Source organism: Bradyrhizobium sp. UFLA06-06 (genome assembly GCF_054820065.1).
Genome location: NZ_JADFUD010000003.1, coordinates 56,787 through 111,068, shown reverse-complemented (window position 1 = coordinate 111,068; position 54,282 = coordinate 56,787). Strand labels below are relative to the sequence as shown.

At 63.0% G+C, this 54,282-nt stretch carries 65 protein-coding genes and 1 tRNA gene (2 of these 66 running past the window's edge); 45 read left to right on the top strand and 21 right to left on the bottom strand.

All coding sequences use genetic code 11. The features are described 5' to 3' along the window. The 13 genes from IF803_RS03680 to IF803_RS03620 all read left to right on the top strand — a co-directional run. Window positions 1–293 carry the final stretch of a head-tail connector protein gene (locus IF803_RS03680; RefSeq protein WP_461191300.1) on the top strand. The gene continues 328 nt to the left of window position 1, outside the view, so the window shows 293 of its 621 coding nt (coding positions 329–621); its start codon lies beyond the left edge, outside the window; it ends in the stop codon at window positions 291–293. After that, window positions 293–652, top strand: coding sequence for a phage fiber-tail adaptor protein (locus IF803_RS03675; RefSeq protein ID WP_461191299.1), 360 nt, complete (start codon window positions 293–295; stop codon window positions 650–652). Before IF803_RS03680 ends, IF803_RS03675 begins: the two co-directional genes overlap by 1 nt. A 7-nt stretch (window positions 653–659) precedes the next feature. Then, on the top strand, window positions 660–1,055 hold the full coding sequence (locus IF803_RS03670; protein WP_461191298.1) for a hypothetical protein: 396 nt from the start codon (window positions 660–662) through the stop codon (window positions 1,053–1,055). Continuing rightward, on the top strand, window positions 1,052–1,429 hold the full coding sequence (locus IF803_RS03665) for a hypothetical protein (protein ID WP_461191297.1): 378 nt from the start codon (window positions 1,052–1,054) through the stop codon (window positions 1,427–1,429). The genes IF803_RS03670 and IF803_RS03665 overlap by 4 nt, the downstream gene beginning before the upstream one ends. Then, on the top strand, window positions 1,429–1,719 hold the full coding sequence (locus IF803_RS03660) for a hypothetical protein (protein ID WP_461191296.1): 291 nt from the start codon (window positions 1,429–1,431) through the stop codon (window positions 1,717–1,719). The genes IF803_RS03665 and IF803_RS03660 overlap by 1 nt, the downstream gene beginning before the upstream one ends. Next, on the top strand, window positions 1,719–2,186 hold the full coding sequence (locus tag IF803_RS03655) for a hypothetical protein (RefSeq protein WP_461191295.1): 468 nt from the start codon (window positions 1,719–1,721) through the stop codon (window positions 2,184–2,186). Before IF803_RS03660 ends, IF803_RS03655 begins: the two co-directional genes overlap by 1 nt. Window positions 2,187–2,200: 14 nt before the next feature. Beyond that, window positions 2,201–2,656, top strand: coding sequence for a hypothetical protein (locus IF803_RS03650; protein WP_370144732.1), 456 nt, complete (start codon window positions 2,201–2,203; stop codon window positions 2,654–2,656). A 21-nt stretch (window positions 2,657–2,677) separates the two neighbouring features. Further along, a complete protein-coding gene (locus IF803_RS03645) occupies window positions 2,678–3,895 on the top strand; it encodes a phage tail tube protein (RefSeq protein WP_461191294.1) in 1,218 nt (405 codons plus the stop codon). Between the two features lie 105 nt (window positions 3,896–4,000). Continuing rightward, window positions 4,001–4,462, top strand: a complete 462-nt coding sequence (locus IF803_RS03640; protein ID WP_461191293.1) for a hypothetical protein — start codon at window positions 4,001–4,003, stop codon at window positions 4,460–4,462. Between the two features lie 53 nt (window positions 4,463–4,515). Beyond that, the gene (locus tag IF803_RS03635; RefSeq protein WP_461191292.1) at window positions 4,516–4,824 is read left to right on the top strand and encodes a phage tail assembly chaperone; all 309 of its coding nucleotides are present in this window, start codon (window positions 4,516–4,518) and stop codon (window positions 4,822–4,824) included. Beyond that, complete coding sequence (locus IF803_RS03630) at window positions 4,824–7,037, top strand: hypothetical protein (RefSeq protein WP_461191291.1); 2,214 nt, start codon at window positions 4,824–4,826, stop codon at window positions 7,035–7,037. Before IF803_RS03635 ends, IF803_RS03630 begins: the two co-directional genes overlap by 1 nt. A gap of 3 nt (window positions 7,038–7,040) precedes the next feature. Then, complete coding sequence (locus tag IF803_RS03625) at window positions 7,041–7,412, top strand: hypothetical protein (protein ID WP_461191290.1); 372 nt, start codon at window positions 7,041–7,043, stop codon at window positions 7,410–7,412. Between the two features lie 3 nt (window positions 7,413–7,415). Next, a complete protein-coding gene (locus IF803_RS03620; protein WP_461191289.1) occupies window positions 7,416–7,940 on the top strand; it encodes a DUF1833 family protein in 525 nt (174 codons plus the stop codon). Window positions 7,941–7,947: 7 nt separating this feature from the next. Here the strand turns inward: IF803_RS03620 and IF803_RS03615 are convergent, their stop codons facing one another. Then, window positions 7,948–8,652, bottom strand: coding sequence for a Crp/Fnr family transcriptional regulator (locus IF803_RS03615; protein ID WP_461191288.1), 705 nt, complete (start codon window positions 8,650–8,652; stop codon window positions 7,948–7,950). A 76-nt stretch (window positions 8,653–8,728) separates the two neighbouring features. On the opposite strand from IF803_RS03615, the gene IF803_RS03610 reads away from it, so the two are divergent. From IF803_RS03610 to IF803_RS03570, 9 genes are all read left to right on the top strand, one after another. Next, window positions 8,729–9,163, top strand: a complete 435-nt coding sequence (locus IF803_RS03610; protein WP_461191287.1) for a hypothetical protein — start codon at window positions 8,729–8,731, stop codon at window positions 9,161–9,163. After that, window positions 9,148–12,654 carry a host specificity factor TipJ family phage tail protein gene (locus IF803_RS03605; protein WP_461191286.1) on the top strand — a complete coding sequence of 1,169 codons (3,507 nt, stop codon included), beginning with the start codon at window positions 9,148–9,150 and terminating at the stop codon, window positions 12,652–12,654. Before IF803_RS03610 ends, IF803_RS03605 begins: the two co-directional genes overlap by 16 nt. 7 nt (window positions 12,655–12,661) lie before the next feature. After that, the gene (locus IF803_RS03600) at window positions 12,662–13,099 is read left to right on the top strand and encodes a hypothetical protein (protein ID WP_461191285.1); all 438 of its coding nucleotides are present in this window, start codon (window positions 12,662–12,664) and stop codon (window positions 13,097–13,099) included. Next, window positions 13,100–13,540 carry a hypothetical protein gene (locus tag IF803_RS03595; RefSeq protein WP_461191284.1) on the top strand — a complete coding sequence of 147 codons (441 nt, stop codon included), beginning with the start codon at window positions 13,100–13,102 and terminating at the stop codon, window positions 13,538–13,540. It begins immediately after the preceding gene. Continuing rightward, window positions 13,537–13,941, top strand: a complete 405-nt coding sequence (locus tag IF803_RS03590; protein WP_461191283.1) for a hypothetical protein — start codon at window positions 13,537–13,539, stop codon at window positions 13,939–13,941. The genes IF803_RS03595 and IF803_RS03590 overlap by 4 nt, the downstream gene beginning before the upstream one ends. Further along, window positions 13,938–14,504, top strand: coding sequence for a hypothetical protein (locus IF803_RS03585; RefSeq protein ID WP_461191282.1), 567 nt, complete (start codon window positions 13,938–13,940; stop codon window positions 14,502–14,504). The genes IF803_RS03590 and IF803_RS03585 overlap by 4 nt, the downstream gene beginning before the upstream one ends. Then, the gene (locus tag IF803_RS03580; protein WP_461191281.1) at window positions 14,501–14,869 is read left to right on the top strand and encodes a hypothetical protein; all 369 of its coding nucleotides are present in this window, start codon (window positions 14,501–14,503) and stop codon (window positions 14,867–14,869) included. Before IF803_RS03585 ends, IF803_RS03580 begins: the two co-directional genes overlap by 4 nt. A 49-nt stretch (window positions 14,870–14,918) precedes the next feature. Further along, window positions 14,919–16,775 (top strand): hypothetical protein, encoded by a 1,857-nt coding sequence (locus IF803_RS03575; RefSeq protein WP_461191280.1) that lies wholly within the window; start codon window positions 14,919–14,921, stop codon window positions 16,773–16,775. A 74-nt stretch (window positions 16,776–16,849) separates the two neighbouring features. Continuing rightward, complete coding sequence (locus IF803_RS03570) at window positions 16,850–17,143, top strand: hypothetical protein (RefSeq protein WP_461191279.1); 294 nt, start codon at window positions 16,850–16,852, stop codon at window positions 17,141–17,143. 70 nt (window positions 17,144–17,213) lie between these two features. Here the strand turns inward: IF803_RS03570 and IF803_RS03565 are convergent, their stop codons facing one another. Together IF803_RS03565 and IF803_RS03560 are read right to left on the bottom strand one after the other, a co-directional pair. Continuing rightward, window positions 17,214–17,588, bottom strand: coding sequence for a PRC-barrel domain-containing protein (locus IF803_RS03565; protein ID WP_038381056.1), 375 nt, complete (start codon window positions 17,586–17,588; stop codon window positions 17,214–17,216). Window positions 17,589–17,731: 143 nt separating this feature from the next. Next, window positions 17,732–17,980, bottom strand: coding sequence for a DUF6894 family protein (locus IF803_RS03560; protein WP_038381057.1), 249 nt, complete (start codon window positions 17,978–17,980; stop codon window positions 17,732–17,734). Between the two features lie 180 nt (window positions 17,981–18,160). Between IF803_RS03560 and IF803_RS03555 the strand changes: the two genes are divergently transcribed. From IF803_RS03555 to IF803_RS03540, 4 genes are read left to right on the top strand one after another with little or no spacing between them, the layout of a single operon-like run. Next, on the top strand, window positions 18,161–19,411 hold the full coding sequence (locus tag IF803_RS03555) for a peptidoglycan-binding protein (protein WP_461191278.1): 1,251 nt from the start codon (window positions 18,161–18,163) through the stop codon (window positions 19,409–19,411). Then, entirely contained in the window at window positions 19,408–19,809 is a 402-nt protein-coding gene (locus IF803_RS03550; RefSeq protein ID WP_461191277.1) for a hypothetical protein, read from the top strand. Before IF803_RS03555 ends, IF803_RS03550 begins: the two co-directional genes overlap by 4 nt. Next, window positions 19,796–20,122 carry a hypothetical protein gene (locus IF803_RS03545; protein ID WP_461191276.1) on the top strand — a complete coding sequence of 109 codons (327 nt, stop codon included), beginning with the start codon at window positions 19,796–19,798 and terminating at the stop codon, window positions 20,120–20,122. Before IF803_RS03550 ends, IF803_RS03545 begins: the two co-directional genes overlap by 14 nt. Continuing rightward, complete coding sequence (locus tag IF803_RS03540; protein WP_038380920.1) at window positions 20,119–20,496, top strand: DUF1515 family protein; 378 nt, start codon at window positions 20,119–20,121, stop codon at window positions 20,494–20,496. Before IF803_RS03545 ends, IF803_RS03540 begins: the two co-directional genes overlap by 4 nt. A gap of 207 nt (window positions 20,497–20,703) precedes the next feature. Here the strand turns inward: IF803_RS03540 and ligD are convergent, their stop codons facing one another. Continuing rightward, complete coding sequence (gene ligD, locus IF803_RS03535) at window positions 20,704–21,627, bottom strand: non-homologous end-joining DNA ligase (protein WP_461191275.1); 924 nt, start codon at window positions 21,625–21,627, stop codon at window positions 20,704–20,706. Between the two features lie 122 nt (window positions 21,628–21,749). On the opposite strand from ligD, the gene IF803_RS03530 reads away from it, so the two are divergent. Beyond that, window positions 21,750–21,980, top strand: coding sequence for a DUF3606 domain-containing protein (locus IF803_RS03530; RefSeq protein ID WP_304495890.1), 231 nt, complete (start codon window positions 21,750–21,752; stop codon window positions 21,978–21,980). A gap of 635 nt (window positions 21,981–22,615) precedes the next feature. On the opposite strand, the gene IF803_RS03525 is transcribed toward IF803_RS03530, so the two are convergent. The 8 genes from IF803_RS03525 to IF803_RS03490 form a co-directional block, all read right to left on the bottom strand. Further along, on the bottom strand, window positions 22,616–22,795 hold the full coding sequence (locus tag IF803_RS03525) for a hypothetical protein (RefSeq protein ID WP_461191274.1): 180 nt from the start codon (window positions 22,793–22,795) through the stop codon (window positions 22,616–22,618). Continuing rightward, on the bottom strand, window positions 22,792–23,106 hold the full coding sequence (locus IF803_RS03520; RefSeq protein WP_461191273.1) for a hypothetical protein: 315 nt from the start codon (window positions 23,104–23,106) through the stop codon (window positions 22,792–22,794). Before IF803_RS03520 ends, IF803_RS03525 begins: the two co-directional genes overlap by 4 nt. A 398-nt stretch (window positions 23,107–23,504) precedes the next feature. Continuing rightward, entirely contained in the window at window positions 23,505–23,957 is a 453-nt protein-coding gene (locus IF803_RS03515; protein ID WP_304495893.1) for an Hsp20 family protein, read from the bottom strand. A 1,132-nt stretch (window positions 23,958–25,089) separates the two neighbouring features. Beyond that, the gene (locus tag IF803_RS03510) at window positions 25,090–25,353 is read right to left on the bottom strand and encodes a hypothetical protein (RefSeq protein WP_304495895.1); all 264 of its coding nucleotides are present in this window, start codon (window positions 25,351–25,353) and stop codon (window positions 25,090–25,092) included. Window positions 25,354–25,704: 351 nt separating this feature from the next. After that, on the bottom strand, window positions 25,705–26,148 hold the full coding sequence (locus tag IF803_RS03505) for a hypothetical protein (protein WP_461191272.1): 444 nt from the start codon (window positions 26,146–26,148) through the stop codon (window positions 25,705–25,707). Next, window positions 26,145–26,591 carry a hypothetical protein gene (locus tag IF803_RS03500; RefSeq protein WP_461191271.1) on the bottom strand — a complete coding sequence of 149 codons (447 nt, stop codon included), beginning with the start codon at window positions 26,589–26,591 and terminating at the stop codon, window positions 26,145–26,147. Before IF803_RS03500 ends, IF803_RS03505 begins: the two co-directional genes overlap by 4 nt. An 80-nt stretch (window positions 26,592–26,671) precedes the next feature. Next, window positions 26,672–28,015 carry a molecular chaperone gene (locus IF803_RS03495; RefSeq protein ID WP_461191270.1) on the bottom strand — a complete coding sequence of 448 codons (1,344 nt, stop codon included), beginning with the start codon at window positions 28,013–28,015 and terminating at the stop codon, window positions 26,672–26,674. A gap of 446 nt (window positions 28,016–28,461) precedes the next feature. After that, window positions 28,462–29,103 carry a methyltransferase domain-containing protein gene (locus IF803_RS03490; RefSeq protein WP_411781072.1) on the bottom strand — a complete coding sequence of 214 codons (642 nt, stop codon included), beginning with the start codon at window positions 29,101–29,103 and terminating at the stop codon, window positions 28,462–28,464. A gap of 241 nt (window positions 29,104–29,344) precedes the next feature. Between IF803_RS03490 and IF803_RS03485 the strand changes: the two genes are divergently transcribed. From IF803_RS03485 to IF803_RS03475, 3 genes are all read left to right on the top strand, one after another. After that, window positions 29,345–29,554, top strand: a complete 210-nt coding sequence (locus IF803_RS03485; RefSeq protein WP_461191269.1) for a hypothetical protein — start codon at window positions 29,345–29,347, stop codon at window positions 29,552–29,554. A gap of 85 nt (window positions 29,555–29,639) precedes the next feature. Continuing rightward, window positions 29,640–29,897, top strand: coding sequence for a PilZ domain-containing protein (locus IF803_RS03480; RefSeq protein ID WP_018271493.1), 258 nt, complete (start codon window positions 29,640–29,642; stop codon window positions 29,895–29,897). A 129-nt stretch (window positions 29,898–30,026) separates the two neighbouring features. Beyond that, complete coding sequence (locus IF803_RS03475; RefSeq protein ID WP_035632019.1) at window positions 30,027–30,275, top strand: hypothetical protein; 249 nt, start codon at window positions 30,027–30,029, stop codon at window positions 30,273–30,275. A gap of 18 nt (window positions 30,276–30,293) precedes the next feature. On the opposite strand, the gene IF803_RS03470 is transcribed toward IF803_RS03475, so the two are convergent. The 4 genes from IF803_RS03470 to IF803_RS03455 all read right to left on the bottom strand — a co-directional run bounded on the left by IF803_RS03470 (window position 30,294) and on the right by IF803_RS03455 (window position 33,250). Next, window positions 30,294–30,935 (bottom strand): glutathione S-transferase family protein, encoded by a 642-nt coding sequence (locus IF803_RS03470; RefSeq protein ID WP_461191388.1) that lies wholly within the window; start codon window positions 30,933–30,935, stop codon window positions 30,294–30,296. A 348-nt stretch (window positions 30,936–31,283) separates the two neighbouring features. Then, the gene (locus tag IF803_RS03465; protein ID WP_028342102.1) at window positions 31,284–31,736 is read right to left on the bottom strand and encodes a VOC family protein; all 453 of its coding nucleotides are present in this window, start codon (window positions 31,734–31,736) and stop codon (window positions 31,284–31,286) included. 1,044 nt (window positions 31,737–32,780) lie between these two features. Continuing rightward, on the bottom strand, window positions 32,781–33,008 hold the full coding sequence (locus tag IF803_RS03460; protein WP_461191268.1) for a hypothetical protein: 228 nt from the start codon (window positions 33,006–33,008) through the stop codon (window positions 32,781–32,783). A gap of 68 nt (window positions 33,009–33,076) precedes the next feature. Continuing rightward, window positions 33,077–33,250, bottom strand: coding sequence for a hypothetical protein (locus tag IF803_RS03455; protein WP_018271496.1), 174 nt, complete (start codon window positions 33,248–33,250; stop codon window positions 33,077–33,079). 168 nt (window positions 33,251–33,418) lie between these two features. Here IF803_RS03455 and IF803_RS03450 point away from each other — a divergent pair, with 168 nt between their 5' ends. Together IF803_RS03450 and IF803_RS03445 are read left to right on the top strand one after the other, a co-directional pair. Next, window positions 33,419–33,766, top strand: coding sequence for a GrlR family regulatory protein (locus IF803_RS03450; RefSeq protein ID WP_028342100.1), 348 nt, complete (start codon window positions 33,419–33,421; stop codon window positions 33,764–33,766). A gap of 255 nt (window positions 33,767–34,021) precedes the next feature. Beyond that, window positions 34,022–34,207, top strand: a complete 186-nt coding sequence (locus IF803_RS03445; RefSeq protein ID WP_461191267.1) for a hypothetical protein — start codon at window positions 34,022–34,024, stop codon at window positions 34,205–34,207. 458 nt (window positions 34,208–34,665) lie between these two features. Here the strand turns inward: IF803_RS03445 and IF803_RS03440 are convergent, their stop codons facing one another. Further along, the gene (locus IF803_RS03440) at window positions 34,666–34,827 is read right to left on the bottom strand and encodes a hypothetical protein (RefSeq protein WP_162832435.1); all 162 of its coding nucleotides are present in this window, start codon (window positions 34,825–34,827) and stop codon (window positions 34,666–34,668) included. 252 nt (window positions 34,828–35,079) lie between these two features. Here IF803_RS03440 and IF803_RS03435 point away from each other — a divergent pair, with 252 nt between their 5' ends. From IF803_RS03435 to IF803_RS03410, 6 genes are all read left to right on the top strand, one after another. Beyond that, a complete protein-coding gene (locus tag IF803_RS03435) occupies window positions 35,080–35,841 on the top strand; it encodes an SIR2 family NAD-dependent protein deacylase (protein ID WP_461191266.1) in 762 nt (253 codons plus the stop codon). A gap of 210 nt (window positions 35,842–36,051) precedes the next feature. Beyond that, the gene (locus IF803_RS03430; RefSeq protein WP_018271501.1) at window positions 36,052–36,714 is read left to right on the top strand and encodes a cold-shock protein; all 663 of its coding nucleotides are present in this window, start codon (window positions 36,052–36,054) and stop codon (window positions 36,712–36,714) included. 121 nt (window positions 36,715–36,835) lie between these two features. Beyond that, window positions 36,836–37,315, top strand: coding sequence for a DUF192 domain-containing protein (locus IF803_RS03425; protein WP_461191265.1), 480 nt, complete (start codon window positions 36,836–36,838; stop codon window positions 37,313–37,315). Window positions 37,316–37,435: 120 nt separating this feature from the next. Further along, window positions 37,436–37,512 (top strand) — tRNA-Pro (locus IF803_RS03420). An 805-nt stretch (window positions 37,513–38,317) separates the two neighbouring features. Then, window positions 38,318–39,094: a cyclase family protein gene (locus IF803_RS03415; RefSeq protein WP_028342096.1), complete on the top strand. Its 777-nt coding sequence runs from the start codon at window positions 38,318–38,320 to the stop codon at window positions 39,092–39,094. A 991-nt stretch (window positions 39,095–40,085) separates the two neighbouring features. Continuing rightward, a complete protein-coding gene (locus tag IF803_RS03410; RefSeq protein ID WP_461191264.1) occupies window positions 40,086–41,906 on the top strand; it encodes a carbamoyltransferase family protein in 1,821 nt (606 codons plus the stop codon). A gap of 6 nt (window positions 41,907–41,912) precedes the next feature. Here the strand turns inward: IF803_RS03410 and IF803_RS03405 are convergent, their stop codons facing one another. Continuing rightward, complete coding sequence (locus IF803_RS03405; RefSeq protein ID WP_028342094.1) at window positions 41,913–43,076, bottom strand: OpgC domain-containing protein; 1,164 nt, start codon at window positions 43,074–43,076, stop codon at window positions 41,913–41,915. Window positions 43,077–43,320: 244 nt separating this feature from the next. Here IF803_RS03405 and IF803_RS03400 point away from each other — a divergent pair, with 244 nt between their 5' ends. Further along, window positions 43,321–43,626: an ETC complex I subunit gene (locus IF803_RS03400; protein WP_016846428.1), complete on the top strand. Its 306-nt coding sequence runs from the start codon at window positions 43,321–43,323 to the stop codon at window positions 43,624–43,626. Between the two features lie 225 nt (window positions 43,627–43,851). Here IF803_RS03400 and IF803_RS03395 read toward each other — a convergent pair whose 3' ends face one another. After that, the gene (locus tag IF803_RS03395) at window positions 43,852–44,346 is read right to left on the bottom strand and encodes an Lrp/AsnC family transcriptional regulator (protein ID WP_461191263.1); all 495 of its coding nucleotides are present in this window, start codon (window positions 44,344–44,346) and stop codon (window positions 43,852–43,854) included. 2 nt (window positions 44,347–44,348) lie between these two features. Further along, window positions 44,349–45,002: a TetR/AcrR family transcriptional regulator gene (locus IF803_RS03390; protein ID WP_028342092.1), complete on the bottom strand. Its 654-nt coding sequence runs from the start codon at window positions 45,000–45,002 to the stop codon at window positions 44,349–44,351. Between the two features lie 192 nt (window positions 45,003–45,194). Here IF803_RS03390 and IF803_RS03385 point away from each other — a divergent pair, with 192 nt between their 5' ends. The 4 genes from IF803_RS03385 to IF803_RS03370 all read left to right on the top strand — a co-directional run bounded on the left by IF803_RS03385 (window position 45,195) and on the right by IF803_RS03370 (window position 51,043). After that, entirely contained in the window at window positions 45,195–46,367 is a 1,173-nt protein-coding gene (locus IF803_RS03385; RefSeq protein ID WP_028342091.1) for an isovaleryl-CoA dehydrogenase, read from the top strand. A 136-nt stretch (window positions 46,368–46,503) separates the two neighbouring features. Then, entirely contained in the window at window positions 46,504–48,108 is a 1,605-nt protein-coding gene (locus tag IF803_RS03380; protein WP_461191262.1) for a carboxyl transferase domain-containing protein, read from the top strand. Between the two features lie 14 nt (window positions 48,109–48,122). Beyond that, complete coding sequence (locus IF803_RS03375; protein ID WP_304495283.1) at window positions 48,123–50,132, top strand: acetyl/propionyl/methylcrotonyl-CoA carboxylase subunit alpha; 2,010 nt, start codon at window positions 48,123–48,125, stop codon at window positions 50,130–50,132. Beyond that, a complete protein-coding gene (locus IF803_RS03370) occupies window positions 50,129–51,043 on the top strand; it encodes a hydroxymethylglutaryl-CoA lyase (protein WP_028342088.1) in 915 nt (304 codons plus the stop codon). The genes IF803_RS03375 and IF803_RS03370 overlap by 4 nt, the downstream gene beginning before the upstream one ends. Before the next feature lie 252 nt (window positions 51,044–51,295). On the opposite strand, the gene IF803_RS03365 is transcribed toward IF803_RS03370, so the two are convergent. Further along, window positions 51,296–51,478 carry a hypothetical protein gene (locus IF803_RS03365; protein WP_016846867.1) on the bottom strand — a complete coding sequence of 61 codons (183 nt, stop codon included), beginning with the start codon at window positions 51,476–51,478 and terminating at the stop codon, window positions 51,296–51,298. Between the two features lie 232 nt (window positions 51,479–51,710). Between IF803_RS03365 and IF803_RS03360 the strand changes: the two genes are divergently transcribed. Both IF803_RS03360 and ilvD read left to right on the top strand, forming a co-directional pair. Next, the gene (locus tag IF803_RS03360; RefSeq protein WP_461191261.1) at window positions 51,711–53,327 is read left to right on the top strand and encodes a sensor domain-containing diguanylate cyclase; all 1,617 of its coding nucleotides are present in this window, start codon (window positions 51,711–51,713) and stop codon (window positions 53,325–53,327) included. A 390-nt stretch (window positions 53,328–53,717) separates the two neighbouring features. Next, a protein-coding gene (ilvD, locus tag IF803_RS03355; RefSeq protein ID WP_461191260.1) for a dihydroxy-acid dehydratase crosses the window boundary here: on the top strand, window positions 53,718–54,282 show its beginning. Its footprint extends 1,160 nt past the window's final position; 565 of the gene's 1,725 nt are visible here — the first part of the coding sequence; its start codon is at window positions 53,718–53,720; its stop codon lies beyond the right edge, outside the window.

Sequence of the window (54,282 nt, the reverse complement as noted above, 5' to 3'; positions counted from 1 at the left end):
TCCGCATCTTTCCGAAGTTCGGCGCGTCCTGGCCGCTCGCATTCTCGCATGCGCCGGAGCCGATCGTCATCGAATTCGACGCCGGTTACGAGGATCTTGAGGATCTGCCGGCGGTCGTCAAAACCTGCATCCTGTTGCAGATCCGGCATCTCTACAGCGTCGGCGAGACAAATCCCGCGCTGGTCCGTGATCTCGTCATCGGCGTCAGCGACAAGGCCTGGCAATTGTCGCCGGACGTCAAAACCCTGATCCCCGATGCGGTTTCGCTGCTCATGCTGTCGGAGGTCTGGTGATGGCCGATCGCATCCTCAATGCGCCGCGCAGCGCGCGGACGCTGCTGTTCTGGCCGGCCAAGGCGCCGGAGGAGGTCGTCGAGCGCGGTTTCGATTGGTCCGACGTCCTGCTCTCGGCGGCCGAGCGCACGCGCCTGGCGGCCGGCGAGACCGTGACGCCGGCGGACGGCATCAAGGCCTCTAGCTACGTGCTGCCGCAGGGCATCGTCGCCAGCGCCTCGAGCAGCTCGGCGACCGTCGCCCTGGTGACGCTTACCGGCGGCGAGCTCGGCCGCGTCTACACCATCGCGAACCGGATCGAGACGGCGAAAGGGCAGCAGCTCGAGCGCGTCGTCAAGCTGCGCATTCGCGCGAAATGAGCTCGCGATGGACCGCGTCACGGCGCTGGTCGCGATCGCGCATCTGAAATTGCGGCTCGAGCTGCTCGAGCGGCATCCGGAGATCCTGGAGGGAATCGACATGATCGACATCAAACGGCCGATCGAGCTCGCCGGCATGCGCTCGCGCCTGGCGCGGGCAAAGAAGCTCGAGGCGGATATCGGCGTCACGGGCCAGCGCTACGATCGCGTGCTGGACAAGATCGACGAGCAGCATAAGGCGCTGCAGGGGCACGCCGGCGAGCTCGAGAACAACTCCGCGCAGCTCGACCAGTTGCTCGGCAGCATGATCGCGGGGGACAATGGCGGCCCAAACGATGGCGAGGCCGGCTCGAGCGGCTCCGAGGTCGGCCAGGTCATTACCAGCAAGGTTGACGGTCAGTGACGCCCGACGAGTCCCTCGACCAGCATATCCGCGCGCTCGAGGAGAACGGCGAGACCGTCCTGGTCCGCCGTTACGCCGGCGTCGGGCCGGCGCGTGCGGTTGCGAAAGAGGCGGCCGTCCTGGCGAAGGTCAAGGGCTATCAGCCGCAGGATATCGTCGGCGAGATCCAGCAGGGCGATCGACACGTCATCCTGTTGAATGATCCCTCGGCGCCGGTGCCGGACGGCAAGGTTGCCTTGTCGACCATGCTGCCGTTGTCGAAGCGCGATTTTCTGGTGATCGCTGGCGCCGAGGTCAGTATCGAGGGCGTCGACGACGCGACCAGGCGGATTCAGGGGCAGGTCATCGCTCTCGAGATTCAGGTCCGCGGCTGATGGGCAAGGTATTCGACGAGGCCGACTATCAGCGCAAGCTCGACGCCGCGCGCAATGGGATCTCGACCGGCGAGGAGGCCCGATTTGTCATCACGGGCGACCTGGCCGGCCTCAACGCGCGCAAGGCGTTCCAGGAGGCGAAAGAGCGCGCGCTGTTGAAGGCGCGCAAAAAGATGCTCGACCGGATCAACCAGGAGCAGCAGGACCATGCGCTCAACGATCTGGTTCCGACCGAGGTCGAGGAGATCGTTACCGGGCCGCATGACGAGATCGTCTCGGTCGACGGCTGATGCGCATCGTTTTCCGTTATCTGGCGATGCAGGACATCGTCGATTTCGCGCTCGAGACGCTGCGGCAACGGTCGCCGGTCGGTTCGGTCGGAGATCCGCATCCCGGTCTCTACCGGGATAACCACACGGTTTTCCTGAATGGTCACGTCGTCAGCGACGTTTCCGCCTTCCGGCGCGGCGACCAGATCAACATTTCCAACCCGGTCCCTTACGCGCGCAAGATCGAGACCGGCCGGATGAAAATGAAGGTCGCGCCGAAGATCTACCAGGAGACAGCGTTGATCGTCGCCGCGCGATACGGCAACCGCGCTGCGGTCAAGTTCACGTTCATGCCGGTCCGGTTCGGCGACATCGCGGCCTATGCCGCATTTTCCAAGCAGATCAAGGCCGGCCGGCGCCGCATGTCCGACAAGGCCCGGCGGGCCTCGCTGGTTCGTCAGCCGGCCCTCGAGATCCGCGCACGCTAGAGGTCAAAATCCCCATGGCTGATTACGCCGGCGCCGTCGCAGCGATGCGCGCGCGCTATGAAGCTGGCTTCAATGCGGCGCCGAGCTCGTTCCAGAATGAAGATCCGCCGCAGACGCCCTGGCCGCCGCAGGGGCAGCCCTGGTGCTATTTCGAGGTCGTCGAGACGCTGCGGCGCAAGCGCGGCGTCGGCACGCCTGGCAACCAGACTTGGCTGATTACCGGCAACATCTTCGTGCATGTGTTTGTGCCGAAGGGTTACGGGTTCGCCGCGCATCTCGCGCTCGCCGGCCAGGCTGGCGACCTGTTCAAGGACGCGACGTTCTACAACGCCGAGCCTGGCGCCTGCGTGCGTTGCTGGGGCGAGAACGGCGAGGGGCCGACCGTCCAGGGCGGCGACAGTGCCTCCGACGACGGCAACTGGTTCGGCCTGGTCGTCGTGATTCCGTTCCAGTTCTTTTTCATCGGCTGATCCAAACAGGAGACTGATCGCATGGTCTATCAAAGCAATTCCGCTGGCCGCATCGCCTATAAGGCGCAGGCCGGCCTCGGCCAGATCGCGGCGGGCGGCGCCGGCGCTGCCGTGTTGCCGATCACTGGCGGCCCTGGCGCCAAGCTGTCGAAAGCTGCCACGGAGTCGCAGACGATCCGCAACGACGGCATGTCGATCCGCGGCCGGCATGGCACGCAGAAGACCTCGTCGAGCTACAACTCGGAAATGTGGCTCGGCTCGCATGACGCGGTCCTCGAGGCGATCATGCGCGGCACTTGGGATGCGACGGCATTTAGCAAGACGGAGGCAGATTTCACGTCGCTGACCACGGTCGCAGACGGCATCGTGTTTACCTCTGGCTCGCCGATCGCCATGGGCTTCAAGGTCGGGGATATCTTCCGCGCAGCGAATTTGCCCGACGCCGGCAACAATAACCGAAACCTGCGGATCTCGGCGCTCTCCGCGAACAAGATCACGGTGCCGGAGACGCTGATCGTCAATCCGGCGCCGGATACGAATTGCACGCTCACGCGGCCGGGCAAGCGCTTGACCAACCCGGCGCAGCTGGTCCGGCGCTATTTCGGGATCGAGGAATTCGAGAGCGACATCGGCAAGGCGACCGTGCTCGACGATTTCGTCTGGGGTACGGGCAAGTTTTCGATGGCGCCGAACGGGATCATCACGTTCGATCCGGGCGGCATCGGGACCGGCAAGATCCGGCCGCTGGACGCCGCATACTTCACCAACCCGGCGGAGACGGCCGGAACGCCGTTCGCCGTCGTCGACGCAACCATCCGCCTCGGCGGCGTCGACCTGGTCGAGCTGACCTCGTTCGATCTGTCGCTCGATATCCAGCCGAGCGCGCCGGATGCGTTCGGCTCCGGCAACATCAAATATGCGCCGGACGTGTTCACTGGTCCGCTGCGCGTTTCGCTGAACCTGACCATGCTGCGCAAGGATCTGCAGCTGCTCGCCGATTTCGTCAGCGAAACGCAGTACTCCCTGAACATCCTGGCCGTCGACGATATGAGCGAGCCGAAAAATTTCTTGTCGATCACGGTGCCAAATTTCACGCTCGGCGGCGTCGATCCCTCGGCGCTCTCCAAGCAGGGCGGCGGTCGGACGCAGACGATTCAGATCCCGCCGGCGCTGGTTGGTATCGATACCTCGGCGACCGGCAATAACAGCATGATCTCGTTCCAGACTACTGCTGCGTAGCGTTTGGGTGATCGGCGCCGACCAGGCCGATGGAATGTCTCACGAGACCGGCCGCAGGGTTGTCGGACCCTGCGGCCAACCTTTCCGACAAAAGGGAAACCGACAATGACTGCCGCAACCACAATCCTCGATCTCTCCGCACATTTGCCCGTCGACACGTTCACGCTGCAGATCCGCAAGCCCGGCACGGATACGCCGATCGGCTGGCTGATCGAGCTCGCCGGTCCGGCGCATCCGCAGACGATCGCTCTCAACAATGAATCGACCCGCGATGCGATCGAGAAGGAAAAGGCGATCGAATTCGCGCAGGTCAACGGCCGCAAGTGGAAAACCGAGGATGAGACGGTCGCCGATCGGCGCCGGCAGAACGTGACCAAGGTCTGCCGGCGCATCGTCGGATGGTCGCCAAATCCGACCTTCACGATCGTTTCGCCAGATCCCATCCCGTTCACGCTCGAGAACGCCGTCGACCTGTTCCTGCGGCCGGAGCTCGGCAGCTTCTTCGTCCAGGTGACCGACTACCTGACGAGCGAGCGGGCTTTTACGAGGCCCTCAAGTCAGACTTGAGGGCATTTGCCGAGCGCAGCTTTTTGCTGTCCTCGAGGGCCGGCGACGCCGGCGTGACCTATCGCGAGGTCCTCGAGGGCCTCGTCCAGCGCACCCGAGATCCAAAACGCAGGGCCGAGCGGGAGGCGATCCTGACAGTCCCGCCTATCCCGCGGGCGCTGACATACCTCTGGCGCATCTATGACCGGCTGCGCCGGCGCAAGGGCGGCAACGGCTTCGCGCTGTCGCCGATCGAATGGCAGGACATCGACGCTTTCCTGCGTCCAACACAAACCGACCTGGCTCCCTGGGAGCTCGAGATCCTCGAAATGCTCGATGATCTCTATCTGGTCGATTACTCAAAGCTGCAAACGGAGGAGTGATGGCCGACCAGGTCGTGACCGAGCTCGTCATTGATGCGAACACGCAAGGCGCATCCGATTACGAGCGGGCGATGGATAGTGCCGCAGGCGCCGCGCAGCGCGGCACGGACGCTGCGACCGATTTTAACGTCGGCCTGGTCGCGCTCGGCGCCGGCGCTGTCGCCGCGGCGGCGACGGTCAATAAAGCGCTGGACTATATCGTCAGCTTTAACAAGTCGCTGGCCGACATGGTGACGCTTGCCGATCGCGTCGGCCTGTCGCTCAGGGATCTGCAGGGCGTCCAGTTCAGCGGCCAGATCGCCGGGCTGACCGAAAGCCAGATCAACGCCGGGCTGGAGAAATCGGCGCAGCTGCTCAACGATGCGCAGCGCAATGCTAACTCGCTTTCGAAAGAGTTCGATGCCAACGGCGTCAGCCTCCGCAACGCAAACGGGCAGCTGATTAGCCAGAACCAGCTGCTGCAGATCTCGGCCGACCTGGTCAGCCGCGCGCGCAGTCCGCAGGACGCGACCGCGATCGCGCAGATGCTTGGCTTTACCAAGGAATGGGTGCCGCTGCTGCAGCAGGGCGCCGGCGCAATGGCGGATCTCGGTAACCAGGCGCAGGCCGCCGGCGTCGCCATCGACGACGAGACGGTCAAGAGGGCCGCCGATTTCGATGCGGAGTGGCGCAAGAGTTCGGTGCGGTGGTCGCTCTACATGAAAGAGGCTGCCGCGAGCCTGCTGCCGGTCATGGATGACCTGATCGAGCGGGCGGCGAAATTCTTCAAGTTGCTCGACCGTGACTCGATCGAGAAGGCTGCAAACGAGCAGCTCAGCGCCTTGTCCAACAGCGTCGGCGGACCCAACGCGGATCAAACGGTCGGGCTTAGGATCGATATCACGCCGGAGGCCAAGCAGGCGGTTGACGAGCTCTCGAATGCGGGCTCGCTCTGGGACGGTTGGGTCAAGTTGCTCGGCGTCGTCGCTGGCAACCAGCCGTTAGCGAATTTTAGATCTCTCTCGCCGGATGAGATCAAATGGTACGCCGGGACGGGCGCCTCGATCACTGACACGAGCACTGCGCAAAGCGATTGGGCCTGGCAGAACCAGGCGGCATCGCTCAAGTCGATGCAGGCAGGCCTTACGGGCCTGCAGTTCGGTTCGCGGTCCAACGTTGCGAGCAAAGACACGGGGGAAGATCCGGTAGACCGGGCGATCAACGCACTGCGCAAGCATACCGAGGTCCAGGAGGCCGATACGAGGGCGGTCGGGCTCGGCGATGCCGCACTCGCAGCTTTCCGTGCGACGGCCGCCGAGACGTCCGCGGTGCAGGCTAACGGCGGCAAAGAAACGGCCGACCAGGCCGCGCGGTTCGCCGAGCTGCGCGATCGCGCCGCTGCTGCTGCGGACGCCCTGGCGCGAGCCAAGGCGAGCTCGCAGATCGATTTCGGCGGCAAGACAGCGTTTCTGTCGTCCGACGACGTCGCGATCGCCTCGCAGCTCAAGGGCATCTATGGAAACGACGTGCCGGCGGCGCTGGATAGCACCTATGCGGCTGCGATCCGTACCAACAATGCCTTTAAGGGGATCTCGTCCTCGATCGAGGGCGACCTGGTCAGCGGTCTGACCGACCTCACCACGGGCGCCAAGTCGGTCGGCCGGGGCGTTACCGACATGTCGAATGCTGTCGTCAAGGCGATCGAACAGATGATTATCAAGATCACGATCGTCGAGCCGCTGATGCGGTCGCTGCAATCGGCGGCCAGCAGTCTCGGCCTGTTCTCGCTCGGCGGCGCAGGGGGCGCCGGCGCAACGTCGTCGACGGGCTTTAGCGGAGGCCTCGGCGGGCTCTACCACACGGGCGGCATCATCGGCTCGGAGCCGACGTCAATCCGTTACATCCATGGCGCCTATTTCGACGACGCGCCGCGTTTTCACACGGGCGGCATCGCCGGCAATGAGGTTCCGATCATCGCGCAGCGCGGCGAGGGCGTCTTTACGCCTGGTCAGATGGCTGCGCTCGGCGCCGGCGCCGGCGGCGGGCAGCCGCCGCAAGTCACCATCAACAATTACACGGATGCGTCCCCGGTGGTCGAGCAGGCGCCGAACGGCGACATCACGGTGACGTTGCGCAAGATGGTCGACGGCGCGGTCGGCGACTCGCTGTCGACGGGCACGGGCCGCCGCGTGCTCGGCGACCAGTACGGCGTCAAACCGTTCACGGGGCAGTAAGCAATGGCTTTGCCGGCATTCCCAATCGCAAACGCCGTCATCCTCAAAGACGGCTTCAATCTGCAGCGGTCGCGCGATCCGATCGCGACCGATATGGAGCAGGGCAACACGCGGCAACGTCCGCGGCCTGGCGACAATGTCGGCACGGTGTCGCAGACCGTTCGCTTTTACGCTGACGATTATGACGCTTTCGTCGAGTGGGTTAAGACCACGCTCAATCTCGGAACGGCGCGTTTCACCATCGACGTTTGGCTCGGAACGTCGCTGGCGAACAAGGTCTGCCAGTTTATCAAGCCGGGCTCGACGCTGATCGCCAGCTGGCCTAATCCGGGGCAGGTCGACGTCCGCATGACGCTGCGCGTTTACGACCTCTAGCCCATGCCGACGCACAATGAAGCGCTGCTCGAGGCCTATGCCTCCTGTCCGCCTAGCGCGCGGATCTATTACACGCTCGAGCTCTGGCAGTCGTCATTCGACCAGCCGGCGCGGGTTGTCGCCAATGTCGGCGACGATATGGCCTTTGGCCTCGAGGCCGGCGCGCCGCGCAACGCCGGCGAGACCGTGACATTCATCGCGTGTCCTTTCGAGGCCGGCTACCCGGAGCAAAAGGAAGGGCAGCCGCCGTCGACGACGATCAAGATCGACAACGTCAACCGCGAGCTGGTGCCGAAGATCCGCGCGGCGCAGGGCACGCGGGAATATATCCAGGTGCTCTATCGCGAGTATCTCGGCAGCGACCTGACCGAGCCGGCTTATGGGCCGATCGAATTCGAGCTGCGCAGTGTGCGGATGGTCGGGGCGTCGCTGACCGGAACGGTCATGGTGAAAAACCTGCAGAACAAGCGGTTTCCGCGGCTCACCAAGAATTACGACTATATCCAGTTTCCGAGCCTGCTGCCATAAGTCGGCGCTAGTCTGCCCCTAGTTCGTCGAATCCTCCAAGTTCAACGATCTTTTCAAGGTCGCGAAGCGTGACAATATGGCGCTTGAAATCCAGGACGCCCGAGGCTCGGAACGCCTGAAGGATCCGATTCACATGCACGACGCTAAGGCCTAGTGCATCGGCTAGCTTCGATTGGGTGATTGGGAAGTCAAACTGCTCGTTAGCAACCAGTCCCATCGCAGCAAGCCGCTGCCGCAATTCGGCAAGCAAATACGCCATTCGACCGGCTGCATCTCGCGTTCCTAGGTTAACGATCCACTGCCGGAACCGTGCCGAATCCGTGAGTGTCTCTCGCCAAAGTGCACGCGTTAAGACGGGCCGTGTGCTGAGCGTCTGTTCGAGCCGATCGTGATTTATGAATCCGACTGTTGCTTTCGAGAGTGTAATTAGATCATGGTCCATCCGCTTTATGGCCAAGCCTTGAAGATCGGGCATGTCACCGGCAATATGAAAAGACAGAATTTGCCGCTTGCCATTTTCAGAAACTTTAGATCTGTAAGCGAAGCCGCTCATGAGCACGCAGCACTGAGTGCTAAGCTCACCCTCTCGCACGATGTGCGCATTTCCCGACATGTGCTTTACCGGAGCGATGATGGCACGCAGGGCCTCGACGTCTTCGTCGGGTAACTCAGAGTGTGACCGCAATTTGCGGACCATCATTTCAATGGGCATCCAAGAGCTCCGAGCTTGATTAAGAGCTGAGCCGGTTTCGCCTGCAAAAATAGCGACAACAAGCAATGAGGACAAGATGACGGGGGCCGAGCGTGCGGCACTGCTCTCGCCGCTGATCGGCGAGCCGTGGGCCTGGCAGTCCCGCAACTGCTGGGATTTCGCCTGTCATGTGCAGCGCGAGCTGTTCGGTCGCGAGCTGCCACAAATCGCGGTGCCGGCCGATTTCAGCCGGCGCTGGGTGCTCGAGGAGATTGCCGGCCATCCGGAGCGCGCGCGCTGGCGCCAGGTGCTGGACGGCCCTGGCGGCCTGGTGGCGGCCGCTGACGGCGCGCTGGTCCTGATGGCCCATGCGCGGTTTCCCGCGCATATCGGCGTCTGGCTGCGCCAGGAGGGCCGGGTGATCCATTGTGACGGCAAGGCAGGCGTCGCCTGCGAGACCGTCCTGGCGCTGCGCCAGGTGGGTTGGAAAAGCCTTATGTTCTTCGAGCCGGTGACATGCACGGATCTGTGAAACGATTGCCCAAGCCGCCAGCGCGCTCGCCGGAGCGTCCTCGAGCTCGTCGCGAGCGCCGCAGCGACGCCGCGCGTCAGCCGGTGCTGCATCTGGTGATGCCTGGCCTCGAGGTCGCTCGCGCCGAGCCGCGGCCGAGGGAGACCGTCACGGCCTTCCTGCGGCGGACAGGCTGGGCAACGCGCGATCGGGCTTTCGGCTGGCAGTTCAAGAAAGGCCTGCCGACCGTGCTCGAGATCAACGGCGCGGCCGTGCTGCGCAGGGATTGGCGATCGCGCCGCATCGGGCCGGCCGACGCGGTCCGCTTCATGTCCTATCCGCTCGGCGGCGGCCAGGGCGGCGGCAATGCGGTCAAGCAGGTGATCGGCCTGGTCGCGCTGGTCGCGGTCTCGGCCTTCGCGATCTGGGCCGGTCCCGCACTGTTCGGCGCCGGCACGTTTGGCGCGCTCGCGACGACGGCCGCGATCGGCATCGGCGGCTCACTGCTGGTCAACGCCCTGGTGGCACCAAAGGCCGGCGCGACCAATACGCCGACAGCTACGCAGGACCAGATTTACTCGGTCGCGGCGCAGGGCAATGTCGCCAAGCTCGGCCAGCCCTTGCCGGTCTGGTATGGCCGCGTAAAGGACTATCCGGATTTCGCGGCGACGCCCTGGGGCGAGTTCGTTGCCAACGATCAATACCTCAACGTCCTGCTGTCGCCGACCATGGGCAGCATGCAATACGAGGCCGTCTATATCGACGATACCGTGTTCTGGGACGCGACCAACGGGATTGCGGCGGCATTCAGCGACGCGCAGATCGCGTTCTATGAGCCTGGCAACCCGGTGACGCTGTTTCCGACCAACGTCGACCAGTCGGCCGAGGTCAGCGGTCAACAGCTGCCATCGGGAACCGGCACGTCAGGCGGCCAATTCGACGCGAACGGCAACGGTTTCGGCGCCTCGGCGCGGTCGCCTGGTGACTGGATCGGGCCGTTCGCCGCCAACCCGGCGGGGACGCTGGCGCAATCCCTGGCCGTCGATTTCGTCTTTGCCGCCGGCTGCTACACGGTGAACGGCAAAGATGGATCTATCGGCTATTCCAATGTCGGCCTGACGGCGGAATATGCGACGTGCGACAACGCCGGCGCGCGGACCGGACCTTTCGTCACGCTGTTTTCGATCGTGCGGCAGTACGCCTCGCAGGCGCCGGTTCGCGACAGCGTCAAGGTCGACGTCGCGCCTGGTCGGTATCTTGTCCGGTTTCGCCGCGAGGACGCCGAGCTCGCCGGGACGGCCGGCAGTAACTCGGTGCTCTGGGCAGGCCTGCGCTCGTTCCTGAAAGGAAACAATTCGTTCGCCGACGTCTCGACGATCGCGATCCGGTTGAAGGCCTCACAGTCGACGCAGGGCTCCTACAAGTTCGGCGTGCTCGGCACGCGCAAGGTCCCGGTTTGGACCGGCGCGGCGTTTTTCACGCAGGCAACCCGCAACCCGGCATGGGCGTTTCTGGACGCGGTGACGAGCGGGCAATATGGATCTGGACTGTCGATCGCCAAGGTCGACTTTAATGCCGTCGTGGCTCATGCGGCCGGCTGCGATGCGCGCGGCGACACGTTCGATTATCGGTTTACGACGGCCGTCGCCGTGCCTGATGCGCTGAACAAGATCCTCGCGCCGTCTCGCGCGCAGCATTTCTGGCTCGGCGATACCGTGTCGATCGTCCGCGACGAGTGGCGCGACGTGCCGACCATGCTCCTGACCGATCGCGAGATCGTGCGGGATTCGATGCAGGTCAGTTTCACCATGCTCGGCGAGGAAGATCCTGACGCCGTCGTGGTCGAATATGTCGACGAAAGCACATGGCGGCCGGCGCAGGTGCAATATCCGCCGGACAGCGACGCGTTCACGTCAGTCAATGCTGAGACCAAGCGCGTCGACGGCGTCGTCAACCGGGACCAGGCGTTTCGCGAATGCGCGTTCTATTACCTGCAGTCGATCTATCGGCGCGAGAATGTCGCGCTCGGTTCGGAATATGAGGGCAGGGCGATCACGCGCGGATCTGTCGTCAGGGTGCAATCCGACCTGCCGGAAAACTATGGTTACGCCGGCGCGGTCGTCGGCGTCGCCGGCGCGACGCTGACGCTCAAGCCGGCGCCGGTCTGGGATCGCGGGCCGTTCTATATCCGTTTGCGGAAACCCAACGGGAAATTCTTTGGGCCGGTGCTGTGCAGCCGCGGCGTCGACGATGGGCATGCCGTTCTCGATGCCGCCAGCCTGGCAGCCGCCGAGGCCGCGCAGGCAACCACGCTGCCGGCCGTCCTGGCGCGCGCGGATGGCGCGGACGATCCGTCATTCGATCTCGGCACGGGTGTAAGCCAGTCGCGGCTGTGCGTAGTCCTGGACGGCTCGCCGAGCGGCGACCAGTTCACGCTCAACATGGTGGTTGATGACGAGCGGGTTCATGCGACGGATCTCGGCAATCCGCCGGTGCTGCCGAGCGCGCAATATCCGTCAAACGACAAGGTCCCGCTGGTGTTCGGCCTCAATGCCTACATCAGCCAGGGCACGGCCGAGCCGCGGCTGTTCGCGAGCTGGTTTCCGACCGCGGGCGCGATCTACTACGTCGCCGGCGTCTCCTATGACGAGGGCAAGAATTGGACGCAGGTCTATGAGGCGGCCGAAAACCAGTTCGATACGGTCGTTAGCCTGGCCGCGGTCCGGCTGCGCGTCCAGGCGGTCAACGCGACCATGCGCGGGGCCTATTCGACGGTCGACCTCGAGGCGCCGACCGTCAAGCTGTCGCCGGGAATGGTCACGCTCGAGTCGTTCAATGCGGCCCTGAAAAAGCAGGTCGCGGAGGTCACCGACCAGAATAACGACGAGATCAATGCCGCCCTGCAGCTGATCTCGTCGATCGCCGCCAACCAGGACGCGCGCAACTGGCTCGACAAAAAGTCTCTGCGCTCGGAAATGTCAGCCCGCGTCGGCGCCGCCTTCGCGCAGATCGCCACTGTCCAGACCGTAGCCGTCGACGCGCAGCAGGCCGTCGCGGATCTCGAGACGACTGTCACGGCCGAGTTTGGCGACGTCAATGCGTCGATCGACGAGCATTCGACCGCGATCGCGACGCTGGACGGTTACGCCGCAGCGGCCTGGTCGCTGAGACTGACCGTCAACGGCTATGTGACAGGCATTCAGCTGGTGAATGGCGGCGCCGGCACGTCCGCAATTACGTTCGTTGCCGATAAATTCCAGGTGCAGCTGCCGGGCGTGAACGGTGGCGCGGCGGTGCCGGTCTGGACGATCGGCACGATCAACGGCGTCGCGTCGATTGGCTTTACCGGCAACATGTATCTGGACGGCACGGTTACGGCGCGCATGATGAACATCGGCGTATTGAGCGCGATCACGGCCAATGTTGGCACGCTGACGGCCGGCGTCATCCAGAGCTCGGACGGTAAGATGGTTATCAACCTGACGGCCGGCACGCTGATTATTTCGGAGTGACCGGACAATGGCGGTCCGGATCTATGTCGATGCCTCTCGCGTCACAGTGTCGAAGTCGGGATTTGACGCGCAGTTTCCGCCGGCCGTCGACTACAAATACCTGTCGCTGGACAGTCGGCTGAACCAGGGCAGGCCGCTCGAGGTCGGCCTCATTCCGGCTTACACGTTTCTGAGCGGCGCGAAAGTGTTTTACTCCGGCAGCTACCCCACGCCGCCAGCTGTGGACATTGTCCCCTATAGCATCACGTCAGGGGTTGCGGGATACGGGCAGACGCTCGTCATGCGGGACGCCAACAGCTCAACCGCTATTCAGCGATCGCCCTTCGCCGTGTTGTGCGCGAGGGATGGCTTTACTCCGGATGACTCCGGCCTGGTGTTCGCCCGATACTCTCGGCTGCATGGGTTGGCGTTCAACCTGTTCTATATCGCCTGGAAGGTCTGGTAAGTGGCTCGCCGCTTCTTGATGGGCCTGCATCCGAGCCTCGGGCAATATGGCGCCTGGCTTTCCGTGCCCGGCGTCGACGTCGTTACGGCGACTGCTGCAGCGCAGTTCCTGCTGAAATCGGACGTCAAGAACGAGCAGGTCATCATGTCGGGCAGCATCTTCCTGCCGGCGCTGAGCGGCGATGTTGCGGTACCGTATCCGGCGACGCTGCCGCAGAATCCGTTCGTCGCGTTCCGGACCTACATCGACTCCGGAGTGGTGTCGTATCCCTACCGCCTGGACATGGCGGTGCCGCGGGACATGACCATAGGGGGCACGGTGTTTTATGAGATCTCGAACGGCTTTCGCATCCAAAACAACCAGATGATTTTCAACAACTCGCTGTCCGAGTCCTACGGCATTTATGTCGATTACATGATCTTCAATCGGAGCCTCGGGTGACGCAGCGGGTTTTTATGCAGGGCGGACCGAGCGCCAGGCTGGTGGTCAGCAAGCCGGGCGTGGATGCGGCCCTCGCCAACCTGGACCAGACGGTTTTCGATTCCCGCTGGTCCGGTCACCAGTTCTATTTGAGCGGCACGCTGGACAGCATCAACGACAGCACCGCTCAATTGAATTTCGGAGAGACGCTCGACGCGCCGCCGTTCATGCTGGGTTATTGCGATCCGAGCATTCTTCTAAACCCTGGCACGCAATATCTGCAGTGCGAAGCCTACCGCGGCGGCGGCACTGATTTCTGGATCTACGCGGCCGTGACGACCTCGGCCATCGTGTTTCGGTTCAAGTTCGGCAACCAGCAGGGGCGGCTCTATTTCTCGCTGTTCAGGAGGATCGCGGGATGACCGGGGTAACACTCGACGCGGCATGGGCCGTGCCTGGCTATACGCCGGAGACCGTCGGCGGGCAGGCGGTCGCGGTCAGTCCGGAGGCCGTGACGGTCACGGTCGAGGAGCCGGAGGCGGTCAATAAGACCAAGACGCTCATCCGGCACGACGAGACCGGATTCATAACGCAGGTCATTCTCGACGCGGCGCGGCCGATGGACGAAATCGCCAAGTCGTTCACGGAGGCCGGCATCGATCACATTCTCTATGACGGGCCTGTCGATATCACAGAGGCTTATGTCGACCTGTCGACTGATCCGCCGGAGATCCGACCTAAGCCGGAGGTTGTCGTCAGTGGCGAGATCCGGCCGGTCAAGGCGGACGGCGTCGATGCGCTGCATTTGACGGTCCAGCCGGAAGCATTCACGGTCTATGTGTGGTTTGAGAACAGGCTGGTGCATCAGGCGGACGTGACCGATGGAAACGTCGAGTTCGCGAGCGACCAGGCCGGCACGTTCCGCGTAACCATCGTTGCTCCGCAGCCGTACAAGGTCGGCGCTTTCGAGGTTGTCGCGCAATGAAAATCAGCATCTCGCCGCTGGTCCAGGAGAAGAAACGCGCAGAGCGCCGGATCAATACGTTCCTGATGGTCGACGGTCACGACGTCGCGCATTCGCGCAAGCATATGCTGGCGCTATCAGTCCAGGGCGGTGCCGCGCCGACCGCAGAATTTGAAGAGGCGGCGCGGATCGAGGGCAAGACGGCGCAGGAGCTCGCGGCTGTGATCCTCGCTAAGCCTGACGATCTCATGGTGAAGGAAAACAGGCGCAGGGGCCTCGTCGTGGCTGTGCGCAATGCGCAGACCTTGGAGGAGCTGACCAAGATCCTCGCGGATAACAACGTTCCCGCGCATTACGAGGACCAGCGGCTCGCGCTGCTGCCGTAGGCTCAACACTCAACCAACCAAACAAACTGCATTCGAGGGGTTTCTCGAGATGACGGCACTTGCCAGCTATTCAACCGGGACGGTTTCCGTCGCGTCCGGCGGTACGATTGTTTCCGGTTCAGCGACGATCTGGTCGGGCACGAACGTTCGGCCTGGCGACGTCCTGCAGATCGGCAATTTTCAGACGATCATCGCCGATGTTACCGACCCGACGCATCTCGTCATTCCGCCGTGGGGCGGCGGCGCGCAGGCCGGCGTCGCTTATGTCGTCTGGAAAATGTCGCCGCAGCGCATCGCCGGCGCGCAAGCTATGGCCGATGTTTCGGCGCTCGTCGCGGCGTTGAACACGTCTGGCTTTTTCTGGTTCGTCGACGCGGCGCTCGCTGCGCCTGATCCCTCGCTCGGCTCTGACGGCCAATTCGCGCTGCAGCCATCGACCGGGAAAATGTGGGTTCACGCCGCCGGCGCGTGGTCCTACCTCGGGATTTACCGGGGTCTCGGCATCCCCGCGCCTTACGACAACGCCAAAGCCTACAACCTGATGGACGTCGCCACGATCGGCGGATCTTCCTACGTCTGGATCAACGCGGCCTCGAGCTCCGGTCATGCGCCGCCTGATCCGACCTATTGGGCGCTGCTCGCCAGCAAGGGAGATACCGGCCCACCGGGGCCGCTGCCGTGGCTGCAAACGGCGACATGGGCGACGGGGCAAAACTACGTTGCTGGCCCTCCGGCGAGCGTCGTGGTGCATCCAATCAATAAGAACATCTATCAGTGCCTCGTCGCTCACGTATCGGGAACGTTCGCGACCGATGTTGCGGCGGGTAAATGGCGGTTGATCGGTCAGAGCGCGGCCGAGGGCACCAGCACGAGCTCGATCACGATCGGCGCCGGCAGCATCGGGTTTACGACGCAGACGGATCTGTCATACCAGAACGGCGTTCGCCTTCGTGCTTCGTCCAACGCCAACATTGGCAACTGGCAAGAGGGTGTCTGCACTTACGATCCGTCGACCGGCGCTCTGCTCATGTTCAGAGATAAGTTTGCCGGCGCCGGCACGTTCAACGATTGGAATTTCAACCGGGTTGGTCAGCCCGGCGCCGGCGACTTGTCATCGACCGCTAACCTGTCCGACTTGACCAATAAGCCTGCTGCGATCGTCAACCTCGGCATCCCTGGTCTGATGCTCGGCCATCTGTCCGGATTGAAGATCACGTCGCCGGGCGCTGTGTCGACGTTCAGCGTCAGTGCCGGTATCGCTTGCGATCGAAACGCGGGTGACATGATCGTCCTCAGTGCGACGCTGACCAAATCAAGTTCGGCATGGGCGGCTGGCAACAATAACGGTTGCCTCGATACCGGAGCGCTTGCGAACGGCTTCTACCATGTCTTCGTGATAAAGAATCCGACGACTTCGACCGTCGAGGTGCTCATGTCGAAGAACGCAACCGCGCCGACGATGCCTGCCGGATATACGTTGTTCCGTCGCATTGGCGTCGTGTGGTTCAATAGCGGTGTCAATTTCTCGGCGCTTTTGCAGCGGGGCAGGGAATTTTTCTGGCCCGGTTCAGCGCTGGATATAAGCGCGACGATCGGAACGACGTTGCAGACCTTTGCGCTCGCCAGTTGTCCGACTGGCATTAGGGTGCAAGCTCTGGTGAACATCATTGCGTGGAACGCGACGCAGAACACCGTCTGGTGGACGCACGAAACCGGCCTTACCGACAACGCGCCTAGCTATTCGGTCGGCGGGAACGGTTTGGAAGCATCAACCGCCACTTCCGGCAACGCAAACGACTTGCGCATTTGGACCGATACATCAGCGCAGATCGCCGCGCGATCATCCAATGCGGGCACGTCTTACCGCTGCTTTACGCGCGGTTGGTTCGATCCGTTGGAGGGATGAAGCAGATGGGATTTGTACAGCGAAACAGCGATGGCGCCATCGTTGGATGGTTCGCCTGCGAGCAGCCCGCGCCGATGGTGACCGAGCTGGTCGCCGACGATGACCCGGCGGTGATTGCGTTCCTCAATCCGCCGGCGGCGGTGCCCTCGGCCTGCACCAAGCTCGGCCTGAAACGGGCCTTTGACGAGCTTGGCACATGGGCCGCGGTCAAGGCCGCGATCGCGGCTGACGCGAACGTCCAGGAGGAATGGGATCTCGCGACCGAAATCCGGCGCGCAGATCCTCTGGTGCAGCACATGATCGCGGTCGTCGGCCTCTCCGACGGACAAGTCGACCAACTGCTCATCCGTGCTAACGCCTTGGTCTGACGCCTAGTTTACCGTTAGAGCGGATATTCGAGCAGCGCTAACTCATGTCATCTTTTGATGCTGCCTGGCGTTATAGGCCTCGCGCTTCCCAGTAGGTGGGCGTCCCGTAGTACTGGTGCGTGCGCGTTTCCCAGTCTCGATCCTGCCAGGAGTCGTCGCTGAATTCAGGCGCATCCCTCAGCTGTTGCTCGGTGATGTTGGTTCGAAAACCATTGAGCGAGGTATCAAATTTCAGAGCGGCCCATGGAATGGGATAATGGCTGTGGCCCAAGCCGACAAACCCGCCAAAGCTCATGACGGCGTAAGCGACGCGACCTGACATCTTGTCGATGATGAGGTGATCGATCTCACCGATGTTCTTTCCATCTGCTCCGTAAACCTCGGTACCCTGAATGTCCTCGCTTGAGATGCAATGATGATCCGGATGGGCTGTTGCGCGTGCCATGGCTTTCGCTTCCCTTTGCAAGTGAGTTTAGTTGATTCAACTCGACTACTAGCCGGGGCGTTCCTGACACGGAGAACATTTCACGGCGCGACCAAGGGATTTATTGCGGGCAGGGTGCGTCCGTGCGCGCACACGCGCTGGCTTTAGCTCCGCCTTTGACTGTCAACCTGAAAGTAAAAGCGAACGACCATCACGGGGCCGTCGTCGTCGCGGACCGAGATCTCCATATGCTCAGCATTGCTGCCGGTGGTTGAGGCCAATGCATCTCGGGCCATGCCGCCCAGCGATCGCGCGGCCTCGTTCTGCGCCGCTCCCAAATCTCTGAGATCCTGGCCTTCTTCATCAATGGCGATGCCGCGTTCGTCTTTGAGGTCGAAGTAATATCGAGGCATTGGATGCCACTCGACTGTTATTTCGAGACTTCAAAGCGATTGCCCGAAATAGGTTCCTAACAAGCTGTTTTATCAAGGGAACTTACGCGCTGCGTATCTGAGAACTAGGAACTCTCCCGAGTGACTAGTCAATTGTCGACTGGCCGCCACGCTTCTTCATTCCACAAAGGGACTAACACGATGACCAACGCAGCCATTTCTGCGAGCGCTATCGATTTGCACGGGATCTCCCGTGCGGCGTTTGACTTGATCGTCAGCGCCGAGGTTACCGGCGAGGCCTGGTATTCAAAGCATCTGCGCTGGCCGACCTGGCCCGGCGAACAGTCCGGCGTGACGATCGGCTGTGGCTATGACGTCGGCCAGACGACGCGGCAGCAGTTCCTGGCGGATTGGTCGGGCAAGATCCCGGATGCGATGTTGAAGGCGCTGGCGAAGTGCTGCGGCGTTACGGGGCAGGCCGCTGAAAAGCTGGCGCGCAAGCTGCGCGGCGTCGTCGATATCTCGTGGGACGTCGCGCTCGAGGTGTTCTCGATCCATGACATTCCGCGCTATCTGGCGATCTGCCGGCGGCTGTTGCCGGGCCTCGACGAGCTCTCGCCGGATTGCCTCGGCGTCATCCTCTCGATCGCCTTCAACCGCGACGCCGGCGGCTTCAATAAGCCGGGCTCTCGCTGGTCGGAGATGCGCCAGATCAAGGCCGCGATCGGCAGCGGCGAGCTCGCCAAGATCCCTGGCCTGATCCGGTCGATGAAACGGCTCTGGCCTGACAGCAAGGGGCTGCGCATCCGGCGTGACGACGAGGCAGCGCTATTCGAGCGCGGCCTCGCAACGTCGCATCCGCATGAGCACGCCAAGCTCGCGACGACGCCGGCGCCGGTCGATCCGGACGCCGTCGCGTATGTCCAGGGCCGGCTGCGCGAGCTCGGCTATTACGACGTCGGCCAGGTCGACGGCGAGCAGTCGCCGCAGGGCCGGACCGAGGGGATGATCCTGGCCTATCGCAACGCGCGCGGCTTGCCGCTGACGCCGGCGATCGACGACGAGCTGATCGCCGAGCTCGGCAAGCCGCAGGCGCCGCGGCCGGTCGCCGAGATGCGGGCGAGCGCGACCGTGGAGGATCTCCGCGACGAGGGCTCGCAGACTATTGCGCTGACCGACCAGGCCAAGCGTTGGGCCGGCAAGATCTTCGGCGGCGCGACCGGGCTGGGTAGCGGCGGAATGCTCGCCTGGGTGACCGATCGGGCGACGCAGGTCTCGGCCGCAAAGGATGCGGTCGGCGGCCTAGGCCTGACGCCCGGCGCGATCCAGGCGATCGCGATCGGCGTCGCCGCCCTGGTCGTCGTCGCCGGCGCCGGCGTCCTGGTCTGGTTCGTGGCTAGCCAGCTCGAGCAGCGCCGCCTGGCTGACTACCGCGCGGGGAAACACGCATGAGCTGGATCGTCGCAATCCTCGTGCGCCTGGCGGGCCTCGCCGGCGTGAACCTCTCGCCCTTTGCCGCCGGCGCGCTGTTCGCCGGCTGCCTGGCTGTCGTCGCCGGCAGCGCTGCGATCGTCGGAGGCGCGCATCTCTACAATGCCGGCTTTGGCTCGGCCGAGGCCAAATGCGAGGCGGCGCAGGTCGCCGAGCAGAATGCGCAATTGCAGGCGCGCCTGGCCGAGAGGGATCGCCAGCTCGTTTTCGCCAACGCCCTGCAGCAGCGCGACGCCAAGCGCGCCGCCGCGGCCGAGGCTCAACTCAGTTCTAACCAGGGGGCAATCGATGCAACGCCGGCTAATCCTAACAAGTGTTTTACTCGCGACATGTCTCGCCGGGTGCGTGGCGTCAGGTAGCGTCGACAAGCTGCAGCCTCCGCCTCCGGACGCGCCGAACATTCCGCCGATGCCGGCGGACGTCGCGGCCTGCGAGCGCGCGCCGGTCGATACGCCGGATCGCGATCTCGACGCCGGCGAGATCGAGCGGCTCTGGAAAACCGACCGCGCGGCGCTGGCAAAGGTCAATGCCTGCCTGCGTCGCGCCGTCTGCCAATACCAGGACGTCCGCGAGGGCATCGGCCGCGTTGAGGCCGTCGCCTGCGACAGCTCGGCGCCGGCGGAAAAGCCGGCGTCTCGGTTCGGCCTGTTCAAGCGAAAGAAGGCGAAATGAGCGGCGACGAAACAGCCAGCGTAAATGCTGCCTTGCTTCAAATGGCCGCCAAGATCGGCGGGCTCGAGTCGACCGTCTCGACGCTGCTGCAGACCTGGCAGCGGATGGAAGAGAAGGCCTCGGAGGGCCGGAAGGATCTGCATCAAAAGGTTGAGGCGCTGCGGGCCGACGTCACGACGATGGGCGCGCAGATCTCGACGGCGACCAAGGACATCGCCGAGATGAAGCCGACCGTCCAGGCCGTCCAGAACGTTCGCGTCCAGGCGGATGGCGTCAGAAACGTCAGCCGCTGGCTCTATTGGGCCGCGGTCGGTTTGACCGGCGGCGTCGTCTGGGTCGTGAACAACTTCGTCGACATTCACATCAAGCACTGATGTTCATGCGCGATCGCTCCTCCTAATCTGGGTCTTGATCGAAACCTTTAGGAAGGCGAGGGATCCGTCCGTCATCAGCCTTATTGCAGGCGGGACAGGGCGCGCCGGCGCCGCCGCAAGTGCACGCGTGCGGACCGGTCCAGGGCTGGTCCTGATGGTTCTCACACACCCATCTTGTATCGTCGCACAAGATGCAGCGAGGCTTGCTCATAGATCTTCTCGCACGCCACGAAAGAATGGGTGCCGCACCTTGCCCTCGGCGGATTTTGCGCGGTACTCGATCTCGGCCAGCACCTTCGGCTCAACCCAGATCGCCTTGTGTGCGATGCGCTTGGTGTAGGGCTGCGTCTTTCGGATCAGCGGCGTCAGGCGTTTGCGGAGATCGGCGGCCGACGCCTTGTCAAAGCCGTGGTCGACCTTGCCGGCGTAGATCAGCTCGTCGCCCTTGCGTCGGCCGACATAGATGCCGTCCCAGTCATTGCCGTCGAGCGCAAAGCCCGCGATGGTCAGGGTCTCGCGCTGGGCGCATGTTTTCTTGACCCAGTCCCGGCTGCGGGTACCGGTCGGATAGACACTGTTTGCCACCTTCGACACCACGCCCTCGTACCCGAGCTTGCAGGCGTGGGTGAACATCTTGGGGCCGTCGACCTCGAAGCTTTCGCTGAACTGGATAGCGGTGCCGGCGATCAGCTTTTTGAGCACTGCCTTGCGCTCGACCAGCGGCAGCTTCCGGAGATCACGACCATTGAGGTACAACAGGTCGAAGGCCACCATCACGATCCTGGTCGACTTGCCCCGCAGCTCGTTCTGCAGCACGGAGAAGTCGGTCGTGCCGTCTGCCGAGGGAACGACGATCTCGCCGTCGATGATGGCTGACGATGCGGAAATGTGCCAGGCGTCGTCGGCAACCTTCTTGAAGCGCCTGGTCCAGTCGTTGCCGCGCCGGGTGTAGATCTTCACCTCGTCATGGGCGATGTGGGTTTGAATCCGATAGCCGTCGAACTTGATCTCGTGAATCCAGCGTGTGCCGCGCGGGACTTTATCGATCGGCGATGCCAGGGCCGGCGTGATGAAGCCGGGAAAGATCGCCTTGGTCCCGATCGCCTCGGGCTTCCTACGCTGAAACGCCACAACGCCACTCCACAAACAAAGAGCTGATTCAAACTGGCGCAATCGCAATCGTTCCGCGACAGCTCCGCAAATGGAGCGGTCGATCATAACCAGAGTTGGCCAACATCAACAGGGAGGCCGCGATGGCAAAGAAGGTGAAGAAGCAGACCGCGCGCGGTCGCAAGCAGGACCGGGCGCGCGTCGCCGGCGGTCAGGACTACGAGGTGAGCTATGAAGCGAAGAAGACCGGCAAGTCGGCCGCATCGGTGCAGAAGGCCGTCAAGAAGGTCGGCACCAGCCGGAAGCGGGTTGAGCGGCGGCTCGGGTCGGCGATGAAAAAGTCATTAGGAACGACACCTTCGCAGCGTCGTTAGCAGTGTGCCGCCCACGGCAGAGCGGCATGGACGAGTGGAACGTGCCCCGGCTCTTGCCCCCGAAGACCCGGGGCACAGTCGCGTTCATTTTCATTGGGACAGTCGCTTTGGACAGGAAAAAGCGGCAATTTGTCTCTCCGAGATTCACACGAGTTATTTCCGGGACCGGACGTTGTTGGGATGATCTGGTAACAGGGCGCGCGATTCTCATTTCGTGTTGTTTCAGCCCTAGAACAACGACCGCTGCTTCTCGGTGGACAGCGGCTCGGCGATTTGGCTTGGCCCCAGCATGATCCGGATGCTGGGGCCGCTTTCTTCAGACTGGAGTGAGGGGGCCTTTGCTGCCCCTCGCAGTTGAAGTCGTCACCAATCGGTTCTTAGTTGATACCGATGCTTCAATCTAAACGTCGTGGCTCCCGCGGCGTGCTGGATTCGGTTGAGATCGGCGCCGTCCCTGACCGTCGCATGAAGTCTCCAGTCAGCGTTCGATGGAATAACTTCCACATGGCACACATATTCACCGCCGGGAAAACAGCGAATTTCGCGCAGCGCGATCAACTCCAGGTCCTTCACCGATATTGGCGTTCTCATGCCGTCTAAGCCTTGCCGCCCACGTTGCCTTGAACGGTAACTGATCAGGCCGCTTGGGCTAACCGAGCGAGATCAGCCTGCAGCCGTTCCAGGTTGCGCTTCTCTTCTTCGATCCTTTTCGCGAACGTCTCCCGGTCCTGTTCCGATTCGGCTGTGTCCAACAAAAACAGATAGTGACTGATTACCTTCTGGCTTCCACGTATCAGAAATTGTGTCGTGCTCATGGTAGGGCACCTTCCGATCGACCGGCAGTGCCAGGTGGTGGCCGTTCATGGACGAGAGGGGGAATGTCAGCGGCCAGATTTTCCATCGCCGACGATTCCTCGGACAGACGTCGTTCGATGAAGTTGCGCTCAAGGTCGCTCAGCTGTGTGCTGAGTAGCCATCGATACCGCTGGATGTTGTTGCGATGCGCCCGAAGCTGTTCGAGCTGGCGGTCGATGACCTCGCGCTTTTCTTTTGTCGAGAACTGCCGGGCGCCCCAGCGGGCTTCGATCCTGTCCACAATGTGTTTCGGAAGGTTGATGTCGTTCATGTCACCCTCCTAAGCGGCGAGCGGACGCGCGGTTGAGCGAAGACGACGGGGTCTACCTCCCGGCGGATGATGAGGATCGCTGTCGAGACGGCATAGGGCGTCGAGAATAGCCTCGAGCCTGACCGGTGATCGTAGATCCCGTGGTGCCCGTAAGCCGGGACGGCACGGAACCGCGGCAGCGTCAGACGCCCATGACGCCAAGAGAGCGCGTTTTTCTTCCGTGGTCAGGGACAGATCAGCCAGGACATCTCGGGGATGACTAAACCGCGCCTCTTTGCGGTCAGAAACATACAAGGAAATCACGTTCGCGGTCGTCGGCCGCATGTTTGCCTCCGTTCAAAGACGAGAATGAATGATTGAAGCCGCGTGCGGCAGATCCGGACGCGGCTTCGCGGCTGTCAGGCTGCAGCGGACTCAAGCTGTCGCGGCCGGCTCGGCTGCGAGTTGATCGCGATCCGCCGCGGCTTCATGGCTTCCGGAATTTCGCGCGCCAGCTCGATCTTGAGTAGACCGTTGTCAAACGCGGCATCCTTCACCAGAACATGGTCGGCCAGGCTAAATTGCCGTCTGAATCGGCGAGTCGAGATGCCTTGATAGAGGTAATCCCGGTCAGCTTTTTCGACCTTGTTGCCTTCGATCGTCAGGACGTTCTGCTCGGCGGTAACGGAGATCTCGTCCGGCGCGAAGCCGGCGACCGCGAGCGCGATCTGGTAGCGGTCATCCGAAAGTCGTTCGATATTGTAGGGCGGGTAGTTGTCTTCGGTGGCTCGCTGGGCCGTTTCGGCCAGGTCGAAGAGGCGATCGAATCCAATTGTCGACCGGAACAGGGGAGAGAAGTCGTATGTGCGCATAGCCAAATCCTCCAAAGAGCAAGATGGGTATGAGAAGCACCGGACACGACCGGTGCCCGTTTGCCTGGACCCGATTGGGCGTCCAGGGCGCCGGCCCTCCTTAACGGATGACCCGCGCGCAAATGGAATTAGAACGCGATTTGGCGGTGTCAAGAACATCCAAGAAAAAAATTATACAACGGATATCGGCCTTTCCACTGCTCAGGACGGCGGTATTTTTTCAGCGGACTGCGTAGGAACGAAGCGGTTACGCTGGCATTGATCGCCCGGTTCGGTGCCGTACCGCTACCGGCACTGAAACGCCCAGACACACTGGCCCCAGCTTCCACGGTCGCTGGGGCCGCTTCTTGTCAGGCGAACAGTGCGATCGATTGCTTCGTCGAAGCTCGGCCGTTTGCGCCAGCAGGACGCCAAAAAATAGGAACTAACCGGCCGAGTGCAAGTTTTGGCGTGAAGGTAATCATGGCAACTCGGCCTCGGCGCGCTTGACCGCGCTGGGGCCGTTTTCGGTCGCTGACATCATTGCCTGCTCACATCAGCGGCCAAACCAAAAGGGCGACGAGCGCCACAAATGACGCCGCCGCCCCGGAGACAAAGGCGATCTCAATGCCGTCGAGGTGATGGTAGTTCGCCTGCATGGTAACCCCTCCTAGATGGGGACCCGTGGGCCGGCTGACATCAGCCATTCCGTCAAATGCGCGGTAATCTCTTCCTCCCGCGCCTTCCTCAACAATATCTCACGCTCTCGACCGGGGGGAAGTTTCTTCGCCCGTCGGCGAAGCTCTTGGGCTTCTCTGGAAAGGCGCTCTTCAAGTGGGAAAACCTGTTTGACCCGGCGTCGTCGCTTCATGGCTCCTCTCTCCAACGCTGACGATTTCTGCCCCAAAAACAGCAAAAATCCCGAAAAGGAGAAAAGTTCCGGTGTCCTTGGCTCTCGGACGATCGCAAAAAGCGGCCCCAGCACCCTGGGGGCCTAGAGGCCGGTGCTGGGGCCTTGTGCGACGCTGCGAGAGAGGCGCCGCCCGCGCCCATCATGATGTTAGTTGGTCATCGCGGCAAGCAACTAAAGGTCCAATAGGGTTGCCGTGCATGCCTAAGCGGCCGACTGATCCTCGTCCGGTAGACGCTGGCATCAGGGAAGCAGTTCTTTGCCCGGCTGCAGCATCCTCACGAACGTCCCGCTCTCGTGGTACTCGAGCCAGCCCTGATCCTTGGCGTACTGCAAGCCGGCCCAGTATTCAGCTGGCGTCGCCTTGTCCTGATAGATCATTGGGTAGTTGATCTTCTCGATGTAGATCCTGCCGTCCTGCACCGGCTCGAACGCTCGGGCGTGCTCCATGATCCTGCGTGCGGCTTTCTCGGGGTCGGAGTAGGGGCGATCACCCACGTATTTCATTTCTCATCTTGGGTTGCTTGGGCAGTACGGAGGCGATTCTCCATTCGTTATAGTCGTAGAGCCCGGCCCAGTGATGAACAAGCTTTCCGCATTGCCGGCATGCGAACGTCCCGGACGTATTGGTCTCGGTTGCGCTGCGTTCCTGGATCGCTGAATAGACGATGCCGCAGCCGATACAGGTGAAATGAACGGTGACGGGAGGCGCCATAATGCCTCTGAACAACCGAGCCGGGTCAGCGTTCCTAAAGGATGTCCGAATTCGCCCCCTTTAGGCGCGTCTCTTGGGATCATCCTGGCGCGGCTTCTCCGCGCCCGCGCAGCGGCGGTCTTCCTTCATCTTCATCGTCGAATTCAGCGCCTTTGCGCAGCGTAGATGTGAGGGGTGTGAATCTGGCTTTCGGCCGGACGGTGGCTATCAAACGTCGCGCCGCAGGGACAGCGCATCAGCGACGACGGCTGTTGAGAAGGCAGCTTTCCGCCGCGGTCCCACATGGCCTGCTTGCGCGCGATCCAGTCGCGATGATCGCGCCAGGCCTGGAAGTCCGCCTCTGTCAGGGTCGGCAGCAACTCGCCCCATGCAGCCTCGAACCCCGCGCGTGCGTCGTCGAACGTCGCGGCGGGGCCGCGGGTCGACCGAGCGCAGCCGGGATAGAAGCCGCATTTCCATTCCCATTGGTCGGCGTGGTTCGGCACGCCGGCGCGCAGCCCGATCGACCCGACGCGGACGTCGCCATGGAAGACGTTCCATTTCTCCCGGGCGGCTTCCTTGTCGCGCCGCCGCATCAGCTCGGTCACGGCGTATCCCCGATCGGACAGCGCTGCCACAGCTGCAGCAGCTCCGCGGCCGGCCGCTTGCCCGCCGTGCTGCACTTCACACAGCGCAGGCGGCCGGTCAGGTCATGCACGTGGGTTGTAGTCACATGTCGCAGGGCGGCCAGGTCGACCGCGCGCGGCGTCTTGCACCGGCTGCACCGGATCTCGAGCCACGGATAGCCGGCGTTGATGGCCTGGTCGATCGAGGGCGACGGGTCGGCCGGGCCGCCGTCGGCCCACATCTTCTCGTTCCAGCTCTGGCAGAGCAGCTCGTCGGCCTCGCGGATCAGCGCCTCGCCGGCGGCGCGCTTCTCGGCCGACCGCGTGGCGAGGATCGTCGTCACAGCCCGGGCGCGTGCCAGCCCCTTGGTCAGTGCCTTGCGGTCGCCGCCGGAGAGAGGGGTAGGGTGGTGTTTGGGGGCCATTGCGTATGATCGCGCCGAATCCCGCGCGGGAGAAGCCGCTACGACTTGGGAGCCCTGCCAGGCGCGCGACTAGCCATTGGTCAAGCTGTTGCCGCCACCAGATGCAGCGGCGCCGGAACCTGCATTCCAGGCGCCAGCGCGATCAGTTCGATGTATTTGCGTTTCAAATCGAGCCCGTGCCCATCGCCGTATTTGGGCTTCTTGGTGTCGTGGCCCATCAGCTCGTCCTTCAGCTCGTCGGGCGTCTCGACGCTGCGCAGCCGATCCTTGAAGCCGTGCCGCAGCGAATAGAGCGTGTGGGCCTCGGTCTCGCGCAGGCCGTGGTCGGAGAAATAGGCGTTCACCGCAGCCGAGAGCGTGTCGCCCTTGTCGCGGTAGTGCGGGAAGCCATCGGGAAACTGCCGCATAGCCTCGAGTGAGATCCCGACCAGCGGAATATCGCGATCGGAGAATGCCGTCTTAAGGACGCGATCGTCCGGCCGCACACGGATGAACGGAATCGGCGCGTCGAGCACAATGTGCTTGCGGCGCAGATTGATGATCTCGCTCGGCCGAGCGCCCGTGTTGATCATCACCATGACCACGGCGCGTTCCTCGTCGTTCATGGTCTCAAGGGCGCCGGCCGCCAGGAGGCGGTTGACGATCCACCATGGCGAAAAAGGTGGCCGAGGCCGCGACGCCTCACCCTCGAGCCTGGCGCCAGCGAACACGCGATCCAGATTGAGCCGGTGCCGCTTGGAGACGGCCGACAACATGCCAGTGATGTGCGTCAGGTTGCGATTGGCAGTCGCGGCCAGGACTTCGCCGTCGACAACCCGCTCGGTCCAGTGGTCGGTATATTTCAGCGCGTCGTCGCGCGTCAGCCGCGTGATGGCCTTGTCGCCGACGACGGTAATCAGCAGCTCGATCGCGCGTTTCTTGCCGTTCTTCCATTTCTTGAACTGGCCAGGTGACATCCTGGCGATCGTCGTTTTTTTGGCGATCTCGAATTCGTCGCATAGGCCGGATAGCATGATTTCCGGCAGGTCGACTCCGCCGAGGGTCGCCGCCGTCGTGGCGGGGTCATGCCGCCGATCGCCCACTGCGAGTGCGTCAATCCGGCGGAGGATCTCGGCAAGGGTTTCCTTGGCGACGTCGTCAACCGGCCTGTAGGTCAACTGCAAGGCTTGTGCCCGCTGCCGGGCCTCCTCAAGGGCGACGATAGCCTCCCGGCTTTCCTGGCCCGCGGCCGCTCTCCAGGACGCCTCCAGATCGATATTGAGCTGGTCAGCGACCCGGCCGGCGCGGATGCCCGACCGATCGTCTGCAATGCGGATTTTCGTCGACTGCTTGACGATCCCGCGCGGATCGACCGCGGCGAATTCGGGCGGCACCCGACGGACGAAATGCCAGTACCCGTTTCGCTTGGTAAGACGCTCCGGCATCGGACCCTGTTGGACGTTTTGTTGCACGCCAGCATCGGAGGAGTGACGGCCGGAAGTCAATAAATTACGAATAATCCCGAGATATCAACAGCATCACCGGATAGCTCTCTCGCGCCGCTAGGGAGCGCCATCACGGCCAAAGTGAAGACTCCACAAAATCAGACGTTTAAGCGCCGAGATTGACATTTTCGGCGCATCAGCCAGTCGATCTCGCGACGACAGTTCTATCGGCACCTTTGGGAAGTGACCCCCAAGCGCGGCGATCGCCGCACCTGGGGCCGGAACGGTCTTGGTAAACTGGCGGCGCTTGTCTCCTCTGCCGTCAGAGGCCGGCAATTGCCGCAAGCTGCTTCTTGATTGGGGCTTACGATTGCGATTGGCGCTGCTCGGAGCACGACGTCAGGCCAGACTTTTCGGGCTGCTGCGCGACTGTGAGAATCGCTGGATCAATTTCGTCTGGAAATAATCCACACGACGATGGGCCAGCTCGGCTCATTTCGTAATGCCAATTGGTAAATTGGATTGGCAGGATCGTCCGGGATGGGTTTCATCCGAAGCGGGGATGCCATCAAGTTGATCACCTCGCGGTTGCCCCACCCCCCACAAGCGATCGACTCGGCGTTCGCCTTGTCAGATAACAGCCTTAGCGATTCCGGAGTGAAGCGCCAAAAGTCCTTCGGCGCCGCGTGAATGCCATTGACGAAACAGGTCGTGTGACAGACGTAGCCGCCGGGCTTCACAACTCTGATTGATTCAGAGAATGCTTTTTGGGGATCTCCCTCGACGTGTTCGAGAACCTGGTCCGAGACACAGAAGTCAAAAGTGCCGCTCTCGAATGGCAAATCTATGAAGTTGGCATCAGGATAGCTGACCTCCGTGTATTTCGTTTTGGTCAGCCCCAGCTCAACACCGAGTCCCTTCGATCCGGATATCGACAGGCAAGTTTTTTCGTTTCCGTCATATTCCGATAGAGCGCGATGGAGCGCTTTGTACATCGCGAGGCGCGTGATCCACCACGTCTTTGGACCAGGCGCATCAAGAGCGTGTTCGTAAAGTTGCCGAATGGTGGTTGGCGAGAGACCGTCCATTGTTTTTCCTTTGAAGGTGGCACACTACCGTATTGCAAATATCGAACTGAGCCCCAGCAAACGGAAAAGAGACGCCCGCTCCCTTCAAAAGAAAACAGCATACGCACCACGATCAATCCGATCAAGTGCGGCGCTTAGCTATTCGAGATTTGCTGTGGCCCAAGCCGCGCGGACTCGCCACCAAACGGAGAGGGCCAAGGTCGCTTCATCAATTGAGTTCGTTGCCAAGACTGCGTCCTTGATGAGCGACGATGTGACTATCGCGCGAACGCTGGCGGCATTTACGGCAACGACGTCACCGCAGCACTTGGCCACAGCCAGGCAGCCGCGCTCCGCTTGGTATCAAGCCATGCAGCAGATCAGCCAAGTCAGCCAGGATGTCACTTGCGGAGTCCGAACCGACTTCGAAATCCAGATTTGCGACGGCGCCGTGCCGCGCTGGCAGGTGTGAACAATCCCGAGATCGCTGCAATCCGCCTCTCTTTCGCAACCCTTTGTAAAGCCAACGGCGATACGGCTGGGCCCGGGATGATGTGATGGCTCCAGGGACCAGGAAGCGCGAAACGCGCAAATCGCTGCGGCAATCCGGCTGGATCACGCTCGACGGCGGATTCGCCGCGCGGCCCTGCGTGGTCGAGGACATGTCTTCGTCGGGCGCCAAGATCACGGTCCAGGACAACAACACGCTGCCGGCCAAGCTGCGGCTGGCGTTCTCGCGCGACGCCCGCACCGGGCGCGCCTGCGAAGTGGTGTGGCGCGAGGGCAGGACGTTCGGCGTCAAGTTCGTGCGGTAGAGATTGATCCGAAAAAGTGGATCCGGTTTCCGAGCAGATCATGCTCAAGAAAGAAGCAAGCTCATGCCGCAATTCTGCCCGATCGCATCATGAGCTAGCCTCATCCGGTGGTGCAGGATAAAAGGGCGAATGCGCAAGACCTGCTTCGCCATCATCGCCGTCCTGCTTCCCGCCGCTGCGTTCGCCCAGCAGGGCGACCGCCGCAGTTTCCAGACGCCCGCTGACGCCGGCAAAACCTTGCCGTCGAAATCCGCGACGCGGAGCAATCCTTGCGCGTCGTACGGACCGGGCTTCGTCAAGGTCGAGGGCGCCGACACCTGCGTGAAGCTCGGCGGCGGCATCAGCGTCGATGGCGGGATGTCCGGCCGCGGACGGTGAGCGGTTTGCCGCCCGCGCTCACGACATCGGCGGCGCGATGAAGCGCACGAAGGCCGGCCGGCCTGCGATCTCACCGAACCAGCGTTCGAGATTGGGCAGCTTCGGCTTGCTGACGCCCTCGACACCGAGCCAGCGCCGCGCAAAGGCGCCGAGCGCGATGTCGGCGATCGTGAAATGGTCGCCCTCGATGAAGCGGCGCCGTGCAAGCTGCGTCTCGACGACGCGCCACACCACGCCCTCGGCATCGGCGTCCTTCTGGATCTGCACCATGTCGCGCTTCTCCGGCGGCGTGCGCACCAGCCCCCAGAACACCGGCCGGTCGACCGGCTGCAGCGTCGACTGCGTCCAGTCGAGCCAGCGGTCGACGGCGGCGCGCGCCTTCGGCGCTTGCGGATAGAGCGGCGCGCCCTGACCATAGGCCATGCAGAGATAGCGCATCACCGAATTGGATTCCCACAGCACATAGTCGCCGTCGACCAGCGTCGGGACGCGGCCATTCGGATTCATCGCGAGATAGTCGGGCTGATCGTTCTTGCCGAACTGCATGCCGGCATCGATGCGCTGATAGGGGAGGTCGAGCTCGGCGAGACACCAGAGCACCTTCTGCACGTTGACCGAGTTGGCCCGGCCCCAGATCGTCAGTTGCGGCTTGCTGTCCATCACGCGATTCTTCCCGCTGTTGTGCTTTGCGCGCGTTCATAGCTGAAGCGTCAGGGAAAAGCGCGGGGTGAATTGTACCGAGAGCAAAAAAAGAGGCTCCGCCGCATCGCGGCAGAGCCTCGCTGATAGCTATGCATCAAGACGCCGTCAGTGACCGAACAACAACCACAACACGATGATCACCGGGATCGGCACACCCAACAGCCAAAGCAAAATTCCTCTTCCCATCGTTGCCTCCTCGCATGCTTGTAAGGAGGCAACGTCAACGATCGTGTCGCGTTCCTCGCGATCGCCCGGCGGTTCAGCTAGGGCGAAACATCGACAGGAACGCGGATGCGGGCGCGGTGTTTACCAGTGGCCGGTGTTCGGCATCGACGCCCACGGCTCGGCCGGGGCCTTCGGCTCGCCTTTTTGCAGGATCTCGATCGAGTGCAGGTCGGGCGAACGCACGAATGCCATGTTGCCGTCGCGCGGCGGACGATTGATGGTGACGCCCATCTTCATCAGCTTCTCGCAGGTCGCGTAGATGTCGTCGACCTCGTAGGCGAGATGGCCGAAATGGCGGTCCTCGCCGTATTTCTCCTCGTCCCAATTGTAGGTCAGCTCGACCAGCGGCGCGCCGCGGGTCTGCGGCAGGGACTTGAGCAGATGCAGGTCTTCCTCCGCGCAGAGAAACAACAGCGTGAAGCGGCCCTTCTCATTGTCGATGCGGCGCACTTCCTTCAGCCCCAGCGCGTCCTGATAGAATTTCATCGCGACATCGAGATTGCGGACGCGCAGCATGGTGTGCAGATAACGCATTTTTTTATCCTCCTGCAGATTCAGAGATTTTGTTTGGGCTCGGGCGAGACGGGGCAAGAAATAGCAGCAAAACGCGGCGCGGGGCAGGGGTTTGCGCGACTTTTGCCGACCGCATTTCGCCTTTGCATGCTCACGCCTTCGCGAGCGCTGGCTCCCGTTGCGCCGCGCGATCACGCAGCCAGGTATGGACGGGACGCGCCGCGACACGCTTGCGCAGCAAGCGGATGCAAGAAAGCCCCGCCCAGCAAAATTTCTGGGACGGGGCTTGTGGTCGAGCCTTGGAGGCGCGGCCTCTATCGCACCGATTGCCGATCACGGCCAATCAAGGACGCGCGAGGTTGGACGTCCTCTAAAGCGCAAAACCCCGCGAGTGGGCTCGCGAGGTCTGATGCCGACCGGCCTTGGGGAGATCGTGCCGGCAACCGGGCATACAATGTCGCTGCACGCGGAAAGTTCCTGGGGCCGGAAAATAGAAAGCCCCGCAGGCTGGATGCGGGGCTTTCCCAGCTGACGGACTGGGGATCTCTCAGGGCGTGAGCCGTCAACTGTTGGAGACCAAACTTAAGGTTGAATTTATAAAATGCAACAGCGCCGCGTAGACGGAGTATGTTCGTCCCACAGCGCTGCGCCGGATGCTGGGCCCTGAAATCCCCAGCGCCCTTTATGTCTTCGCGCCGTACAAAAGGTTCAAAGAAGGACCCCGCGAGGGGGATTCGCCGGGTCCTTCCAAAGCCGACAGGGCGGTGAGCTGTCGGCACCACGCGTGATGTGCCGTTGCGCTTGTTCAATGCGGACTGGGTCCGCCAGCTGGCCGACCGCCTCCAGAAAACAAAACCCCGCCAGTTTACCGAAGTAAGCTGACGGGGCTTGTTGAGCTGATATTTCCGGTGGATTTCTCCCTCGTTGTACCGCTCGCCAAACCAACGGCGGAACGAGAGAGTCGTTCCTTCCTTTTTTGAAGGTCGCCACTTTTTTTGAAGGTCGCCCCCTTTTTGAAGGTCGTCTTTTAAGGTCGCAGCTCCCCGGGCGTTCGGTCGTGGGAACCTACTTTTTTGCGTCGTTCCTTTTCGCCGCGCCCTTTGCCGTGTCCTTCATCTCGGATTTGTTGGCCCGCTTCACATCCATCCCCGTGGTGTCCATCGCGCCGCTCTGGGTGGCTCCGTTGGTGTTTTCGGGCCGTTCCATGCCGCTCTGCGGTGCGGGACCTGTATCCTGGGCAAAGGCCGCGCCGCATATCAGGGTGAGGACGGTGACCGCGACAAGTTTGCACATGGGTGCCTCCTGGCGTCACCAGGATGACCCGCGCGCAGTCGAGAGGTTCCTGTCGGCTGGCGCCGCTCTCACACCTTGATGTCGAGGATGGTCTCGACCGCTTCCCGGTCGGCCTGGTTCTTCGCGGCGAAGACATCCAGCACATCCTCATTGATGATGCGCGGCTGCTCCTTCGCTGTCTGGTCGACGACGAGCTGCACTCTGGCTTGCGTCACTTCGACAGGTACGGGGTATACGAGCATGGCTCTCTCCCTCGGAGGATCGAACCTTGTCAGGGCTTTCTTAACGATTTGTAAGCGCCCGGGAGCTGCGTTTTGCGCCGATTCGGACGGCCGGACGGTATCGGCCTGCTCGCACGCCGGCCGGATTGGAGCCATACTGCGGGCCGCCAGGACCGGGCGGCGTGATCGATGAAGAACGGGCTCTATTCGATCCACATCCACATGACCGACGGCGTGAGGGGCCGCGACAGCGGCATCCTGATCCTGCGCGACGGTCTCTTGATCGGCGGCGGGCCGTATTTCTGGTCGATCGGGGCCTATACGGTCGGCGAGGGCACCTGGAAGGGACATCTCAGCACCAACCAGCATTCGCCGTTCGCCGACCCGTTCACCCGTCCGCTGTTCGCCGGACAGGAAGTGACGAGCGGGTTCTCCGGCACATTCAGCGGTGACGAGGCCGAGGTGTTCGGGACCGTGCTGGTTGGAACCCGCAGCCTGGGTTTCCGGGCCACCCTGAAACGGCTGGCGGATGCCTGATCGCCAGCACGCGGCGTGAGGCTGTGGACGAGGGTGCAGCAAGATCCGTATTTTGTTGGATAATTGGCCCCGCTGGTGCTGTGAATTTGCTGCGGACAAGCGGGGGATATCGCTGTGAATCCCGCTGCGGCGGCTAATCGGAACTTCCCTGACGAGGCATTACCCGGCCACCGCTAACCCTACCTGGTTAGGTTAAGAGCAGCATCGTGTTGTCACCACCTGCGATTGCGATTGGGATGGCCGCGGGTGACAGCCATGATGCCATCGTTCCACAGTGCTGATCGACCGACCCACCGGCGCGTGATGGTGGTGGGGCTGCTGTTCTGCTCGGCTTTCGTCGCGATCAGCTTCTGGCTTCGGCCGCAGCCGGATAGCGGCAAAGTGCTCGTGAAGTCGGACCGGCTGGTCCGGACAGCGGGAGAGGCTCGGAAGGCAAACTGAAGACGGCAAGCCGGGGAGCGGCAAGTGGAGACGGGCCGTCGGCGGAGCGGCAAGTGGAGACGGGCCGTCGGCGCTCAGTCCGGCAGCTTCCCGTTCGGATGCTTGTGATACATCGCGATGCCGATGAAGCCGGCAAAGCCCATCACGTTAAGCAGCAGTTCCATCCATGCCGGCATCGACGCCAACCTCGTTCTCCGTCAAGCTAATCTCTGAGGTTGTATTTTTGTTCCAGCGCTATCCGATGGTAGCTTTGCGCTATCGCATGGCTGGCGCGTTTCGAGCGATCCGATCGGAAAGGAAAACGCTCGAGGGAACCGAAACCACCGCACGGCGGCACTGGCAATAGCCATGAGCCCGGAGCACGCCGCTCCGGGCTTTCTCACTTGCGCCTCTCATGGCGCAATCGCGGTGCCCGGACCATGAGCGCGGTCGCCTGGCAGGGCACAAGCGGTCTTGCGTTAAGCGGTCTTGCGTTGAAATCCACTCCAGGCATTGCCGAGCGTGTTGTCGTAATATTCCTGGCGATCGCGCTCGAACTTCTGCTGCGTCGCCCTGAAGCTGGCAACGCGTGCGACGATCTCCTCGCGCTCGCGCGCGACGCGGTCTTCCTGATCGGTCATGCCCATCCTCCTGGCCGTGGTCCTGTCCCGGGCGCATTGGCGTCAGCGAATTGGGCGTCAATGCGGAGCAGCCAGTGCAGGAATGTGATGATGCTGAGGCGGTGGAAGAGCGACGAAGCGGATGCGCCGAAGCTGCTGGTCGCAAGCCGATCGATCAATGCACCCCGATCGCAGCCAATCGCTCGCGCGACGGTTGAGCTCGCAATCGGTCTGGCCGTGCTATAGTCGCTGCGGCCAACCGGATTGTTTTCAGTGATCGCAAATGACTTGCGCAGCGGCGTCGAGCAGCTCGGCAACATGATTGCCGAGGCGTCGTCCATCGTGCCGTTCACCGGGGCGGGCATCTCCACCGAATGCGGCATTCCCGATTTCCGCTCGCCCGGCGGGCTGTGGACCCGCAACCGGCCGATTCCGTTCGACGAGTTCGTCGCCAGCCAGGACGCGCGCGACGAGTCCTGGCGGCGCCGCTTTGCGATGGAACCGACCTTTGCGGCGGCCAAACCCGGTCGCGGCCATCGCGCGCTTGCGTCGCTCTACCGGGCCGGCAAGGTTCCCGGCATCATCACGCAAAACATCGACAACCTGCATCAGACGTCGGGCTTCAAGGCCGACGACGTGATCGAGCTGCACGGCAACACGACCTATGGCCGCTGCATCGGCTGCGGCAAGGACTACGAGCTGTCGTGGGTGAAGCAGCAGTTCGACAAGACGGGCAGCGCGCCCGACTGCGCGGACTGCGGCGATCCGGTGAAGACCGCGACGATCTCGTTCGGGCAATCGATGCCTGAGGATGCGATGCGCCGCGCGGCGGAACTCTCCAGGCACTGCGACCTGTTTCTGGCGATCGGGTCATCGCTTGTGGTGTGGCCCGCCGCAGGCTTTCCGATGATGGCGAAGGAGAGCGGCGCGCGGCTCGTGATCATCAACAACGAGCCGACCGATCAGGACGACATCGCCGATCTGGTGATCCGCCACGACATCGGCGACACGCTTGGTCCTTTCGTAGGCAATTGATGCCCGATTGATTCGCGGCTGTGCAAGCCTGTTCATAGTTCCCGCAAGAATCGTTTTTTAGCTATGCCCCGCAAGCGGGAGTGTTATCTTTTGGCTGAGAGATTCGCGCCGCGTCCAAAATCAGTCCGAGTGAGTTGGTCATGGAGAGCAGCGTGTACAGGGTGCGCCGCAACGACGGCGATCTGCATTTGATGTGTGGGGTCCGGGGTCATGGGGTCGGACGGATTTGAGTCCAAGAAGCTCGGCGGACCGCCGATGGGCGGAGTTGGGCAAAGCAGGATTGGTCAAGGCGAGTATGGAAGCGCGCCGCGCGATCCGGCGATCGATGCCTTCTCCGGTCTCGGCGACACCGCGGCCAACCTCGTCGAGGTTTCCGGCGTCATCAAATGGTTCGACGCCTCGAAGGGATACGGCTTCATCGTCCCCGACAATGGCTGGCCCGACATCCTCCTGCATGTGACCGTGCTGCGGCGCGACGGCTATCAGACCGCCTATGAGGGCGCGCGGCTGGTCGTCGAATGCGTGCAGCGCGCGAAGGGCTACCAGGCTTTCCGCATCGTCTCGATGGACGAATCGACGGCGATCCATCCGGCGCAGATGCTGCCGCCGCGCACCCATGTCACGGTGACCGCAACCAGCGGGCTCGAGCGCGCGCAGGTCAAGTGGTTCAACCGGCTGCGCGGCTTCGGCTTCGTGACCTGCGGCGAGGGCACGCCCGACATCTTCGTGCACATGGAGACGCTGCGCCGCTTCGGCATGACCGAACTGCGCCCCGGCCAGTATGTGCTGGTGCGGTTTGGGCCCGGCTCCAAGGGCATGATGGCCGCCGAGATCCACCCGGAGACCGGTCCGTCGGCGCTGTCGTCGCATTAGCGCCTGAACGGACTCCCTGACGGAAACGTGAGCCGCCGGCGAGCCTTCTCGGCTCTGGCATTTGCCGCAATCGTCGGGTTAGGGTCCGCCGGAAAATTGTCTCCGGTGTGAGTATTTGTCGATGAATTTCGTTCGCATTGTTGAGCGGCTTCGCCCCTGGCTGATGGCCTCGCTCATCATCATGTTCGGCGCGCTGCTGGTCCCGGCCGCGCAAGCTGCCAGCGTCCAGCCGCTTGAGATCGTCACCAAATCGGGCGTGCATGTCTTCTCGGTCGAAATGGCGACCACCGAGCAGGAGAAGGAAACCGGCCTGATGTACCGGAAGGAGCTCGCGGACGGCAAAGGCATGCTGTTCGACTTCTCGCCGGAGCAGGAAGTGTCGATGTGGATGAAGAACACCTACATCTCGCTCGACATGATCTTCATCCGCGCCGACGGGCGCATCCTGCGGATCGCCGAAAACACCGAGCCGCTTTCGACCAGGATCATTCCGTCGCGCGGGCTCGCCAAGGGCGTGCTCGAGGTGATTGCCGGGACCGCGCAGAAATACGGCATCCAGCCCGGCGACCGGATTGCCCATCCGCTGTTTGGCGGCCGTTAGCATCCGGTTTTGACGCGATTTCCGGACGGAAAGCGGTGCCCGGATTCGCCGCACGAAGCCCCCATCCGTGCCTTGCTGGCGCTGGCTGAAGCGTGTATCCACGGGGCTTCTCGGAAATGTCGGGGTATAGCGCAGCCTGGTAGCGCGGCAGTTTTGGGTACTGCAGGTCGTTGGTTCGAATCCAGCTGCCCCGACCATCCAAATCAAAGACTTAACAGAGACGCTCCGTCGGCAGATGAGCCGGACGCGATGTTTATGATCGGCGCGTGCTCGGCATTCGTGTCTGACTTGATCCACAAATCGCGGTCGGTTGGTACCCTGAAATAGCACGCGCAGGACCGAAGCCCCCGCGCTCCACTGCTCGCAACTTCAGCCGCCCGGGCGCTGACCAGATCAACGAGCCGGCGGGTTGTAGCGATCCAAGATCACGGTTCTTGAGCCACTCTCCGGCGGTCGCGAGATGGGGTCGTCGAATTTGTGATAGCGGTCGAACTGCTGCTGCTCATCGCGCAGATGCGGCGCTTCTACGGACGAGTAAGCTCTATTTGCACCGTTCCAGTGATCAAATCCCGACACGACGCAACCCCGTCTTGATTCAGATGCAGGTTGGTTAGCATCGTTGTGGGGGTATCTCTGTATCGCCGTGGCAACACCACCGGCAATCCGCGCGACATGAGCACACGGATTGTTTCTGTGGCTCTCTGTGCGTGAACAGCGTTCTGGCACGGGTAACCAGGCTTCGGCCGAGATTGTCTCGCCTGAGGCAACAACGCCGCCTGGACGGAATATGCTCGTCCGGACGGCGCCGTCGAAATACTGGGCCCTGAAATCCCCAGTGCCAATGGGTCGTACGGGCGCGGGATAGGTTCAACGTTGCGCCGCCTTGCCGCAGTCCAAGCCACGACATCGTGAGCTGCGATCTCGAGCGGATGTGGCTTGCCGATAAAGCGCGCGCGCTGGCAGGGTGGTTCGACCCGACAAGTCCAATCCCGCGAGAAAACCATGGCGCGCAGACTGATCGATATCTCCGTCCCCCTGCAGAACGACGTTCCGGCCGATCCGCCCGGCAATCATCCGACCATCCAGTATATCGATCACCAGCAGGGGCTGCCGCGCATGCTGCAGTTCTTCGATGGTCTGAAGGCCGATGATTTGCCCGACGGGCAGGGCTGGGCCGTCGAGCAGGTCTCGCTCTCCACCCACAACGGCACGCATCTCGACGCGCCCTGGCATTTCCATCCGACCATGAACCGCGGCGAGCGGTCCTGGACCATCGACGAGGTGCCGCTGGAGTGGTGCTTCCAGCCGGGCGTGAAGCTCGACTTCCGGCATCTGCCTGATGGCTACGTCGCGACCGCCAAGGATGTCGAAGCCGAGCTGAAGCGCATCGGCCACGCGCTGTCGCCGCTCGAGATCGTCGTCGTCAACACCAGCGCGGGCGCGAAATATGGCCAGCCCGACTACGTCAATTCGGGCTGCGGCATGGGCTACGAGGCGACGATGTATCTGCTCGAGCGCGGCGTGCGGCTGACCGGCATCGACGGCTGGAGCTGGGACGCGCCGTTCGTCTTCACCGCGAAGAGATACGCCGAGACCAGGGACGCCAGCCTGATCTGGGAAGGCCACAAGGCCGGGCGGCACATCGGCTACTGCCACATCGAGAAGCTGCACAATCTCGAGCAGCTGCCGTCGACCGGGTTCATGGTGTCGTGCTTCCCGGTGAAGATCGAGCGCGCGTCGGCGGGCTGGACGAGGGCGGTCGCCATCCTCGACGGCTAGGCGCGCCGGGGTTGTGATCGGCCAGCTTCGGGAACCGGTGGACAGGCTGTGCATTACGGCGGGTTGTTGCGGCACGGCTACAGCTTGAGGCAGCCGAATCTGCTTTCATGCACGCAGTAGATGCATTGGGTGATCGGGCCGCCGGCTCATCCTCGCGTCCCGATTTCGGAAGCGTTCTCTCCCGTGACTAGAGCCCCGGCGTCTCCGGGGCTCTTTCTTGCGTGCCGCAGCTGAGCCAAGCCCGGCAGGTGAACCAACCCCCAAAAAGCAAATCAGGTGCGTCGGGACCGACGCACCTGATTTCATGTCTCTAATATCGCTTGTGTCGACCGGGCGGTTGTTACCACCGGCAAACGCGAACACCACGCGGGGTCCACCAGCAACGGGGACCGGCGTAACCGCCGTAGCCATAGCCACGGCCATATCCATATCCGCGGCCATAGCCCCACCCGCGACCGCGACCCCAGCCGCCGCCGCGATAGCCCCAGCCACCGCCGCGTCCGCGCCAGGCTTGCGCAGGCGCTGTGGTGACGCCGACCAGGATGGCAGAGGTGCTTGCGACATAGACGAACAACAAAGCGACTGCTGCTAGGCAACGAGTCAGGATATTGTAGCGTTTAGTCATTCTGAAGGTCTCCAGTCCACTTCCAAACATCTGAACTGATGCTGGCTGTCTCGCTTAGACGCGCGACACCGGCATTCGGTTCGTGCATGCTAAGACAATATTTTCACTAAGGTTCTTGCGAGCTTTAACGACTCTATTGAGACCAACAGGTAAGGTCAAGTTACAGTCCCGCCTGCAAAGGATACTGTCGTTGCTGCGCTCATCTTGTCGTTCATCCGCCGTTCATTCTGTTCATCTTGCGTTGGGCCGATTTGATTTGTGCATCGCAGAAGAAGAGATTTGAGAACCTCGGAAAATGCCGGCGAGAACTTGAAGTCGACACGATCCTGTTCTCTCAGCGTTGCAGTATCCTTCCAAAGAGTGCCCATGCCGAAACAACACACTTACGTCCTTGGTCTCAACGTCTACGACCATGACGTCAGCGCCTGCCTGCTGCGTGACGGCGCGATCGCCTACGCGATCTCCAAGGAGCGCATCACCCGCGAGAAGCACGCCTCCGGCTTCTACAAGGACGTCGTCGACTACTGCCTGTCGGCCGAGGGCATCACCCTCGACGACGTCGATCTCGTGGTGCGCAACAGCTACATCCTGCCGGTGCCCGAGATGGAGGAGCGGATGCTCCACCAGGATATGCCGGGCTTCCTGCCGATCGCCGAACGCAACGAGGCAATCAAGCACCCGCTGTTTCGTTCCAAATCCGACAAGGTGGTGTCGATCTCGCACCACCTCGCGCATGCCTACAGCGCGTTCGCGGTGTCGCCATTCAAGGACGGCGTCGTGATGATCGTCGACGGCGTCGGCAATTATCGGGCCGACGCGATGGAGTCCTATCCGCAGGATGGGGCGTCGCCGCTGGCCCGCGAGTCCGAGAGCTACTACAGGTTCGACGGCACCAGGCTCGAATGCCTGAAGAAGGTCTGGATGGAGCCGGCGCGGGGGCTGTTGTCGGACGAGTTCTACAACATGCCGGGACTGGGGGCGCTGTACAGCCGGGTCTCGACCTATGTGTTCGGCGACTGGAACAAGTGCGGCGAGCTGATGGGGCTTGCGCCCTATGGCCGCCATGAGCAGGTCGGCCATCTGCTCGAGATGAAGGACGGCAAGCTGCACGTGCCGTTCTGGGGCGCCGAGAACCAGCAGCCCTTCGTGCTCGACAGCGGCAGTTGGGACACGAGCCCGGCGATGCGGCACTGGGAGGACATCGCCTGGCGGGTGCAGGACGACACCGAGAACGTGCTGCTGGCGCGGGCGCGCTGGCTGCGCGAGACCACGGGTGCGAAAAATCTCTGCATCGCCGGCGGCGTCGCGCTGAACTGCGTGGCCAACGGGCGCATCGCGCGCGAGTCAGGTTTCGAAAACATCTGGATCCAGCCCGCCGCCGGCGACGATGGCATCGCGATTGGTTGCGCTTATTACGGCTGGCTCGAAGTGCTCAAGCAGCGCCGCTCGTTCGTGATGGACCACGCCTATGTCGGGCGGCGCTACAGCGATGCTGAGGTGACCGCCGCGCTGCAAAGCTTCCTGGTGCGCATCCAGATCGACGCGAAGCGCAGCGACAATATCTGCCGCGACACCGCAAAGCTGCTCGCCGACCAGCGCGTGATCGGCTGGTTTCAGGACCGTTCCGAATTCGGTCCGCGCGCGCTCGGCAACCGCAGCCTGATCGCCGATCCGCGCAAGGCCGAGATGAAGGACATCCTCAACAGCCGGGTCAAGCACCGCCAGGCATTCCGGCCGTTCGCGCCGATCGTGCTGGCCGAGCGCATGAAGGAGATCTTCGAAGGCGAGGAGGACTCGCCCTACATGCTGATCGCAAAGCCGGTGCGGCCGGAATGGCGCGACAGGATTCCGGCGATCGTGCATGTCGACGGTTCGGCGCGGGTGCAGAGCGTGCGGGAAGAGACCAACCCGATGCTCTACCGCCTGCTGAAGGAGTTCGAGGCGCTGACCGGCGTGCCGGTCCTGATCAACACCTCGTTCAACGTCAAGGGCGAGCCGATCATCGAGACGCCGCAGGACGCGGTCAGCTGCTTCCTCACCACCGGGATCGACCACCTCGTGATGCATGACACCCTGGTGTCGAAGACCGCCATGCACAAGGTGGTCACGCCCGTGATGACGACGTTCGGCGACGTTGCCACCATCGTCTCCTCGACGACGCAGGACACCAGCCGCGGCGGCGGCTGAAACTTATTACGCGGGTGTCGCCGGTGCCGCGGGCTTCGCCGCCGGCGGCTTGACCGGCTTGTCCTGCCGCTTCGACCACGAGATGTAATAGGCCACGATCGTCATGATCGCGATGCCGGAGATGCTGACGAAGATCTGCGCGAACAGCGAGCCCGAGCTCATCGAGAGCTCGAAATGTCCGACAAAGGACAGGAACACGCCGACGCAGAACACCGCCAGCGACTGCTGGCCGCAGACGATCAAGGGATCGAACACCTTCCACTCCAGCGCCGCCCAGTCCTTCGGGATGAAGCGGATCACCAGCACCGTGATCACCACGAAGTGCAGGAAGCGATACGGCGCGAGGTTGGTCTTGTCGTTCGGGTTGAAGGCCGAATAGAGCCAGTCCGGGAACATGGCGCCGAAGTCCGGGAAGCGTCCGGCCATCGTCATGATCAGCGCGAAAATCATATAGGCGATGCAGAACCACAACGTGTAGCGCGAGTTGATGATGCCCATGTTGTTGCGCGCGCCGCCCATCGCGCACCACGAGCCGAACACGAACAGCACCTGCCAGGCGAACGGATTGAAGTACCAGCTACCGGCCGGGTAGGCCGGCAGGTTCCAGCCCTGGTGGCGCGACACCAGCCACAGCACGAGCGAGGCCGCCATGGTCCAGTTCGGCCGCCGCAGCATGAACCACAGCACCGGCGGGAACAGGCCCATCAGCACGATATAGAGCGGCAGCACGTCGAGATTGACCGGCTTGAATTTCAGGAACAGGCCCTGGCGCAGCGTCTCGGTGGCGTTGTCGACGAGGCCGGCGACGTTGAACTCGTTGATGATCTCGGAATCGCCGAAGCGCAGCGCCAGATAGCTGATCGAGGCGATGTAGATCACGAACAGGATGATGTGGGCGACGTAGAGCTGCCAGACCCGCTTGGTCAGCCGGGTGGCGCCGACGATGAAGCCGCGTTCCAGCATCATGCGGGCGTAGACGAAGGAGGCGGTGTAGCCGGAGATGAAGACGAACAGGTCCGCGGCGTCGCTGAAGCCGTAATTCCGCGTCGTGATCCAGTTCACGACATTGTCGGGGATGTGATCGAGATAGATCGCCCAGTTCGCGACCCCGCGGAACAGGTCGAGCCGGAGGTCACGTCCTTTTTCGGGCAGGGTAGCGTGGATTTCCATGGGGCGCCGCTTCCTCGAGGTGATGCTTGTCGAGAAGATCGCGCCGCGGGCCCAGGCGACTGCTAAGGGAAGCCTCCCGGGGCCAGATTGTCACAGCGCGGTAGAATGACTATACCGGTCCGGCGAAGGCTGCCTCCGAGATCCGAGGAATCACCGATCAGATCGTTGATAGGTGTCTCTATACTATCCCGGCGGTTTCCTTCAAATCGCTTCCATGTCGCACATCCCACGGGGCCGACCATCCATGACCGCACGCATTTTTAAGCCCGCCAAAAACGCGATGCAATCGGGACGTGCCAAGACCAAAGAGTGGCAACTGGACTACGAGCCGGAGCAGCCGCGCTCCGTGGAGCCCTTGATGGGCTGGACCTCGTCCACCGACATGAAGCAGCAGCTGACGCTGCAGTTCGAGACCAAGGAAGAGGCGGTCGCCTATTGCGAGCGCAAGGGCATCGCCTACCAGGTGATCGAGCCGAAGGATTCGGCGCACCGCCAGATCGCCTATGCCGACAATTTCGCGTTCCGCCGCTGGGAGCCGTGGACGCATTAGGGCCGGGCGGAATTCGCATCCCCTCATCCTGGAGTCGCCCGCTGCGCGGGCCTCTCAGGGATTACGGTGACAAGGCTAGGTACGTTGTCCTATCCACGTCATTGCGAGCGTCAGCGAAGCAATCCATCGCGCCGCAAGCGGAAACATGGATTGCTTCGTCGCTATCGCTCCTCGCAATGACGGCTGTTCTATCAATTCACAGACTCTCAGGGTGAGAGACGGCGATTATGTCGCCGCGGGCGCGGCGAGGGCGCCCGGGATCGGCAGCGGCGCGTCCTTGGAGACGCCGAGCACCGGAAAGCTTCTGATCTTACGCACATTGGGCAGGCCGGCGAATTGCAGCAGCTGCTGGCGCATGTCGTCGACGCTGGGCGCGACGCATCGGAGCATGAAGTCGGCATCGCCCGAGATCCGCCAGCATTGCAGGAAGCGCGGCACGGCCGCCACATCAGCCTCGAACGCCTCGATCGCGCTCAGGGTCTGGCTGTCGAGCTGGATCAGCACGAAGGTCGTCACCTCATAGCCGAGCAGCCGTTCGTCCAGCGTGGCGCGGATCGCCTGGATCACGCCGCGGCTGCGCAGGGCGCGAACCCGGCGCAGGCAAGGCGGGGCGGTGATACCGACCCGCTCGGCGAGCTCGTTGATCCTGATCCGGCCGTCCCGCTGCAACTCGGACAGGATCCGCAGATCGATGTCATCGAGCTGTGGGCGCTCGGTCACGGTCACGAGCCCGCCACGGCGGCGCGCCGGCTGTCGCTGCCGTGGCTCGCCTGGCCGATCGCGGCCTGCGGCGCGACGCCCGACAGCACCAGCTTCTCATGCGCCGCGATGATGGCGTCGCGGGTCAGACGGCCGCCGGGGCGGTACCAGGTGCAGAGCCCGGTGAGCAGCGCCAGGATCGCGAAGGTCGCGACCTGGATGTCGACCACCTCGAACACGCCGACCGACGCCCCGTCGGTGAGGATCTGCGCCAGCCGCTGCTCATAGGCGCCGCGCAACGCCACCACTGCGTCGTAGTTCTTCGCATCGAGGCTGCGCAGCTCCGAATTGGCGATGAAGACCTCGCGCTTGCGGGTCATGTGATAGCTGACGTGGAACGCGACAAAGGCACGCAGCTTCTCGACCGGATCGGCCTTGCCCTCGAGCGCAAGATCAAGCTCGCGCAGCAAATCGTTGATATGATCCTGCACCAGATCGAACAGCAGGTCCTGCTTGGTTGAGATATGGTTGTAGAGTGAGCCGGCCTGGATGCCGACCTCGGCGGCAAGCTGGCGCAGGCTCATGGCCTCGTAGCCGTGCTCGAAGATCAGGCGCACGCCGGCCTTGCGGATCGCCTCCAGCGTGGTGGGGCCGTGTGAGCCGATCGTGCGTGCCATCGGGGCCTCGGAGGGTGTTGGCTTGCCAGGGAGAACCAGGAAACAAGCGAACGACCGTATGTATATCGCATGAAATCCCAGTGAATTCAATGAACTGCGGATTTCACGCGCAAACCATAGCACGATTGCTTGCGAAGCCAAGAAAAAAACGTATGATCGTTTAATTGCACGATGAATCTCACGGGAGGGATCATGGCCTCGAACCAGGCGGCAATCTTCAATTTCGACCTTGGCGAGACCGCGGACGCGATCCGCGAGACGGTGCATGATTTCTCGACCAACGAGATCGCGCCGCGCGCCGCCGAGATCGACCGCAGCAACCAGTTTCCGCGCGACCTCTGGCCGAGGATCGGCGCGCTCGGCCTGCACGGCATCACCGTCGAGGAGGAGTATGGCGGTTCGGGCCTCGGCTATCTCGAGCACTGCATCGCGGTCGAGGAGATCTCGCGGGCGTCGGCCGCGGTCGGCCTGTCCTACGGCGCCCATTCCAACCTCTGCGTCAACCAGATCCGCCGCAACGGCAACGAGGCGCAGAAGCGCAAATATCTGCCGAAGCTGATCTCGGGCGAGCACGTCGGCTCGCTCGCGATGTCGGAGCCGTCGGCGGGCTCGGACGTGGTTTCGATGAAGACCCGCGCCGACAGGAAGGGCGACCGCTTCGTGCTGAACGGCAACAAGATGTGGATCACCAACGGTCCGGTCGCCGATACGCTGGTGGTCTACGCCAAGACCGATCCGAACGCCGGCCCGCGCGGCATCACCGCCTTCATCATCGAAAAGGGCATGAAGGGATTTTCGACCGCGCAGAAGCTCGACAAGCTCGGCATGCGCGGCTCCGACACCTGCGAGCTGGTGTTCGAGGATTGCGAGGTGCCGGAGGAGAACGTGCTCTCCGAGGTCGGCCGCGGCGTCAATGTGCTGATGAGTGGTCTCGACTATGAGCGCGCGGTGCTGGCGGCGGGGCCGATCGGCATCATGCAGGCCTGCATGGACGTGGTGCTGCCTTACGTCCACGAGCGCAAGCAGTTCGGCGAGCCGATCGGCTCGTTCCAGCTGGTGCAGGGCAAGGTCGCCGACATGTACACCACGATGAACGCCTCGCGCGCCTATGTTTACGCCGTGGCGAAAGCCTGCGACCGCGGCGAGACCACGCGCGAGGATGCCGCCGGCGCCATCCTCTATGCCGCCGAGAAGGCCACCCAGTGCGCGCTGGATGCGATCCAGCTGCTCGGCGGCAACGGCTACATCAACGACTATCCGACCGGCCGCTTGCTGCGCGATGCAAAGCTCTACGAGATCGGCGCCGGCACGAGCGAGATCCGCCGCATGCTGATCGGCCGCGAGCTGTTCGCCAAGACGGCCTGATGTCTTCTCCCTCGCCCCGCGCTTGCGGGGAGAGGGGCGGGGTGAGGGCTGTCACCGCATCGACGGTGGCAGCTCACCCCCGGCACGATGATTGACCTTGAACCCCACCGATACTCCAACGAAACGTGCAACACCGATGCCGCTTCATTCGACGATCGATCCCACATCTTCTGAATTTGCCCGCAACGCCGAGGTGATGCGCGGCCTGGTCGCGGAGCTCCGCGGAAAACTCAACCAGGTGGCCGGCGGCGGCGGCGAGACCTCGCGCAAGCGGCACACCTCGCGCGGCAAGATGCTGGCGCGCGATCGCGTCGATCTCCTGGTCGACCCCGGTACGGCGTTCCTAGAGCTGTCGCCGCTGGCCGCCAACGGGCTCTATGGCGGTGACGTGCATTCGGCAAGCGTCATCACCGGCGTCGGGCGCATCGCAGGGCGCGAGTGCATCATCGTCGCTAACGATGCCACCATCAAGGGCGGCACCTACTACCCGATGACGGTGAAGAAGCATCTGCGCGCCCAGGACATCGCGCGGCAGAACAATCTGCCCTGCGTCTACATGGTGGATTCCGGCGGCGCCTTCCTGCCGCTGCAGGACGAGATCTTTCCCGACGAGCGGCATTTCGGCCGCATCTTCTACAACCAGGCCCAGATGTCATCGCAGGGCATCCCGCAGATCGCGATCGTGATGGGCTCCTGCACTGCGGGCGGCGCCTATGTGCCGGCGATGTCCGACGAGAGCATCATCGTGCGCAACCAGGGCACGATCTTCCTCGGCGGCCCGCCGCTGGTGAAGGCCGCGACCGGCGAGGTCGTCACCGCCGAAGAGCTCGGCGGCGCCGATGTCCACTCCCGGCAGTCGGGCGTGACCGATCACTATGCGCAAAACGACGCCCACGCGATCGGGATCGCGCGCCGCGTCGTCGGCACGCTGAAGCAGCCGGTGAAGGCACAGCTCAACATGCGCCCTGCGCAGGAGCCGCTGTTTCCGGCCGAGGAGATCTATGGCGTGGTCTCCGCCGACGGCAGAAAACCGTTCGACGTGCACGACATCATCGCGCGGATCGTCGACGGCTCCGAATTCGACGAGTTCAAGAAGCTCTACGGCACCACGCTGATCTGCGGTTTCGCCCATATCTTTGGCTATCCGGTCGGCATCATCGCCAACAACGGCATCCTGTTCAGCGAGAGCTCGCTGAAGGGCGCGCATTTCATCGAGCTGTGCTGCCAGCGCGGCATTCCCCTGGTGTTCCTGCAGAACATCACCGGCTTCATGGTCGGCAAGAAATACGAGGCGGGCGGCATCGCGCGCGATGGCGCCAAGCTGGTGACGGCGGTCGCCACCGCGGGGGTGCCGAAATTCACCGTCGTGATCGGCGGCTCCTACGGCGCCGGCAATTACGGCATGTGCGGCCGCGCCTACAGCCCGCGCTTCCTCTGGCTGTGGCCGAACGCGCGCATCTCGGTGATGGGCGGTGAGCAGGCGTCGATGGTGCTCAGTCAAGTGCGCCGCGACGGCATCGAGGCCAAGGGCGAGAGCTGGTCGGCGGAAGAGGAAGACAAGTTCCGCGAGCCGATCCGCGCGCAGTACGAGAAGCAGGGCAATCCCTATTACGCCACGGCGCGGCTGTGGGATGACGGCGTGATCGATCCGGCCGATACGCGCCTCGTGCTCGGGCTCGGCCTGTCGGCGGCGGCCAATGCGCCGATCGAGCCGACGAAGTTCGGCCTGTTCAGGATGTGACCCAGGAACTGACCATGGACCGCTCAAAACTCACCCGGCGTTTCCGCACCCTTCTGATCGCCAACCGCGGCGAGATCGCCTGCCGCGTCATCCGCTCGGCGCGCGCGATGGGGCTGCGCACCGTCGCTGTTTATTCCGAAGCCGACCGCGACGCGATGCATGTCGCGCTCGCCGACGAGGCCGTGCTGCTCGGGCCGGCCCGGGCGCGCGACAGCTATCTCAACATCGAGCGCGTCATCGCGGCGGCCAAGGAGACCGGCGCCGAGGCCGTGCATCCCGGCTACGGCTTCCTGTCTGAAAATGCGGAGTTCGCGCAGGCCTGTCTTGAAGCAGGTTTGGTGTTCGTCGGCCCGACCGCCGAGATGATGACGGCGATGGGCTCGAAGTCCGGCTCGAAGGCGCTGATGGAGAAGGCCGGCGTGCCCCTGGTGCCCGGCTATCACGGCGAGGCCCAGGACGAGGCGACCTTGGCGGAGGCCGCCAACCGGATCGGCTTCCCCGTGCTGGTGAAGGCGTCCGCCGGCGGCGGCGGCCGCGGCATGCGCGTGGTCAATTCGGCCGCTGAGCTCACGGCCGCGATCACCAGCGCCAAGCGCGAGGCCAAGGCGGCGTTCGGCGACGACCGCATGCTGATCGAGAAATATGTGCAGAACCCGCGCCATATCGAGGTGCAGATCATCGGCGACAGCCACGGCAATCTGCTCTCGCTGTGGGAGCGCGAATGCACGCTGCAGCGCCGCCACCAGAAGGTGATCGAGGAGGCGCCGTCGCCGACGCTGAACGCCGCGCAACGCGAGACGGTTTGCGAGGCCGCCCGCAAGGCCGCCGGCGCGGTCAATTATATCGGCGCCGGCACCATCGAGTTCGTCTCCGACGGCAAGGACGTGTTCTTCATCGAGATGAACACCCGCCTGCAGGTCGAGCATCCCGTCACCGAGCTGATCACCGGCGTCGATCTCGTCGAATGGCAGCTCCGCGTCGCCTTCGGCGAGGCGCTGCCGCTGAAGCAGGACGAGATCAGGCTGAACGGGCATGCCATCGAGGCGCGCGTTTACGCCGAAAATCCGCAGAAGAACTTCATGCCCTCGGTCGGCCGCATCAAGACCTGGCGCACGCCGCCGGAAGGCGACGGCCTGCGCATCGATGCCGGCTATCGCAGCGGCGATAACGTCTCGCCGTACTACGACGCGATGCTCGCCAAGGTGATCGCCTGGGCGCCGACGCGCGAGGGCGCGATCGAGAAGCTCAATCGCGGGCTTGAGGAAACCGATGTCCGCGGCATCGTCACCAATATCCCGTTCCTGTCGGCGCTGGTGACGCACAAGGATACGCGAACCAATGCGATCGATACCGGCTTCATCGAGCGCGAGCTGAAGAACCTGACATCGGGCACGGGCACGGCCGGCGAGTTCGAGCTTTGCGCGGCGGTGGCCGCGATCGTCAACGACGAGCAGAAGGCGGCGCGGCGCGAGGCCAACTCGCCCTGGCAGGCCTTCGGCTGGATGCCGGTCGGCCGCCGTCAGCGGGTGTTTTCGTTCCGGCAGGGCCATGAGCCCGCCCAGACCATCACGCTGCACTATGGCAACGGACCGTCGACGCTCTCCGTCGGCGGCCGCGAGCTCGTCTTCGCGATCTCGTCAGCCGGCGATGACGGCTTCGACCTGACGCTCAACGGTCTCAAGTCGCGCATTGCTTCGGTCGTCGAGGGCCACGAGCTTTACTTGCGCACCCGCAACGGCCGCTTCGACCTGCATTGGGTCGATCCGTTCGGCGGCGAGAGCGAGGAGCAGGTCGGCGAGGACAAGATCGTGGCTCCCTTGCCGGGCACCGTGGTCGCGCTGCTGGCCGAAGAGGGCGCGACCTTGGAGAAGGGCGCGCCGATCCTCACCCTGGAAGTGATGAAGATGGAGCAGACCCTGCGCGCGCCCTATGCCGGGGTGCTGAAGAAGCTCAAATGCAAGGTCGGCGACATCGTCGGCGAGGGCGTCGAGCTTGCCGAAGTCGAGCCCGCGGCCGCGTCATGAGCGATCAGATCAAGATCATCGAGATGGGGCCGCGCGACGGCCTGCAGAACGAAAAGACGCCGGTCAGCGTCGAGGCGCGCATCGCCTTCGTCGAGGCGCTGGTGGCGGCCGGGCTCAATACGGTCGAGGTCGGCGCCTTCGTGTCGCCGAAGGCGATCCCGCAGATGGCAAGCTCCGACCAGGTGCTGCGCGGCGTCAGCCACGTCAAGGGTGCCGAATTCCATGTGCTGGTGCCGAACGAAAAGGGCTATGACGCAGCGCGCGCGGCGGGCGCCCAGGTGGTCTCGGTGTTCGCCGCGGCCTCCGAAGGCTTCTCCCGCGCCAACATCAACTGCTCGGTCGCGGAATCGATCGAGCGCTTCAAGCCGGTGCTGGCCCGCGCCAAGGCCGACGGCGTCAAGGTGCGCGGCTATATCTCCTGCGTGCTCGGTTGTCCGTTCGACGGCGAGATCGAGCCGAAGGCGGTCGCCGACCTCGCGGTGACGTTGTGGGATCTCGGCTGCTACGAGATCTCGCTCGGCGACACCATCGGCGTCGGCACGCCGCTGAAGGCCAAGCAGATGCTGCGTGCGGTCGGTTCTGAGTTGCCGGTCGGCAACCTCGCGATGCACTTCCACGACACCTATGGCCAGGCGCTCGCCAATCTCTATGCCGGCATGGAAGAGGGCGTCCGCGTCATCGATGCCGCCGCGGGCGGTCTCGGCGGCTGCCCCTACGCCCCCGGCGCCACCGGCAATGTGGCGACGGAGGACGTCGTCTACATGCTCGAAGGCATGGGCGTGAAGACAGGGATCGACATGGACAGGCTGCTGGCCACGACGAACGAGGTCGCCGGATTGCTCGGCCGTCCGCCGGTCAGCCGTGTTGCGTCCGCGCTCAACGCGAAGCGCAAGCGGCTCCCCAAATCGTAAATTGTGGGATGCTTGGAGCGATTTGGGATTGTAGCCGCCTCAATCTTCGGCGGTCGCGCTCGGACTTATGCGCTGCGAAGCGCAGATTCAAGGCACATAGTCGCACCCCCGGCTTGCGCAGTCTGGGCTCCCGAAGCTGGACTCTCAACCCATATGCGTATGGTGCGACAGCGCCTTGCGCTATCGCCGCCCTCCTTGAGGGCGTTTCCTCCCTAGACTTGGGCCGCTTGTTGTTTCGAGCGGCCCTTTTTCTTACGCTGCCGGAGCGTTGATCGTCGCGATCACGGCCCTCATATCGGTCGCCAGCTCGCGATAGTGCCCGCCCAGCCGCTGGTACAGTTCGCGGTTGCTCCCATCCAGCGTCCTGCTAGCGATCAGCTCGCATTCGTCGGCGAGGATCTCAAATCGTTCCAGCTTCGCTTGAAGAGCAGACATGGCGGGAATTTCCCTGACTGTTACTGAGGGAGTTGCGACGCTACTACTCCGACTGCGTCTAGCGCAGCATAATTATAGGGTAGAACTAAATTCTTCCCGGCAGTTTTGCGGCGCACACAGCCGCCGTCATCGGCGCGGCGCCCGATTAAACCCTCCCGAAAGCGTTCATGGCTTGGTGACTCAAACGTGCTGAGGTGAGGGGGCTCGCAATTGCTCCAGGTGGATTCTCGCCATGTCCGGACAGGTGTCAGCTTCCCGCGGCCGAACGTTTCTGGCCGGAAAAATCGTCTTCAACTTCGGCCGGTCGGCCTTCGACTGCACGGTCCGCCAGCTCACGGAGACGGGCGCCACCGTGGAACTCGAAAGTGTCGTTGGCATTCCCGATCACATTCAACTGTTGCTCGTCGGCAGCAATCAGGTGAAGCCATGCAAACGGCTGTGGCAATCGGACCGCCAGCTTGGCCTGGTTTTTGAAGAGCAGCAGGCCAACGCTGCGGCGCCCGCGCCTGCCGCTCCCGCGCCGGCCGCCATTCCGGAGCGGCGCAGCGGCGATATTCTGCGCGGGCACATGCTGGCGCTGCGCGCAGCGCTCGATCAGATCCCCGTCGGCATCCTGCTGTTGGACGCAGAGCTGAAAGCCCTGTTCATCAATCGTGCGTTTCGGAGCATGTGGGCGCTTCCGGACGCGGTGGCCGACCGCAACCCCACCTTCGCCGATCTGATGCAGCACGGCTGCAAGACCATGGCCTATGAGCTGCCGGCTGAGCAGCTTCATGCCTACCTTGCCGAGCGCGTCCGCCTCGTGAGCGTCGGGGACCCGAACCCGATCGATCTCAGGCGCAGCAATGGTGATGTGGTTCGATGTCAGTGCACGCCGCTGCCCGACGGCGGCCGGATGGTGAGCTACACGCCCGTGACCGACATCGTGCGCGCATTGGACAAGCTGAAGCTGCTGACCGGTGCGCTCGAGAACGTGGAGGACGGCGTCGTCCTGCTCGACCGCGATCTCAATGCGGTCTTCCTCAATCGGCGAATGCGGGAATTCTGGGAGGTGAGCGAGGAGGAGGTCGCGCGGCATCCGGCATACATCACGCTGCTCACGCGCAACCGCCGCGCCGTTCCGGCGGACGCGACCCCGGAGCAAGTCAGGGCCTTTCCCGCGAAGCGGATCGCCGAGATCAAGGCGGGCGACCACAAGCGCGACGTGCAGACGCCGGACGGCCGCCATATCAGGATCCATTGCTCGACGATGGCAAACGGCGGTCGCATGCTGACCTTCGTCGACGTGACCGATCTCGTACGCAACGCACGGCAGCTGGAGGTGCTTGCGACCACCGATCCGCTCACCGGATTGTTCAACCGCAGGCACTTCCTGACGACGCTGGATGCGGAGTGGAGCCGGTTCCAGCGCTACTATCGTTCGGTATCCGTGCTGATGGTCGATATCGATCACTTCAAGAGCATCAATGACCGCTTCGGACATGCGGTCGGTGACGAGGCCATCAAGGCTGTCGCCGGGATATGCATTCGGGGCAAGCGCAAGTCCGACGTCGTCGGCCGCGTCGGAGGCGAGGAGTTCGCGGTCCTGCTGCCGGAGACCACTTTGTTGCGCGCCCGAACCGTCGCCGAGCGCATCCGCAAGAGGGCGGAAGCGTTGACGGTGGGCGCGGATGATCGGCCGGTGTCACTCACGGTAAGCATCGGCGTTGCCGAGGCCCTCACAAGCATGCCCGGGATCGATGCCCTGATGAAGGCCGCCGATGCGGCGCTCTACCAGGCCAAGGAGCACGGCCGGAATCGCACGGAGTGCTGGTCACCTCCATCGCCACCGAAGCTGGCCGCCGGATAAACGGCTCTGGAATACTGGATCACCCGCATGCGCATGCGCGGGTGATGACACCGAATGCGCCGTTTGACAGTTGAATCCGTGAGCAAGGCTGTCCTTCAATCCCGCTACTCAAGCGAGCTCCATCACAAGGCGGCAATCTGACGGCTATGTGGTCAGCCACGCGTCAGGTTCCCATAAGGATTGATAATACATGGTTGCCCGGCGGCCACGATTGTTGCGACACTGCAACGGTGCTTGAACATTTAACCTTAAAAGCACCCGGTCCGTAGTCGCGCCGCTTTTTAGCCACACCCCGACATGAAAGGATATTCACGTAGCTGAATCCGACGGTGGGACATTTTTTCGGGTTCCGGCGTTGATGCAGGAAAGAGCGCCGGGAACAGGGTCGCGATGGACGTCAAGACGAACATCAAGGGCAGGCTGCCCAGCCGTCACGTGACGGAGGGCCCCGAGCGCGCACCGCACCGGTCTTATCTCTATGCGATGGGGCTGACGACAGCCCAGATTCATCAACCCTTTGTCGGCGTTGCTTCATGTTGGAATGAAGCCGCTCCCTGCAACATTTCGCTGATGCGCCAGGCGCAGGCGGTGAAGAAGGGCGTGGCCTCGGCCGGCGGCACGCCGCGCGAGTTCTGCACCATCACGGTGACCGACGGCATCGCGATGGGCCATGACGGCATGCGCTCCTCGCTGCCGTCGCGTGAGTGCATTGCCGATTCGGTCGAGTTGACGGTCCGTGGCCACTCCTATGACGCGCTGATCGGGCTCGCCGGCTGCGACAAGTCGCTGCCGGGCATGATGATGGCGATGGTCCGCCTCAACGTGCCGTCGATCTTCATCTATGGCGGCTCGATCCTGCCCGGCAACTTCCGCGGGCAGCCGGTGACCGTGCAAGACATGTTCGAGGCGGTCGGCAAGCACTCGGTCGGCGCCATGTCGGACGAGGACCTTGACG

Bases quoted from the DNA above. Each gene is read 5' to 3' on its own strand.
- IF803_RS03675 (WP_461191299.1), top strand. From the start codon at position 293: ATGGCCGATCGCATCCTCAATGCGCCGCGCAGCGCGCGGACGCTGCTG.
- IF803_RS03670 (WP_461191298.1), top strand. From the start codon at position 660: ATGGACCGCGTCACGGCGCTGGTCGCGATCGCGCATCTGAAATTGCGG.
- IF803_RS03660 (WP_461191296.1), top strand. From the start codon at position 1,429: ATGGGCAAGGTATTCGACGAGGCCGACTATCAGCGCAAGCTCGACGCC.
- IF803_RS03655 (WP_461191295.1), top strand. From the start codon at position 1,719: ATGCGCATCGTTTTCCGTTATCTGGCGATGCAGGACATCGTCGATTTC.
- IF803_RS03650 (WP_370144732.1), top strand. From the start codon at position 2,201: ATGGCTGATTACGCCGGCGCCGTCGCAGCGATGCGCGCGCGCTATGAA.
- IF803_RS03645 (WP_461191294.1), top strand. From the start codon at position 2,678: ATGGTCTATCAAAGCAATTCCGCTGGCCGCATCGCCTATAAGGCGCAG.
- IF803_RS03640 (WP_461191293.1), top strand. From the start codon at position 4,001: ATGACTGCCGCAACCACAATCCTCGATCTCTCCGCACATTTGCCCGTC.
- IF803_RS03630 (WP_461191291.1), top strand. From the start codon at position 4,824: ATGGCCGACCAGGTCGTGACCGAGCTCGTCATTGATGCGAACACGCAA.
- IF803_RS03625 (WP_461191290.1), top strand. From the start codon at position 7,041: ATGGCTTTGCCGGCATTCCCAATCGCAAACGCCGTCATCCTCAAAGAC.
- IF803_RS03620 (WP_461191289.1), top strand. From the start codon at position 7,416: ATGCCGACGCACAATGAAGCGCTGCTCGAGGCCTATGCCTCCTGTCCG.
- IF803_RS03615 (WP_461191288.1), bottom strand. From the start codon at position 8,652: ATGCCCATTGAAATGATGGTCCGCAAATTGCGGTCACACTCTGAGTTA.
- IF803_RS03610 (WP_461191287.1), top strand. From the start codon at position 8,729: ATGACGGGGGCCGAGCGTGCGGCACTGCTCTCGCCGCTGATCGGCGAG.
- IF803_RS03605 (WP_461191286.1), top strand. From the start codon at position 9,148: ATGCACGGATCTGTGAAACGATTGCCCAAGCCGCCAGCGCGCTCGCCG.
- IF803_RS03600 (WP_461191285.1), top strand. From the start codon at position 12,662: ATGGCGGTCCGGATCTATGTCGATGCCTCTCGCGTCACAGTGTCGAAG.
- IF803_RS03585 (WP_461191282.1), top strand. From the start codon at position 13,938: ATGACCGGGGTAACACTCGACGCGGCATGGGCCGTGCCTGGCTATACG.
- IF803_RS03580 (WP_461191281.1), top strand. From the start codon at position 14,501: ATGAAAATCAGCATCTCGCCGCTGGTCCAGGAGAAGAAACGCGCAGAG.
- IF803_RS03575 (WP_461191280.1), top strand. From the start codon at position 14,919: ATGACGGCACTTGCCAGCTATTCAACCGGGACGGTTTCCGTCGCGTCC.
- IF803_RS03570 (WP_461191279.1), top strand. From the start codon at position 16,850: ATGGTGACCGAGCTGGTCGCCGACGATGACCCGGCGGTGATTGCGTTC.
- IF803_RS03565 (WP_038381056.1), bottom strand. From the start codon at position 17,588: ATGGCACGCGCAACAGCCCATCCGGATCATCATTGCATCTCAAGCGAG.
- IF803_RS03560 (WP_038381057.1), bottom strand. From the start codon at position 17,980: ATGCCTCGATATTACTTCGACCTCAAAGACGAACGCGGCATCGCCATT.
- IF803_RS03555 (WP_461191278.1), top strand. From the start codon at position 18,161: ATGACCAACGCAGCCATTTCTGCGAGCGCTATCGATTTGCACGGGATC.
- IF803_RS03550 (WP_461191277.1), top strand. From the start codon at position 19,408: ATGAGCTGGATCGTCGCAATCCTCGTGCGCCTGGCGGGCCTCGCCGGC.
- IF803_RS03540 (WP_038380920.1), top strand. From the start codon at position 20,119: ATGAGCGGCGACGAAACAGCCAGCGTAAATGCTGCCTTGCTTCAAATG.
- IF803_RS03530 (WP_304495890.1), top strand. From the start codon at position 21,750: ATGGCAAAGAAGGTGAAGAAGCAGACCGCGCGCGGTCGCAAGCAGGAC.
- IF803_RS03525 (WP_461191274.1), bottom strand. From the start codon at position 22,795: ATGAGCACGACACAATTTCTGATACGTGGAAGCCAGAAGGTAATCAGT.
- IF803_RS03520 (WP_461191273.1), bottom strand. From the start codon at position 23,106: ATGAACGACATCAACCTTCCGAAACACATTGTGGACAGGATCGAAGCC.
- IF803_RS03515 (WP_304495893.1), bottom strand. From the start codon at position 23,957: ATGCGCACATACGACTTCTCTCCCCTGTTCCGGTCGACAATTGGATTC.
- IF803_RS03510 (WP_304495895.1), bottom strand. From the start codon at position 25,353: ATGAAATACGTGGGTGATCGCCCCTACTCCGACCCCGAGAAAGCCGCA.
- IF803_RS03500 (WP_461191271.1), bottom strand. From the start codon at position 26,591: ATGGCCCCCAAACACCACCCTACCCCTCTCTCCGGCGGCGACCGCAAG.
- IF803_RS03495 (WP_461191270.1), bottom strand. From the start codon at position 28,015: ATGCCGGAGCGTCTTACCAAGCGAAACGGGTACTGGCATTTCGTCCGT.
- IF803_RS03490 (WP_411781072.1), bottom strand. From the start codon at position 29,103: ATGGACGGTCTCTCGCCAACCACCATTCGGCAACTTTACGAACACGCT.
- IF803_RS03485 (WP_461191269.1), top strand. From the start codon at position 29,345: ATGAGCGACGATGTGACTATCGCGCGAACGCTGGCGGCATTTACGGCA.
- IF803_RS03480 (WP_018271493.1), top strand. From the start codon at position 29,640: ATGGCTCCAGGGACCAGGAAGCGCGAAACGCGCAAATCGCTGCGGCAA.
- IF803_RS03475 (WP_035632019.1), top strand. From the start codon at position 30,027: ATGCGCAAGACCTGCTTCGCCATCATCGCCGTCCTGCTTCCCGCCGCT.
- IF803_RS03470 (WP_461191388.1), bottom strand. From the start codon at position 30,935: ATGGACAGCAAGCCGCAACTGACGATCTGGGGCCGGGCCAACTCGGTC.
- IF803_RS03465 (WP_028342102.1), bottom strand. From the start codon at position 31,736: ATGCGTTATCTGCACACCATGCTGCGCGTCCGCAATCTCGATGTCGCG.
- IF803_RS03460 (WP_461191268.1), bottom strand. From the start codon at position 33,008: ATGTGCAAACTTGTCGCGGTCACCGTCCTCACCCTGATATGCGGCGCG.
- IF803_RS03455 (WP_018271496.1), bottom strand. From the start codon at position 33,250: ATGCTCGTATACCCCGTACCTGTCGAAGTGACGCAAGCCAGAGTGCAG.
- IF803_RS03450 (WP_028342100.1), top strand. From the start codon at position 33,419: ATGAAGAACGGGCTCTATTCGATCCACATCCACATGACCGACGGCGTG.
- IF803_RS03445 (WP_461191267.1), top strand. From the start codon at position 34,022: ATGATGCCATCGTTCCACAGTGCTGATCGACCGACCCACCGGCGCGTG.
- IF803_RS03440 (WP_162832435.1), bottom strand. From the start codon at position 34,827: ATGACCGATCAGGAAGACCGCGTCGCGCGCGAGCGCGAGGAGATCGTC.
- IF803_RS03430 (WP_018271501.1), top strand. From the start codon at position 36,052: ATGGGGTCGGACGGATTTGAGTCCAAGAAGCTCGGCGGACCGCCGATG.
- IF803_RS03425 (WP_461191265.1), top strand. From the start codon at position 36,836: ATGAATTTCGTTCGCATTGTTGAGCGGCTTCGCCCCTGGCTGATGGCC.
- IF803_RS03415 (WP_028342096.1), top strand. From the start codon at position 38,318: ATGGCGCGCAGACTGATCGATATCTCCGTCCCCCTGCAGAACGACGTT.
- IF803_RS03410 (WP_461191264.1), top strand. From the start codon at position 40,086: ATGCCGAAACAACACACTTACGTCCTTGGTCTCAACGTCTACGACCAT.
- IF803_RS03405 (WP_028342094.1), bottom strand. From the start codon at position 43,076: ATGGAAATCCACGCTACCCTGCCCGAAAAAGGACGTGACCTCCGGCTC.
- IF803_RS03400 (WP_016846428.1), top strand. From the start codon at position 43,321: ATGACCGCACGCATTTTTAAGCCCGCCAAAAACGCGATGCAATCGGGA.
- IF803_RS03390 (WP_028342092.1), bottom strand. From the start codon at position 45,002: ATGGCACGCACGATCGGCTCACACGGCCCCACCACGCTGGAGGCGATC.
- IF803_RS03385 (WP_028342091.1), top strand. From the start codon at position 45,195: ATGGCCTCGAACCAGGCGGCAATCTTCAATTTCGACCTTGGCGAGACC.
- IF803_RS03380 (WP_461191262.1), top strand. From the start codon at position 46,504: ATGCCGCTTCATTCGACGATCGATCCCACATCTTCTGAATTTGCCCGC.
- IF803_RS03375 (WP_304495283.1), top strand. From the start codon at position 48,123: ATGGACCGCTCAAAACTCACCCGGCGTTTCCGCACCCTTCTGATCGCC.
- IF803_RS03370 (WP_028342088.1), top strand. From the start codon at position 50,129: ATGAGCGATCAGATCAAGATCATCGAGATGGGGCCGCGCGACGGCCTG.
- IF803_RS03365 (WP_016846867.1), bottom strand. From the start codon at position 51,478: ATGTCTGCTCTTCAAGCGAAGCTGGAACGATTTGAGATCCTCGCCGAC.
- IF803_RS03360 (WP_461191261.1), top strand. From the start codon at position 51,711: ATGTCCGGACAGGTGTCAGCTTCCCGCGGCCGAACGTTTCTGGCCGGA.